This is a genomic window from Streptomyces mutabilis, assembly GCF_014649815.1.
GTDB lineage: Bacteria > Actinomycetota > Actinomycetes > Streptomycetales > Streptomycetaceae > Streptomyces > Streptomyces mutabilis.
On the sequence record NZ_BMTT01000024.1, the window covers coordinates 1 to 57,091 of the forward strand.

The following is a 57,091-nucleotide window of genomic DNA, read 5'->3' on the forward strand; positions in this document are numbered from 1 at the left end:
AAGGAACGGTCGCTTCCTTTGTACTCACCCTCTCGGGCTTTCCTCCGGGCGCTTCCCTTCGGTCTTGCGTTTCCGACTCTATCAGATCTTTCCGATCCGATTTCCTCGGTGCTTTCCAGGTTCCCGCTTTCGCGTTTCCCTTTCCGGCGGTTCCGACTCTATCAGATCCTTTCGGGCTCTGATTCCCCGTCAGAGAGGGTTGCCTTCCCGGCTGTTGGGCCGTTCCGACGGAGTGAGACTTTAGCGGATTCCCGGCCTCCGAGCTAATCGGGGCCGCGTCCTGTCGGACGTGGATTCCTGATTCCGTGAATACACACACCGACAAAGCGACGACGTCGACAATGCGACAGCTCGTCGAAGAGTGGTTGGTACTGGAATCGCTGCCCGGGGACCGACCGGAGTCGGCGCTCACGTCGGACAGCTCGGAGAACACTACGAGTGCGTGTACGGCGTGTCAAATCCCGGGTGCGGCCGTCCGCCGAGGCGTACTGTGGATGGCGTGATGACGCGTACGTGTACTCAGCTCTGGTGGGCCGCCTGACGGCGGCCGTACGCACGTATGCACTCAACGGCCGCCGCTTCGGCGGCCGTTCTCGTATCTCCTCCCAGGAGGGGCGGCCGGCGGATGGCGGCGGTCCCGACCAGGAGGTGGAGAGATGGCGCGGGTCTTCAGTGGGGTCAAGCCGACGGGGCATCTGACGCTGGGGAACTATCTGGGTGCCATGCGGAAGTGGGCCGAGGTGGACCAGCACCGGTCGGACGCGCTGTTCTGCGTCGTGGACCTGCACGCACTGACCGTGGACCACGATCCGGCGCGGGTGCGCAGGCTGAGCCGACAGGCGGCTTCCTTGCTGCTGGCGGCCGGGCTGGACCCGGAGCGGTGCACGGTGTTCGTGCAGAGTCACGTGGACGAGCACGCGCGGCTGTCGTACCTGCTGGAGTGCGTCGCCACCGACGGGGAGATGCGGCGCATGATCCAGTACAAGGAGAAGGCGGCGCGGGAGCAGACGCGGGGCGGGAGTGTGCGGCTGTCGCTGCTGACGTATCCCGTGCTCATGGCGGCCGACATCCTTGCCTACGGGGCGGACGAGGTGCCGGTCGGGAACGACCAGACACAGCACGTGGAGCTGGCCCGGGATCTCGCCGTGCGCTTCAACCAGCGGTACGGGCACACGTTCGTGGTGCCGCGGGCCACCAGTCCGGGGGTGGCGGCTCGGGTGATGAACCTGCAGGATCCGGCGTCGAAGATGGGCAAGAGCGACGACGTCGGGCCGGGGATCGTCTACCTGCTCGACGACCCGGACGTGGTGCGGAAGAAGGTCATGCGGGCCGTGACCGACAGCGGGCGGGGCGTCGTGTACGACCGCGAGGCGCGGCCGGGGCTCGCGAACCTGCTGGAGATCCTCGCCGCCTGCACGGGTGGGGAGCCGGTGGAGATGGCGGGTGCGTACGACTCCTACGGTGCGTTGAAGAAGGACACCGCCGAGGCCGTCGTCGAGGCGCTGCGGCCCGTGCGGGAGCGGCACAGGGAGCTGTGCGCGGATCCCGGGTACGTGGAAGGGGTGCTGCGGGCGGGCGCGGACAGGGCTCGGGGCATGGCCCGGCCGACCGTGGACGCCGCTTACCGGGCGATCGGGTTGCTGCCTCCGGTGGCGGCAGCAGCTGCGGACGCGGTCCGGTAGGCGCGGATCCGGGCCGCTCTCAGTCCTTGGTGCCGGAGGCCAGTTCGCGGCTGCGGTCGCGGGCGGCTTCCAGCGCGGCGATGAGGGCGGCTCGGACGCCGTGGTTCTCGAGTTCGCGGATGGCGTTGATCGTGGTGCCGGCGGGGGACGTGACGTTCTCGCGGAGCTTGACCGGGTGTTCGCCGCTGTCGCGGAGCATCTTCGCGGCGCCGATCGCGGACTGGACGATCAGGTCGTGGGCCTTGTCGCGGGGCAGGCCGAGGAGGATGCCGGCGTCGGTCATGGCTTCGACCAGGTAGAAGAAGTACGCCGGGCCGGAGCCGGAGAGGGCGGTGCAGGCGTCCTGCTGGGACTCGGGCACGCGCAGGGTCTTGCCGACGGCGCCGAAGATCTCCTCGGCGTGGGCGAGGTGGTCGGCGGTGGCGTGGGTGCCTGCGGAGATGACGGACATGGCCTCGTCGACGAGGGCCGGGGTGTTCGTCATGACGCGTACCACCGGGGTGCCGGGGGCGAGGCGTTCCTCGAAGAAGGCGGTGGGGATGCCCGCGGCGCCGCTGATGACCAGGCGGTCGGCGGGGATGTGCGGCGCGAGTTCGTCGAGGAGGGTGCCCATGTCCTGCGGCTTGACCGTGAGGATCAGGGTGTCGGCGGTCTTGGCGGCCTCGGCGTTGGTGACGGGGGTGACTCCGTGGCGGGTGCGGAGTTCGTCGGCCCGTTCCTGGCGGCGGGCGGTGACCAGGAGATCGGCGGGGGCCCAGCCGGCTCCGATCATTCCGCTGAGCAGGGCTTCGCCGATCTTGCCGGTGCCGAGGACTGCGACTTTCTGGGTCATGGCTTTCGGTGCCCTCCGGTGCCCTGTCTGGGGTGCGTCGTCCGTCGTCGTCATCCTCGCACTTCGGGGGCGGGCGGGAATGTCACGTCCGGTGGGCGGGACGGCGGTGGGTCGGGCTCGCTATGCCGTGCGGCGTCTGAGGGTGGCCGCGCCCAGGGCCAGGACCAGGAGTGCGCAGCCGGCGACGATCAGGGCGTCGCGTACGAAGGCGGTGGTCATGTCGGTGTGGCGGAGGACCTCGTTCATGCCGTCGACCGCGTAGGACATCGGCAGGACGTCGGAGATCGCCTCCAGGGCGGGGTGCATGTTGTCGCGCGGGGTGAAGAGGCCGCAGAGGAGGAGCTGCGGGAAGATCACGGCGGGCATGAACTGCACCGCCTGGAACTCGGAGGCCGCGAAGGCCGAGACGAAGAGGCCGAGGGCCGTGCCCAGGAGGGCGTCGAGCAGCGCGACCAGGAGCAGGAGCCAGGGGCTGCCGGTCACGTCGAGGCCGAGGAGCCATACCGCCAGGCCGGTCGCGAGGGCCGACTGGACGATGGCGAGGGTGCCGAAGGCCAGGGCGTAGCCGGCGATCAGGTCGCCCTTGCCCAGGGGCATGGCGAGGAGGCGTTCGAGGGTGCCGGAGGTGCGCTCGCGCAGGGTCGCGATGGACGTGACCAGGAACATCGTGATCAGCGGGAAGATCCCGAGGAGTGAGGCGCCGATGTTGTCGAAGGTGCGCGGGCTGCCGTCGAAGACGTAACGCAGCAGGAACAGCATCAGGCACGGGATCACGAGCAGCAGCGCGATCGTGCGGGGGTCGTGGGCGAGCTGGCGCAGGACGCGGGTCGCGGTGGCCGTGGTGCGGGACAGGGTCAGAGGGCGGGTGGGCGCCGGGCGCACGGGCGCGGGGGCGGTGGTCGGGGTGGTCATCGGGTGGCCTCCTTCGTGCGGGTGGTGCGGGCGCGCGCCGCCGCCTCGTCGACCAGGTGCAGGAAGGCCTCCTCGACCGTGTCGGCGCCGGTGCGGGTGCGCAGGGCGTCGGGGGTGTCGTCGGCGAGGACCTCGCCCTCGCGCATGAGGAGGAGGCGGTGGCAGCGCTCGGCCTCGTCCATGACGTGGGAGGAGACGAGGAGGGTGGTGCCTCGGTCGGCGGCGAGGGTGTGGAAGAGGGTCCACAGGTCGCGGCGGAGTACGGGGTCGAGGCCGACCGTGGGTTCGTCGAGGATCAGGAGTTCCGGGGTGCCCAGGAGGGCGACGGCGAGGGAGACGCGGCTGCGCTGGCCGCCGGAGAGGTTGCCGGCGAGGGCGTCGGCGTGGGTGGTGAGGTCGACGTCGGCGATGGCCCGGGTGACGTCCTCGTGGCGGCGGTCGGAGGCGGCTCGGCCGGGGGCGAGTACCGCGGAGAAGTAGTCGAGGTCTGGCGGACGGTCAGGTCGTCGAAGACCGACGGGGCCTGGGTGACGTAGCCGATGCGGGTGCGCAGGGTGGGGTGGCCGGCGGGGCGGCCGAGGACCTCCAGGGTGCCGGTGACCTTGGCCTGGGTGCCGGCGATCGCGCGCATGAGGGTCGACTTGCCGCAGCCGGAGGGGCCGAGGAGGCCGGTGATCCGGCCTCGGGGGACGGTGAAGCCGAGGCCGCGCAGGACGGTGCGGGGGCCGCGGACGACGGTGAGGTCCTGGGCCCGGACGGCGGGTGGGGGGGAGCCACCGCCCGCTTCGTCGGGGGGCGGGGAGGAGTAATTCATCATGTGATGAATACTGCTCCCGGCCCGGGGCGGTGTCAAGCGGTCACGGGTGTCCTGGCGAGGAGGAGGACGACGACGTACGTCTCCTCGACGACTCCGTCCGGGAAGACGTCCAGGAGGTGCCGGCGCTCGGCGGCCAGGAATTCCGCGCGGCGTTCGTCGGTGTCGGTCAGGAAGACCGAGTGGCTGGCGACGTTGGCCAGGTGGACGTCGACGGGGACGCGGCGGCTCCAGCGGATCTCGCGGCGGGTGAGGCCGAGACGGCCGTCGGGGTCGGCGGTGCCCGGACCGACGTTCCGCTTCTCGGCGGAGAGGTCCAGGTCGAAGTGGCGGTCGATCCGCCGGGCCGCGGCGGCGATCCAGGGGACGTCGAGGGCCTCGGTGTTCCACCACAGCGCCAGCGCGCCGCCCGGACGCAGCACGCGCAGCGCCTCCGGGACCGCCAGAGCGGGGTCGGTCCAGTGCCAGGCCTGGGCGTAGGTGAGGAAGTCGGCGCTGTGGTCGGCGAGCGGGAGGGCGTCGCCCTTGCCCCGGACCATCGGCACGCCGGGGAGGGTGCGGCGGAACTCGGCGGCCATGCCGGCGCCGGGTTCGACGGCGATCACGTGGGCGCCGCGCGCGTGCAGTCGGGCGGTGGCGATGCCCGTACCGGCGCCGACGTCCACGACGCGGGAGCCGGCCAGGGGGCGGTCGGCGAGTTCCTCCAGCGCGTCGAAGAGGGCGGGCGGGTAGGAGGGGCGATTGGCGGCGTACTGGGCCGCGGTCGCGTTGAAGGAGTGGGCCCGGGCGGTGTGGGTGGCGGACCGGGCCGCCGGGGGTTGGATGGCGCCGTGTGTCGTCATACGGCCATGTTGGCCCGGGGAGGGTCGTGGGGAGCGGGGCGATTTCCCGTCAGCGGCGCCGGCGCTTCTTCGAGGGGTTGCCCGAGCGGCGGGTGGTGCGCTTCTCGTACTCCTCGCGGGCCTTCTCGTACTCCTCGCGGTGCAGTTTCTCGCCCGGGGCCTCGGTGAGGGTGCGGAAGAAGTAGGCGAGGAGCGAGCCGACGAAGCCGATGGCCAGCAGGCCGCGGAGGGAGGACTGGCGCTCGGGGTCGGGGCGGGTGCCGAAGGCGGACCAGGTGTGGCGGAAGGCCAGGGCGCTGCAGACCGCGAACATCACGATCATCAGCAGCGAGACGAAGCCGCCGATGTCGGCGATCCGGAGGCCCTGGTAGGCGATGCGGAGGACGAAGCAGGCGGCGGCCGCCGCGGCGAGGGAGCCGACGGCGAGGCCGATCCGGCGGGCGGTGTAGCCGTTGTCGTGGTGCACCCAGGTCGTGCCGTAGAACCGGAGGGGTTCGGGGCGTGGGCCCGCGGCGGTTTCCGGGCTGCCGTTCTTGCCGTTCTCTGCGCTCACGGGTCGATTATGGCGCCGGTGCGGCGCGGGCCCCGGGCGGGCCCGGCACACCGGACGAGGCTCGTGGGAGCCGGAGTGCGTCAGCCGCCCTGGCCGGCGCTGCCGAGCGGGCCGACCTGCACCGGGGTGCCGGAGCTGTCCGTGACGGGCAGCGTGGCACCGCCCGGCCAGTCGAGGGTGACCGACTTCGTCTCGTCCGGCGGGGTCACCACGAGCCCCGTGATGCGGACGCCGGAACCGCCCGAGTCGTTGATCGGGTAGGTGATGCCGAAGGTGGTCCGCTCCCCATGCCCGAGGACGACCGCGGGGGCCGGCTCGCCCGTGCGCTCGGCGGACAGGGTGCCGGAGTTCGTCTTCAGGTCGACGCCCGCGTGGCCCGCGAGGGAGCAGTCCCGGCCGCCGCTGTTCCTCAGGTCGACCGCGACGGTGCCCCGGTCGTCGCCGCCGACCGTGGCGTCGATCGCGGTGATCTCCAGCTCGTCGGTGCGGCACTCCGCGGCCTTGCCGTTGCCGTCCGTGCCGCCGGTGCCACCGGTGCCGTCCGCGCCGTCGCCACCACCGGTGCCGGCGGGGTTCTTCCCCTCGGAGTCCGTGCCGCCCCGCTGGTCCGAGCCGGTCGAGCCCGAGCCGCCGGTCGAGGAGGAGGCGGTGGAGGCGGCCGGCGGGGCGGCGCCGGGGTCCGTGCCGTCGTCGCCGTTCTGGCAGGCCGTGAGCGAGAGGCCGGCGGCGAGGGCCATGGCGGCGATGGTCAGCTTGTGGACGCGCATCGTTGTCTACCTCATGGTCGGTTGGCGTGCCGGTCCGCCCGCACCCGTCGGTGCGGGCGGGCGTTGCTGACCACCAAGAGCCGTTCGGTACGGCACGCCGTTCCTCCCGGCAGCCTCCTAAGACGCCCCTGAGACCACCCCGTTACAAGGTCAGCAGCGAGGGGCCACGTAACCGTCGCTGCCCGTGCGGATGTACGCGTCGGAGACGTACTGGCCGCTGCCGATGTTGTCCCAGATGTTCGAGGTGCCGTACGGGCCCGACACCCAGGTGCCCGGCGTCTGGCAGCTGATCTGCACCCTTGCCCCCTCGGACAGGACCCGCACGACGGAGTAGCCGGTGCCGGGGCCGCTGCGGACGTTCAGCCGGTAGCCCGGCGCCACCGGGTAGGAGCCGGCGGCGGCCAGCGTGGTGACGGCCTCCGTGGTCGCGTTCTCGTCCTCGCCCGCGGCGTCCGTGATCTGGTCGACAGACATGAAAAACTCCCCCGTTCACCCCACGAGCGCCGTGGGGACGCGTTGATTCCCCTGGAACAAGCCACGAAACACCAGTTCGCAACTCGCACGCGGAGGCTAGCAAGCCTCCTCGGCCCCGTCGGAACCATCGACTAGGCTCCGAGCGTCGCGCGCGCGAACGAACAGCACGGGGGTGGTTCCATGGCGCCGCAGCCGAACACCGGAGCGGACGCGGAAGCGGAACTTCCGGACTACGCCGGTCACTACCGTCTGGAGTCCTGTCTCGGCTCGGGTGGGATGGGGGTCGTGCACCTGGCCCGGAGCACCTCCGGGATGCGGGTGGCGGTGAAGGTCGTGCACACGTCGTACGCCAAGGACCCCGAGTTCAGGGCGCGCTTCCGGCAGGAGGTGGCCGCGGCGCGGCGGGTGAGCGGGGCCTTCACGGCGCCGGTCGTCGACGCCGATCCGGATGCCGGGCGGCCCTGGATGGCCACGCTGTACATCCCCGGACCGACGCTTTCCGAGCAGGTGAAGCGGAACGGGCCCATGGATCCGGCCCAGTTGCGCCGGCTGATGGCCGGGCTCGCGGAGGCGCTGCGCGACATCCACCGGGTCGGGGTCGTGCACCGGGACCTGAAGCCGAGCAACGTGCTGCTCGCCGAGGACGGCCCGAAGGTCATCGACTTCGGCATTTCCCGACCGAAGGACAGTGAACTGCGGACGGAGACGGGGAAGCTGATCGGGACGCCGCCGTTCATGGCGCCCGAGCAGTTCCGCCGGCCCCGGGAGGTGGGGCCCGCCGCGGACGTGTTCGCGCTCGGGTCGCTCATGGTGCACGCGGCGACCGGACGCGGGCCGTTCGACTCCGACAGTCCCTACGTCGTCGCCTACCAGGTCGTGCACGACGAACCCGACCTGACCGGCGTACCGGAGGCGCTCGCGCCGCTGGTGCTGCGGTGCCTCGCCAAGGAGCCCGGCGACCGGCCCACACCGGACGAGCTGATGCGGGAGCTGCGGTCGGCGGCGGCGGCGTACGACACGCAGGTGTTCATACCGGCCCAGCGGGCGAGGGAGGAGGCGGGGGAGCCTTCGGAGCCGCGAGGGGTTCCGGAGGCGCGGGAGGCCCGGGGAGCACGTGAGGCACCGGGAGCTGAGGCTCCGGAAACACGGCAGGCACCGGAAGCGCCGGAGGCACCCGCGGAAAGCGCTTCGGGGTCTCGGGCCGCCGTGCCCGCGCGGTGGTCCGTACGGCGGCTGGGGCGGCGGACGGGACTGGTGGCCGGGGTGGTCGGGCTCGCCGTGCTCGGTGGGCTCTCCTCGGTCCAGGTGTTCGGCAGTGCGGAACCGGCGCGCAGGGCGCCAGCCGGGCAGAGCACGCCGAGCGGTTTCGGCGTGTGGGAGGCGGCGCCCGCGTCGGACGGCGGCGGGATGCCCCAGTGCTCGTACGCGGCGCGGGTACTGCTGTGCGCGCGGCCCGGCCTGGTCTACGCCCTCGATCCGGCCGACGGCGGCACGCTGTGGCGGCACGGGGTCGCGGACGCGGCGCGGAGTGAACCACCGGTCGTGTCGGGCGGCCTCGTGCAGCCCTCCCTCGACCGGATCGGCGAGCTGGAGGCGCTCGATCCCGCCACGGGCCGGCAGGTGTGGCGGGAGGACGTGCCCGAGTACGACGGAGTGCGGGCGGCCGGCGACACGCTGCTGCTCACCCGCTCCGACGGCACGGTCACCGGTGTGGACGGCGCCACGGGCGACGTCGAGTGGTCGCACCGGATTCCGGGGCAGGCCGTGCCCTACTTCTCCTCCTTCACCGGGGACGCGTCGGCGTACGCGGTGAGTCCGTCCGGGGACGGGAACCGGACCCGGGTCACCGCGGTGGACCCGGCGACGGGCGACGTCCGGTGGGACGTGGAGCCGGCCGGGTCGCTGACGCCGGTGGGGGCGGCGGACGGGTCGGTGTACTTCGTCGCCGCCGGTGCGGTGTACGGGGACGCGAAGGCCGTGGTGCGGTACACGCCCGGTACCGGAGAGGTCCGGCGGGTGAAGTTGCCCGTGCCGGTCGCGCAGGCGGAGGCCGGTGTGCACGGGGACACCGTGTACCTGATGGGCGCGGGCGGCTCGTTGGTCGCCGTCGACATGGCGGCGGGGAAGCAGCGGTGGCGGCTGGAGACGGGCGTGAGCCGGGGCTCGGCGCCCGCCTCCGACGGGCGGCACGTGTACGTCACCGCTCCCGACGGGCGGCTCCTCGGGGTCGACGCCCGCGAGGGGCGGCTGCTGGGGCAGACCCGGCCCCGGCTGGGTGCCGGGTCGGACCGCGTGCCCGCCGCGCTCCCCCGGCCCGTGCTCGCGGGCGGCCACGTCTACGCCGGTGCGCCCGACGGCACGGTGTTCGGGGTGGCGGGGCGGAACCCCGCCGACTGGTAGGCGGGGTCCGAGGGGGCGTCAGCCGAACTTGCTCACGTCGCGCACGGCGCCCTTGTCGGCGCTGGTCGCCATCGCGGCGTACGCCTTCAGGGCCGCGGAGACCTTGCGGTCGCGGTTCCTCGGGGCGTACCGGCCGTTCAGGGCCTGCTCGCGGCGGGTCAGCTCGGCGTCGTCCACGAGCAGCTCGATGGAGCGGTTCGGGATGTCGATGCGGATGCGGTCGCCGTCCTCGACCAGGGCGATGGTGCCGCCGGCCGCCGCCTCCGGGGAGGCGTGGCCGATGGACAGCCCCGAGGTGCCGCCGGAGAAACGGCCGTCGGTGACCAGGGCGCATGCCTTTCCGAGGCCGCGACCCTTCAGGTACGAGGTCGGGTAGAGCATCTCCTGCATGCCGGGGCCGCCCTTGGGGCCCTCGTAGCGGATGACGACGACGTCGCCCTCCTTGACCTGCTGGGTGAGGATCTTCTGGACGGCCTCCTCCTGCGACTCGCAGACGACGGCCGGGCCCTCGAAGGTCCAGATCGACTCGTCGACGCCGGCGGTCTTGACGACGCAGCCGTCGACGGCGAGGTTGCCGCGCAGGACGGCGAGGCCGCCGTCCTTGGAGTAGGCGTGCTCCACGGAGCGGATGCAGCCGCCCTCGGCGTCGTCGTCCAGGGAGTCCCAGCGCTCGGACTGGGAGAAGGCCTCGGCGGAGCGGACGCAGCCGGGGGCCGCGTGCCACAGCTCGACGGCCTCCTGGGAGGGCGAGCCGCCGCGGATGTCCCAGGTCTTCAGCCAGTCGGCCAGGGACGGGCTGTGGACGGAGTGCACGTCCTCGTTGAGCAGGCCACCGCGGTGCAGTTCGCCGAGGAGGGCTGGGATGCCGCCCGCGCGGTGCACGTCCTCCATGTAGTACGTGCGGTCCTCGGCGACGTTCGGCGCGACCTTCGCGAGGCACGGGACGCGCCGCGAGAGGGCGTCCATCTCGGTGAGGCCGTAGGGGACCTTGGCCTCCTGGGCGGCGGCCAGCAGGTGCAGGATCGTGTTGGTCGAGCCGCCCATCGCGATGTCCAGCGCCATGGCGTTCTCGAAGGCCGCGGGGGTGGCGATGTTGCGGGGCAGGACCGAGTCGTCGTCCTGCTCGTAGTAGCGGCGGGTCAGGTCCAGCACCGTGCGGGCGGCGTTCTCGTAGAGCGCCTTGCGGGCGGTGTGGGTGGCCAGCACCGAGCCGTTGCCGGGGAGGGAGAGGCCGATGGCCTCGGTCAGGCAGTTCATCGAGTTGGCGGTGAACATGCCGGAGCAGGAGCCGCAGGTCGGACAGGCGTTCTCCTCGATGCGGAGGATGTCCGCGTCGGAGATCTTGTCGTTGACCGCTTCCGACATGGCATCGACCAGGTCCAGGGTGCGGACCGTGCCGTCGACCAGGGTGGCGCGGCCGGATTCCATCGGGCCGCCGGAGACGAAGACCGTGGGGATGTTCAGCCGCAGGGCGGCGTTGAGCATGCCCGGGGTGATCTTGTCGCAGTTGGAGATGCAGATCAGGGCGTCGGCGCAGTGGGCCTCGACCATGTACTCCACGCTGTCCGCGATCAGGTCGCGGGAGGGGAGGGAGTAGAGCATGCCGCCGTGGCCCATGGCGATGCCGTCGTCGACGGCGATCGTGTTGAACTCGCGCGGGATGCCGCCGGCCGCGGTGACCGCCTCGCTGACGATCCGGCCGACCGGGGCCAGGTGGGTGTGGCCCGGCACGAACTCCGTGAAGCTGTTGGCGACGGCGATGATCGGCTTCCGCCCGATGTCCGCGCCGGGTACACCGGAGGCGCGCATAAGGGCGCGGGCGCCCGCCATGTTGCGGCCGTGGGTGACTGTGCGGGACCTCAGTTCGGGCATCGTCGCTCGCTCCTTCGGAGAGTTGTGACTGCCGTCGAGCGTACGCCCGTCATCCAGGGGTCGGGACGGGGTGTCCGGGATGCGGGATGCGCGTCTCGTCGGCAACGAATGGAAGTGACCTCAGGGACCGGTGAGGTGCCCCTGTACGACCGGTGCCAGGCGGGCGACCAGCTCCTCGGGGTCGGCCGAGGCCAGCGGCTCCACTTCGATCACGTAGCGGAGCATCGCGCACCCCACCAGCTGCGCCGCCGCCAGCTCGACGCGCAGCTCCGCGTCCGGCCGCTCCAGCCGGGCCGCGACGCGCCGCATCACCTGGGCGGCGATCAGGCGGCGGAAGACGGCGGCGGCGGTCTCGTTGTTCACGGCGGAGCGGACGATGGCCAGCACCGGCTTGCGGGTGGAGGGGTTCTCCCACACGCCGATGATGAACCGGGTGAGCCGCTCGCCGACGTCGTCGAGGGGGCCGTCGCCGATCGCGTCCGGGGCCTGCAGGGCCGGTGCGAAGGCGACCTCGATGGCCGCCTCGAAGACCTGCTCCTTGGTGCCGAAGTAGTGGTGCACCAGTGCCGCGTCGACGCCCGCCGCCTTGCCGATGCCGCGCACCGACGTCTTCTCGTAGCCGCGCTCGGAGAACTCCTCGCGGGCCGCGGTGAGGATGCGGGCCCGGGTGTCGGCGGACTCGGTGCGCGGGGGGCGGCCCCGGCGGCGGGTCCCCTCCGGCATTCCGCTCACCGTCCCCGCGCCTTCGCCGACGCGGACGACGCCAGGTGCAGGCGGGTGAAGGCCAGCGCCTCGGCGAGATCGGCCTCACGTTCGGCGCTGGACATCGCGCGACGGGTGTTGACCTCGATGACGACGTGGCCGTCGTAGCCGGCGTGCGCGAGGCTCTCCAGCACCTCGGCGCAGGGCATGTTGCCGCGGCCGGGGACCAGATGCTCGTCCTTGGCGGACCCCTTGCCGTCGGCGAGGTGGACGTGGCCGAGGCGGTCGCCCATGCGGTCGACCATGGCGAGGGCGTCGGTGCGGGAGGTGGCGGCGTGGCTGAGGTCGATCGTGAAGTGGCGGTAGTCGTCCTTCGTCACGTCCCAGTCGGGGGCGTACGCCTGCATCTCGCGGTCGCGGTAGCGCCAGGGGTACATGTTCTCGACGGCGAACCGCACGTCGGTCTCGTCCGCCATCCGCCAGATGCCGTCGACGAAGTCCCGGGCGTACTGGCGCTGCCACCGGAACGGCGGGTGCACGACCACGGCGCTCGCGCCGAGCTTCTCGGCGGCGGCCCGGGCGCGCTGGAGCTTGGTCCAGGGGTCGGTGGACCAGACGCGCTGCGTGATGAGCAGGCAGGGGGCGTGCACGGCGAGGATCGGCATGCGGTGGTAGTCGCTGAGTCTGCGCAGGGCGTCGATGTCCTGGCTGACCGGGTCCGTCCAGACCATGACCTCCACGCCGTCGTAGCCGAGGCGCGCGGCGATCTCGAAGGCCGTCGCCGTCGACTCCGGGTAGACGGAAGCCGTCGACAGGGCGACCTTCGCATCCGGGATGCGGACTACGTCCCTTGGTTCTGCCACGGGGGCCAGGGTACGGGGTGGGGGTGGCAAGCCGTGGGGTGGCTGCGCGCCGTTGTGGCGCTCGGCACATGGCGGGTGCGGCTGTGGTCCTCGGCACATGGCGGGTGCGGCTTTCGCCGTGGTCGCTCGCGTCCGCGCGGCGGAGCCGCACATCGCTGCGGCCCCGCGCCCCTGGCTGGGGCGCTAACCCTGGCCCATGTGGTCCAGGCGCCGCAGGATCACGCCCTCCCGGAGGGCCCACGGGCAGATCTCCAGGCTCTCCACGTGGAAGAGGTCCATCGCGCCCTCGGCGACCAGGGCGCCGGCCAGGAGCTGGTTCGCGCGGCCCTCGGAGACGCCGGGGAGTTCGGCGCGCTCGGCGGTGGTCATCGCGGCCAGGCGGGGCACCCAGGCCTCCAGTGAGGCCCGCTTCAGCTCGCGCTGGACGTACGGGCCCTCGGCGGAGCGGGCGGCGCCGGAGATGCGGGCCAGCTGCCGGAAGGTCTTGGAGGTGGCGACCACGTGGTCCGGGGCGCCGAAGCGGCTGAACTCGCCGACCGTCCGGGCGATCTCCGTACGGACGTGGCGGCGCAGCGCCCTGACGTCGTCCGGGTCGGGCGGGTCGCCGGGCAGCCGGGCGGTGGTCAGCCGGCCCGCGCCGAGCGGCAGCGACACGGCGGTGTCGGGCTCCTCGTCGATGCCGTAGGCGATCTCCAGGGAGCCGCCGCCGATGTCGAGTACCAGCAGCTTGCCGGCGGACCAGCCGAACCAGCGGCGGACGGCGAGGAAGGTGAGCCGGGCCTCCTCCTCGCCGGTGAGGACCGTCAGCTCGATGCCGGTCTCGGTGCGCACGCGCGCGAGGACGTCGTCGGCGTTGGTCGCCTCGCGCACGGCGGAGGTCGCGAACGGCAGGAGGTCCTCGACGCCCTTGTCCTCGGCGGCCCGGAGGGCGTCGTGGACGACCGCGATCAGCCGGTCGACGCCGTCGGGGCCGATGGCGCCGTCCTCGTCGAGGAGCTGGGTGAGGCGCAGGTCGGCCTTGTGCGAGTGCGCGGGCAGCGGGCATGCGCCGGGGTGCGCGTCCACCACCAGCAGGTGCACCGTGTTCGAACCCACGTCGAGGACACCGAGTCTCATGTACGGAACGCTACTGCCGACGGCGCGGACGGCGGCACCGTGTTCCCGCCCCAGCGACTTACCCTGGAGCCGTGCCAAAGACGAAGAAGGCGAAGAACGACAAGTCGGCCAAGCAGGAAAAGAAGCACAAAATGGGCGACGAGAAGGGGCTCGACTTCGCACGCGCGTGGGTGGAGTTCCCGGATCCCGCGGACGGCGAACAGGTCTTCCGCTGCGATCTGACATGGCTCACCTCTCGCTGGAACTGCATCTTCGGCAGCGGCTGCCAGGGCATTCAGGCGGGCCGCGCGGACGACGGGTGCTGCTCGCTGGGCGCACACTTCTCCGACGAGGAGGACGAGAAGCGGGTCGCCGAGCACGTGGCGAGGCTCACGCCGGACATCTGGCAGCACCACGCCGAGGGCACGCGGGACGGGTGGGTCTCCGAGGACGACGAGGGCTCCCGGCAGACCCGGCCCTTCCAGGGCTCGTGCATCTTCCAGAACCGGCCGGGGTTCGCCGGGGGCGCGGGGTGCTCCTTGCACATCCTGGCGCTGAAGGAGGGCCGGGAGCCGCTGGAGACCAAGCCGGACGTGTGCTGGCAGCTGCCGGTGCGGCGGACGTACGAGTGGATCGACCGGCCCGACGACACGCGCGTGCTGCAGGTGTCGATCGGCGAGTACGACCGCCGGGGATGGGGTCCGGGCGGGCACGACCTGCACTGGTGGTGCACCTCGGCGACGTCGGCGCACGGCGCGGGGGACCCGGTGTACGTGTCCTACCGGCCGGAGCTGATCGAGCTGATGGGCAAGGCGGGGTACGACCGGCTGGTCGAGCTGTGCGAGGAGCGTCTGGCGTCCCAGCTGCCGTTGCTGGCGCCCCATCCGGCGGATCCGGGCCCTCAGCCGGGCAGCTGACACCGCCGACACCGCGGACGCCGGTGTCGCGGACGCCGGTGTCGTGGGCGCCGGTGTCGTGGGCGCCGGGAGCAGGGTCCGCTGGGCTAGGAGGTGGACGGGGTCGGGCCGTCGCTGTCACTCGGGGACGGTGAGGATCCGCCGTCCCGGTCCGTGCCTTCAGGGTCGCCCGTGCCGCCAGTGCCGCCCGTGCCGTCCGTGGGCGACGGGTCGCCGGTCGGGGGCGGGGTCGGGTCCGGTGAGGTGGGCGGCGGGTCGTCCGTGGGCGTCGGGGCGGGGGGCCGCGAGGTGGACGGGTCCGGGTCGGACGGGGGCGGGCGGTCGTCGGGAGTGCTGGGGCGCGGGCCCGGGTGGGACGGGCTGGGCGCGGTGCCGTAGCCCTGGATGGAGACGACGGCGCCGGCGGGCGAGACGGCCACACGGGCGCGCCAGTGGCCGGAGGGCTCGCGCAGGTGATCGACGTACACCCTGATCGTCAGTGACTGGCCGGGGCGCAGGGTGCCCGAGGACTGGCTGAGGTAGAGCCAGGACGCGCCGGTGGTCGCGGACCAGCGCACCGGTGCGTCACCGGTCGCGGTGAGCGTGACAAGGGTGGTGTCGCCGTCGTGACCGGCCGCCACCTCGAGGTGACCGGCGCTCTTCTCGCCGGCGCCGGAGACGCTGACGACCTCGACGGAGACGTCGGCCTTGCCGTTCTCGTCGAAGCGGGGGCCGGGGGTGGTGCGGGCGTTGCCGGTGTTCTCGTAGCCGTGGCCGCCGCCCGCGGACTCGCCGTCCATGGCGCCGGGGTTTTGCGCCTCGGTGGCGCTGGCCGAGCGGCCGTCCTCGCCCTCTACGACCGGGGTGCCGCGGTAGGCGGCCCACAGGGCGAGCACGGGGGCCGCCACGACGGTGGCGACGACGGTCGTGGTGACGGCACGCGCGCGCAGGCGGTCCCGGCGGGCCGCGCGGTCCCTGGGGTCCATCGGGAAGCCGCGGCGGTTGAAGCGGGGGGCCGCGCTCCGCGCGCGCGGGACGTGCGTCATGGCCGCGTGCAGCGCCGCGCGGGGGGCCTCCAGGACGGGCAGCTCCGCGGGGGTCACGCTGGTGCCGGGCCAGTGGCCGGGGATCGCGCGCTCGGCGGAGCGCCGGCAGCGGGGGCAGTCGTCGACGTGCCGGACCAGCTCGCGGCGCAGCGCGGTGCTCAGCACGTACTGGTTGTCGCCGGTGAGGCGGGCCACGCCCGGGCAGGTGCCGGTCTCCACCACGGCGAGGGCGGCGCGGGTGCGCTCCACCTCGCAGGCGGCGGACGCGAGCAGTTCGCGGGCGGCGGCCAGGTCCATGCCGAGGACGGCGGCGACCTCGTGGGCGGCGAGGTGGTGGCGCACGGCGAGTTCGAGGGCCTCGCGCTGCTCCGGGGTGGTGCCGGCGGCCTCCGGCCAGGCGAGGAGGGCGAGTTCGCCGCGGTGGCGTCGGTGGTTCGCGTCGTGGTCCGCGCTGTCGGCCGTGCCTTTGCCCTTCGGCTGTTGCCCGGGTCCGCGCGGGTCGGGGCGGCCTGCCGCGTGGCTGCCCGGACGTTTCTGCTTGGCCTCGGCGAGCGCGCGCAGGCAGGCCCAGCGGGCCAGCGCGTACAGCCAGGCCCTGCGGTCCGCGGCGGAGTCGGGGCCTCGGTGGCCGCGGCGCTCGGCGAGTGCGAGGGCGTCGCCCAGGGCGGCGGTCGCGGCGTCGTGGTCGCAGAGCACGGACAGGCAGTAGGTGAACAGGCCGTCCAGGTAGGCGTCGTAGCGCGCTGGCGGTCGCTCCGCCAGCGTGCGCGCCGCGGTGCGGTCACGCGCTTCCCGGTGCGCCCGGTGAGCGCCGGTCGTGCGGGTCGTGGTCTCCGTACTGCTGCTCATCACTCGGCGACCGTAGGGGGCCATGGGTGGCGCGAACTGGCGCGTTGGGCACTTTTAATCCGTACGGGTGAAACGATCCCTCATAAGGGGACAGGAAGCTGTTGTTCCGCGAATGGGGCAGGGTGGTCGGTGGTCCGTTCGGGGCGGTGCGGGTGGGATTCCGGCGATGCGGCCACGGGTTCGGCGGGGGCGGGTGGCGCGGCCGGTCGTGCCGCGGGCCGGGGGTGCGCGGTCGGCGCCACCGCCGCCGGGGGCGTTGTCAGTGGGGCCGGTTACGGTTCGTGCATGGCTGCCCGTGCGAAGACCAGCAAGGAACGGCCGTCCTACCGCTGCACCGAGTGCGGCTGGCAGACGGCCAAGTGGCTCGGCCGCTGTCCCGAATGCCAGGCATGGGGCACGGTCGAGGAGTACGGCGCGCCCGCCGTGCGGACGACCGCACCGGGGCGCGTCACCACCTCCGCGCTGCCCATCGGCCAGGTCGACGGGCGGCAGGCCACCGCCCGCCCCACCGGTGTGCCCGAGCTGGACCGGGTGCTCGGCGGCGGGCTCGTGCCCGGTGCCGTGGTGCTCGTCGCGGGTGAGCCCGGCGTCGGGAAGTCGACGCTGCTGCTGGACGTCGCGGCCAAGTCGGCCAGTGAGGAGCACAAGACGCTCTACGTCACGGGCGAGGAGTCGGCGAGCCAGGTGCGGCTGCGGGCCGACCGGATCAAGGCCATCGACGACCACCTGTATCTCGCGGCAGAGACGGACCTCGCGGCGGTGCTGGGGCATCTGGACGCCGTGAAGCCGTCGCTGCTGATCCTCGACTCCGTGCAGACGGTGGCCTCCCCCGAGATCGACGGTGCGCCGGGGGGCATGGCGCAGGTGCGCGAAGTGGCGGGGGCGCTGATCCGGGCGTCGAAGGAACGCGGGATGTCCACCCTGCTGGTGGGGCACGTCACGAAGGACGGGGCGATCGCCGGGCCGCGCCTGCTGGAGCACCTGGTGGACGTGGTGCTGCACTTCGAGGGGGACCGGCACGCGAGGCTGAGGCTGGTGCGGGGCGTCAAGAACCGCTACGGCACGACCGACGAGGTCGGCTGCTTCGAGTTGCACGACGAGGGCATCACGGGGCTGGCCGACCCCAGCGGACTGTTCCTGACACGGCGCGCCGAGCCGGTTCCCGGCACCTGTCTGACCGTCACCCTGGAGGGTCGCCGGCCGCTGGTGGCCGAGGTGCAGGCGCTGACCGTCGACTCGCAGATCCCGTCCCCGCGGCGTACGACGTCCGGACTGGAGACCTCCCGGGTGTCGATGATGCTGGCGGTGCTGGAGCAGCGGGGACGGATCAGTGCCCTGGGGAAGAGGGACATCTACTCCGCTACGGTCGGGGGCGTGAAGCTGTCCGAGCCGGCCGCCGACCTGGCGATCGCCCTCGCCCTGGCGAGTGCCGCGAGCGACACCCCGCTGCCCAAGAACCTCGTCGCGATCGGCGAGGTCGGCCTCGCCGGTGAGGTGAGACGGGTCACGGGCGTGCAGCGCAGGCTCTCCGAAGCGCACCGCCTAGGCTTCACGCACGCCCTCGTACCGGCCGATCCCGGCAGGGTGCCCGACGGCATGAAGGTCCTGGAAGTCGCGGACATGGGGGACGCCCTGCGGGTGCTTCCGCGCTCGCGTCGGCGAGAGGCCCCACGGGAGCAGGAGGACCGCCGGTAGACTTTGCCCTGGTCTCGCCCGTCCGTACGACCGAATGTGCGACACGGGAGTGCCAGAAGAACCTGCGACCGGAGGAGTGCAGTGGCAGCCAACGACCGGGCAGCAGCTCCCGGAAAGTCCGGTGGGAGTGCCGGTGCCGATGGCCTGATGCGCGCCTCGCTGAGCGCGGTGGCGCCCGGCACGCTGCTGCGGGACGGCCTGGAGCGGGTCCTTCGCGGCAACACCGGTGGTCTGATCGTGCTGGGCTCCGACAAGACCGTCGAGTCGATGTGCACCGGCGGTTTCGTGCTGGACGTGGAGTTCACCGCCACGCGGCTGCGGGAGCTGTGCAAGCTGGACGGCGGCATCGTGCTGTCCTCGGACCTGTCGAAGATCCTGCGGGCGGGGGTGCAGCTGCTCCCGGATCCGACGATCCCCACGGAGGAGACCGGCACCCGGCACCGTACGGCGGACCGGGTCAGCAAGCAGGTCGGCTTCCCCGTGGTTTCCGTCTCGCAGTCCATGCGGCTGATCGCGCTGTACGTGGACGGGCAGCGGCGGGTTCTGGAGGACTCCGCCGCGATCCTGTCGCGGGCCAATCAGGCGCTGGCCACGCTGGAGCGTTACAAGCTGCGGCTGGACGAGGTCGCGGGCACGCTGTCGGCGCTTGAGATCGAGGACCTGGTGACCGTCCGGGACGTCTCCGCGGTCGCGCAGCGGCTGGAGATGGTGCGCCGGATCGCGACCGAGATCGCCGAGTACGTGGTCGAGCTGGGCACGGACGGGCGGTTGCTGGCGCTCCAGCTGGACGAGTTGATCGCCGGTGTCGAGCCGGAGCGGGAGCTGGTCGTGCGGGACTACGTGCCCGAGCCGACCGCGAAGCGGTCCCGTACGGTCGACGAGGCGCTCGCCGAGCTGGACAAGCTCAGCCATGCCGAGTTGCTCGAACTGTCGACGGTGGCGCGGGCGTTGGGGTACACGGGGTCGCCCGAGACGCTGGACTCCGCGGTGTCGCCGCGCGGGTTCCGGTTGCTGGCGAAGGTGCCGCGGCTGCCCGGCGCGATCATCGACCGGCTGGTGGAGCACTTCGGCGGCCTGCAGAAACTGCTCGCCGCGAGCGTGGACGACCTGCAGACGGTGGACGGCGTCGGTGAGGCGCGTGCGCGCAGCGTGCGGGAGGGGCTGTCGCGGCTGGCGGAGTCGTCGATCCTGGAACGTTACGTCTGAGCCCGCGGGCCGGTCGCCCGCGGTCTCAGCCGATCAGTCACTCAGCAGCTCAGACACTCAGCAGCTCAGACTTTCGGACACTCGGACACTCGGCCGCTCGGACACTCGGCCGCTCAGTCGTCCTTCAGGACGAAGGACGTGCGTACCTTCTCGAAGCCCTCGGCCTTCGCCTCCACCAGGTACGTGCCCGCCTTCGCCGATCCCGCCGGAGGGGTTCCGCACTCGGGGGCGCTCGGCTTGCGGTCCCACTTCACCGTGTAGGTGATGCCGCTGCCGGCGGCCACCCGGTACTGCAGGCTGCCCGTGCCCTTAACGCAGTCGTCGGAGGACCAGTAGGCGTCCTCGCCCTCGGCCGGCGTGATCGTCAACACCGCGTTCTCCGGGCCGAGATCGACCTTGCAGTCGGCGGTGGAGGTGTTGCGCGCGGTCAGTTCGAAGGTGGGAGTCTGGCCCGGCGTGTAGTTGTTGCGGACGCTGCGCAGGCTCAACTTCACGGCGCCCGGTGTGCAGTCGGGCAGGCCCGAACCGCCCGGCAGCGCGTCGCCCGCGCCGACTCCGGTCACCGCGCCGCCCGCGGAGCCGCCCGTACCCGCGCCGTTTCCGGTACCGCTCCCGGCGCCGCCACCCGCGCCGCCGGAGCCGGTCCCGTTGGACTCGCCGCCGCCCGCGCCCCCGGTGCCCGAGCCCGACCCGTCGGAGTCACCGCCGCCCGACTCGTCGCGTCCGCCAGGGGCTTCACTGATCGCCGGGCCGGAGCTGGAAGGTCCGGGGGTGATCGAGGGTGCCGGGTTCTTGCCGTTGGCGCCGTCCTCACGGTCGTTGCCGCCACCACCGTCGCCGGAGACCACGACCCACGTGATCAACAGTGTCAACAGGGCGAGCAGGGACAGCAGTACGGCCCTCCGTCGCCAGTAGATGGAGGAGGGAAGCGGCCCGACCGGATTGCGCAGAGATCCCACGGCGCAAACTGTACGAGAGATCGGTGCGTTCCCTTGTCCCACCCGCCGTTCGGGGCAGCATCTTTTACCGATCATCATTCCGGAGACGGGCCCGGACCCCCTGCCGATCGTCAGGGGCGGCACATGTCGATCGCGGGGTGTGACGGCGTCGGGCCGTTGCCTACCGTCCGTGAGCATGAACTTCGAGGATGACGAGCTCTACCGAGACATCACCGGCTTCGCCCATGACACCCCAACGTGGCTACAGCACACGGCGGAAGTGTGGACGGAGGCGGGAATCCTGTTGTTCGGGGCGCTGTTCGTCGTCGCCTGGTGGCGGTCGAGGAGCGACAGCACCCGTGCCTTCGCGATCGCGGCCCTTGCACCCGTGGCCACTGCTTTGGCGTACGTCGGCAGCGAGCTGGTCAAGTCCGTGTTCGCGCAGGAGCGTCCGTGCCGGGCGGTCGCCGGGGCGGTGCCGTCCCTGGCCGAGTGCCCGTCGACCGGCGACTGGTCCTTCCCGAGCAACCACGCGACGATAGCGGGGGCTTCGGCGGTGACGCTGGCCCTGGTCCGGCGTGCGCTCGTGTGGCTGACGGCTCCGCTGGCCCTGCTGATGGCCTTCTCCCGGGTCTTCGTCGGCGTCCACTACCCCCACGACGTCGTCGCCGGACTGCTGTTCGGTGCCATGGTCGCCGCCGTGGCCGTACGCCTGGGCACGCGCCCGGCGACACGACTGGCCGAGGCGATGCGGACGTCGTCGGCGCCGGCGGTGCGGTGGCTGACCGGGGAGGGGCCGCGCACCCCCTACGCCGCCTCGCACCGGCGTCGTTGAGTCGGCTCGGACGTCGTCGAGTGGGCTCAGGCGTCCGTCTCGACGAGTCCCGCCTCGTACGCCACGATCGCCGCCAGGACCCGGTTGCGTACCTCTAGCCGGTCCAGGACCGCGCTCACGTACGCCTTCACCGTGCCCTCGACGAGGTGCAGCCGGGCGGCGATCTCCGGGTTGGACAGGCCGGCGCCGACGAGGCCGAGGACCTCGCGTTCGCGCGGGCTGAGGAGTGCGACGCGTGCGCGTGCGCGTTCCTCGCGGGCGAACCGGCCGCCGTCCCTGCCCAAATCCTCGACGACGTACCGGGCGACCTTCGGGGAGAGGAAGGCGGCGCCGTCCGCCACAGCCCGTACACCGGCCATCAGTTCGTAGGGGTCACCGGACTTGAGGAGGAAGCCGGTGGCTCCGGCGGCCAGGGCGCGGGCCACGTAGGAGTGCTCGGAGAAGGTGGTCAGCATCGCCACCGCCGTGCCGGGGACGGTCCGCACCAGCTCCTCGGCCGCCGCGAGGCCGTCCAGGCGGGGCATGCGGATGTCCAGCAGGGCCACGTCGGGGCGGTGCGCGCGGGCGAGTTCGACCGCCTCGCGGCCGTCGCCCGCCTCGGCGACGACCTCGCTCTCGCCGCCGCTCGCCAGGATGGCGCGCACGCCGGCCCGCACCATCGCCTCGTCGTCGGCCAGCAGTACCCGGATCACCGTGCGGGTCCCCCGTTCTCCTCGCGGTCCTGGTCCGGCCGGCCGATGCCGGGGACGACGTCCTTGGCGATCAGTTTCCCCTGTTCTCCCCGGTCGTCGAAGCAGAGCCGGAAGTGGTCGATGGAGACCAGGAGTTCGCCGCTCGCCCGGTAGTGGACGCAGTGGGCGCCCGGCGGTGGCGCGGGGGCGCGGTCGGTGGGCGGGTCGTGCGCCTCGCGGTCCGGCAGCACGGGCGCGACTTCGCCGTAAGGCATGCCCGCGCTCAGTTCCGCGTACGCGGCCGGGGTGAGCACCGAGTGCGTCTCCGTGTACGCGTACCAGCCGAAGGCCGCCCCGACCAGGACGGCGCCCGCACCGGCGGCGGCGCCCAGGCCGAGGGCGACACGGCGGCGGGCATGGGTGAAGGGGGTGGTGGAGGTCGTGGGTGTGGTCGCGGTGGCCGAGGCCGTGGGGGCGGCGGGTGGCAGGGAGGAGGTGGTGGGCTGCTGTGCGGGGACGTACGCCCGGACGCGGAATCCCTCGCCGTGCGGGCCGGCCCGGAAGTCGCCGCCGGCCGAGGTGACGGCGGCGCGCAGCCCGAGCAGGCCCGAACCGCCCTGGCTCGGGGCCGCGTCCTGGGTGGCCGGTCCGTTGGTGACGGTGACGGCCGTGCCGTGGCCCTGGTCCTCGACCGCCACGACGACCGGGGCACCCGGCGCGTGCCGGGCCGCGTTGGTGAGCGCCTCGCGCACGACGCGGTGCAGGAGGCGTCCGGCGACGCCGCCGGGCTCGGGGGCGTGGGCGGTGTCCCGGGGGCGCTCCCAGCGGACGGGGAGACCCGACTCAGCGGCCCGGGCGACGAGTTCCTCGACGTTCTCCCCCGCGGGGACGAGCGGGACCGGATCATCGTCCTCGCGCAGTACGCCGATGATGCGGTGCAGGTGGTCGGTGGCGTCCGCGGCGGCGGCGCGCAGGTCGGCCGCGGCGGCCCTGTGGTCGTCGGCGAGGCCGGGCGAGACCTGGAGGGCGGCGGCGCGCAGGGCGAGCAGGCTCAGTTCGTGGCCGAGGGAGTCGTGCATGTCCTGGGCGATCCGGGCCCGCTCGCGCAGCCTGGCCCGTTCCTCGGCGTGCCGCTGTTCGTCCTCCAGCCGGGCGGCCCTGAGCCAGCCGGCCTCGGCCAGCGCCCGGCTCTGGCGCCAGTAGCGTCCGCAGAGCCAGGGGAAGACGCAGCCGAAGAGCAGCGTGCCCGTCATGACCAGCCACTCGGGCGGCGGGTCGACTCCGACCAACGCGATCCGCGCCGTGCCGACGAGTCCGAGGGCCACGAAGGCGGCGACCGCGGGGCGGGCCCGCGGGGCGCGCAGGCCCAGCAGGAGGGCGAAGACGCCCAGGGCGGGGCCGTAGGAGACGGTGAACAGGGCGGGGGCGGCGGCCAGACTCACGCCCGCCGCCAGTACGAAGGCGGCGAGGGGCCGGCGCCGGGAGCAGGCGGCGGCTCCGGCGAGCATCCCCAGGCCGGCCAGTTGCTGCCAGAGCGGACGCGGCTCGTTCATACCGAGCCGGTCCGCGGTGACCGCCGGCAGCGCCAGGACTGCCCAGAGGAGGACGCCTCTGGCCACGGGGGCGAGGCGGGAGACGGCGGGCGTGGGGGTTTCGGCGGTCGGGCCCGTCCCGAAGGCCGCGGAGGTGCCGGTGGCAGGGGCGGCGCCGGTGGCGGGAGCTGGGGCGGAGGGGGCGCGGTGGCCGGGAGCCGCATCCCGTGCCGGGCCCGGTGCGGTGCGGTCGCCGGGGGAAGCGTGCCGGCCCGCTGCGGCGGGGCCCGCGTCGCCGGACGGACGGGTACCTTCCATGGGACCGACGCTACAAGCGGCGGACGGGGCGGCGCCCCTGCCGATCGTCAGGTGTCGTGGCCGCCACCGGGTGGCGGTGCGCCCGTGCGGTGGTCCTTCCGTGGCAGGATCGGAGGGTCATGACTGCGCCCACGAAGCCCTCGCACAACGGCCCCTCCGACCCCGCCGGGACCCCGGCCCCCGCCGCCGTCCCCGGTACGTCCGTCCCCGCCGCGGCGTCCGGTACTTCCGTCCCCGCCGCCGCGTCCGCCGTGCCACTGCACGCCCCCGTCGTCGACTGGTTCGACGAGCACGCCCGCGACCTGCCGTGGCGGCGTCCCGAGGCCGGTGCGTGGGGCGTGATGGTCAGTGAGTTCATGCTCCAGCAGACGCCGGTGAACCGCGTCCTGCCCGTCTACGAGCACTGGCTGGCCCGCTGGCCGCGCCCCGCCGACCTCGCCGCGGAGGCGCCCGGCGAGGCGGTCCGGGCCTGGGGCCGGCTCGGCTACCCGCGTCGCGCCCTGCGCCTGCACGGCGCCGCCGCGGCCATAGCGGAACGGCACGGCGGCGACGTGCCGTCGGACCACGCGCAGCTGCTGGCGCTGCCCGGCATCGGCGAGTACACGGCCGCCGCGGTCGCCTCGTTCGCCTACGGCCAGCGGCACGCCGTGCTGGACACCAACGTCCGCCGGGTCCTCGCCCGCGCGGTCACCGGGGTGCAGTACCCGCCGAACGCCACCACCGCCGCGGAACGGAAGCTGGCACGCGCGCTGCTGCCGGACGACGAGCGCGACGCCGCCCGCTGGGCGGCCGCGTCCATGGAGCTGGGCGCGCTGGTGTGCACGGCGAAGAACGAGTCCTGCCACCGCTGTCCGATCGCCGGCCGGTGCGCCTGGCGGCTGGCCGGGAAGCCCGCGCACGACGGGCCGCCGAGGCGCGGGCAGACGTACGCGGGCACCGACCGGCAGGTTCGCGGCCGGCTGCTCGCGGTACTGCGGGAGGCGCCCGGACCGGTGCCGCAGGCGGCCCTCGACCAGGTGTGGCACGAGCCGGTGCAGCGTGCCCGCGCCCTGGACGGACTCGTCGCCGACGGCCTGGTGGAACCGCTGGCGGACGGGCTGTACCGGCTGCCGCTGAGCTGACGTACAGCGCGGGCACAGGGCGGGATCGGGGGCGGCACCGGTGCGCCGCCGTCCGTGACACCGGTGCACCGCCGTCCGTAACACCCGCACGATGGGACAGAACGGCCCACACCGCCCCCGAACAGGGCATCGATTTGCCCGGTTCCTCCTTCCGTTACACAACCGACGGACAGCCGAGGGCTTGCCGAAGGTTGCTTCGCACAGCGCCGTGACAACGGTTCCCTACCTTCGTTTCCGTGCCCCGCAGGCACAGACGAATACGGACCACAGGCAGTGGGCCGGCGGTGACCACCGTCGGAGTACGGGGAAGGCGGTTGACCATGGGCGAGGTGCTCGAGTTCGAGGAGTACGTCCGCACCCGGCAGGACGCGCTGCTGCGCAGCGCCCGGCGCCTGGTCCCGGACCCCGTCGACGCCCAGGACCTGCTGCAGACCGCTCTGGCTCGGACGTACCGCCGCTGGTCGACCATCGAGGACAAGCGGCTCGCGGACGCCTACCTGCGACGCGTGATGATCAACACGCGGACCGAGTGGTGGCGGGCGCGGAAGCTGGAGGAGGTGCCGACCGAGCAGCTCCCGGAGTCCTGCGTGGACGACTCCACCGAGCAGCACGCGGACCGCGCCCTGCTGATGGACGTCATGAAGGTGCTCGCCCCGAAGCAGCGCAGCGTCGTGGTGCTGCGACACTGGGAGCAGATGTCAACGGAGGAGACCGCCGCCGCCCTCGGCATGTCGGCGGGAACGGTCAAGAGCACGCTGCACCGGGCGCTCGCCCGGCTCCGCGAGGAGCTGGTCGCCCGCGATCTGGACGCGCGGGCGCTGGAGCGTGAGGAGCGGGAGCGTTGCGCGGCCTGACCGCCGGTCGATCACCCGGCAAGGCAAGGAGTGGCACGCAGGCGGCGAGTGCGGCGGTGGCCGCGTTCGTCGCCCTCGGCGTTTCCCTGTCCGGCTGCGGGGCGGGCGGCACCGGCGCCCGCGACGAGGGACCCGCCCACGCGGAGGCGGTGGAGGGCGCCGCCTCCCCCTCCCCCGTGGCCTCCCCCTCGGAGGTTCCCGACCGCGTGGACGCGGTACGGCTCGTCAGGACCGACCCGAAGGTCTCCGCGGAGGTCAAGCGCGAGCTGAAGCCGTGCGTGGCCGACCAGTACCCCGTGGACGTGTCGTACGGGAAGCTGACCGGCGGCTCGGCCGAGGACGTCGTCGTCAACGTGTTGACGTGCGGTGACGGGGTGGGTGTGGGCAGTTACGTGTACCGCGAGGAGGACGGCGCGTACCAGAATGTGTTCCAGGCCGAAGAGCCTCCGGTATATGCGGAGATCGACCGCGGCGACCTGGTGGTGTCCAAGCAGGTGTACGAGAGGGGCGATCCGGTGTCGAGCCCGTCCAGCCAGATCGTGATCACCTACGGCTGGGCGTCGGGCCGGTTCACCGAGGAGTACCGCACCCACAACGACTACAGCAACGCGGTCGGAAGCGTGCCCTCTCCGGCTCCGGACCCGGAGAGCTGACCCGGAGAGCGGGCGCGCACGGTGGGGTGAACCGATCGGGCCGCCCGGACCGACGACACGTGAACACCGGCGATGAGGACGAGAACGCCGGCGATCGAGACGAGAACGCCGGCGATGGAGACGTCGACACCGGCGGGGGAATGAACGCGGCGGGCGATCGCGGCGTCTACCGAGTGACCACACACGAGGACTGAGAGCACCGGGATGGCAGACCAGACCCACGTCCTGTTCGTCGAGGACGACGACGTCATCCGCGAGGCCACGCAGCTCGCCCTGGAGCGGGACGGCTTCGCGGTCACCGCGATGCCCGACGGGCTGTCGGGGCTGGAGGCGTTCCGGGCCGACCGCCCCGACATCGCGCTCCTCGACGTCATGCTCCCCGGCCTCGACGGCGTCAGCCTGTGCCGCCGCATCCGGGACGAGTCCACCGTGCCGGTGATCATGCTGTCGGCGCGGGCGGACTCCATCGACGTGGTGCTCGGCCTGGAGGCGGGCGCCGACGACTACGTGACCAAGCCGTTCGACGGGGCCGTGCTGGTCGCCCGGATCCGCGCGGTGCTGCGCCGCTTCGGGCACGCGGGCGGCGGCGACCGGGCGGACGCGGGGGGCGCCGCGGACACCGGGGGCGTGCTCACCTTCGGCGAGCTGGAGGTCGACACCGAGGGCATGGAGGTGCGGCGGGCCGGGCGGCCGGTGGCGCTCACCCCGACCGAGATGCGGCTGCTGCTGGAGTTCTCCTCGGCGCCGGGCACGGTGCTCTCGCGTGACAAGCTCCTGGAGCGCGTGTGGGACTACGGCTGGGGCGGGGACACCCGCGTCGTCGACGTCCACGTGCAGCGGCTGCGCGCCAAGATCGGCCAGGACCGGATCGAGACGGTCCGCGGCTTCGGCTACAAGTTGAAGGCCTGAGCGGGGACACAGGGATATGCGGGGGTTCTTCCGACGCCGGTCCGCCTCACCGGGCCGCCCGAGTGAGGGCAGGGGGCCGGGCCGCCCGGTGGTGAGGCCGGGCATCCGCACGCTGGGCATCCGCAGCGGGCTGCGCTGGAAGCTCAGCGCGGCCATCGCGCTGGTCGGCGCGCTGGTCGCGGTCGCGCTGAGCCTGGTCGTGCACAACGCGGCGCGGGTCTCGATGCTGGACAACGCGCGCGACCTCGCCGACGACCGGGTCCTGATCGCCCAGCGCAACTACGAGCTGTCCGGGCGGCAGAACTTCCCCAACGCCAAGATCGACGACCCCGAGCTGCCTCCGGAGCTGCTCCGCAAGGTCGAGGCCGGGCGGCGGGCGACGTACGTCTCCGAGGGGCCGGACGGGGTGACGGACATCTGGGCCGCCGTGCCGCTCAAGGACGGGCACGTGTTGTCCCTGCACTCCGGGTTCACCGACCGCGGCTCCGACATCCTCAAGGACCTGGACCAGGCCCTCGTCATCGGCTCCATCGCGGTCGTCCTCGGCGGCAGCGCCCTCGGCGTGCTCATCGGCGGCCAGCTGTCGCGACGGCTGCGCAAGGCCGCCGCAGCCGCGAACGAGGTCGCCAAGGGCGAACCCGACGTGCGGGTGCGGGACGCCATCGGCGGCGTCGTCCGGGACGAGACCGACGACCTCGCGAGCGCGGTGGACGCCATGGCGGACGCCTTGCAGAAGCGGCTGGAGGCCGAGCGCCGGGTCACCGCGGACATCGCGCACGAGCTGCGTACGCCGGTGACCGGGCTGCTGACGGCCGCCGAGCTGCTGCCGCCGGGGCGGCCGACCGAGCTGGTGCTGGACCGGGCGAAGGCGATGCGCACGCTGGTGGAGGACGTGCTGGAGGTGGCCCGGCTCGACGGGGCCTCCGAGCGGGCCGAGCTGCAGGACATCATGCTGGGTGACTTCGTGACCCGGCGGGTGGCGGCCAAGGGCCCGGAGGTCGCCGTCCAGGTGGTGCACGAGTCGGAGGTCACCACCGACCCGCGGCGCCTGGAGCGCGTGCTGTTCAACCTGCTCGCCAACGCCGCCCGGCACGGCCGTCCGCCGGTCGAGGTCAGCGTGGAGGGCCGGGTGATCCGGGTCCGCGACCACGGGCCGGGCTTCCCCGAGGACCTCCTCGCCGAGGGGCCGAGCCGCTTCCGCACCGGCGCCGCGGACCGGGCCGGCCGCGGTCACGGGCTGGGCCTGACCATCGCGGCCGGGCAGGCCCGGGTCCTGGGCGCCCGGCTCACCTTCCGCAACGTACGGCCCGCCGGGGCGCCCGAGCACGTGCCGGCCGAGGGCGCGGTCGCCGTGCTGTGGCTGCCGGAGCACGCGCCAACGAACACCGGGAGTTACCCGATGCTGCCGGACCGGGCGGGCACCGCGTCCTGACGCCCCACGGCCGCGGGGTCGAGTTCCTCCAGGAGCCGCAGGAGCGCCCGTGGCACGGCAGCCCTCTTCCGCGACGACTCCGGCGACTGGTTCTGCTTCACCCAGTTCCTCGCCCGGCAGGCGGCGCGCGGCGACTAACGCAGCCCGTCGACGAACGCCTGCCAGGCACGGGTCCCGACGGTGACGACCGGACCGGACGTGTTCTTGCTGTCGCGCACGGGGACGGCACCGGCGGGGCGATTGTCGGCCACCTCGACGCAGTCGCCGCCGGTGTTTCCGCTGTAACTGGACTTACGCCACTGGGTGTTCCTCAAGCTGGGAGCCGTGTCCATAGCGTTCCTCCATCACCCGCATGATCAGTTCGCCCGAATCCTCCACGGAGAGGGCGGCAGCCTGCAAGCGAGCGTAACGGAGAGCGGCTTCCCTGATGGTCTCCGGATTGGCCGTCATGTGACCGGAGATGATGTCCTCTGTGTAGACGATGTCCGGGTTGTCGTCGAAGCGGAGGAAGTTGAACGAACCGGCGAGGCTGGCGTGGGCCCCCGCCTCGTTCGGCAGCACCTGCACATGCATCCACCGGTGGCCGGCGAACTCCAACAGCCGTTCCAGTTGTCGCCGCATGACCTCCCGGCCGCCGATCGGCCGATGCAGTACCGCCTCGTCCAGCACCACCCAGGTCAACGGCGGCTGCTCACGCTCTAGGATGCGCTGGCGTTCCATCCGCGCCGCCAACAGGTTCTCCAGGTCGTCCGGCATGCCGGTGGCGAGCACCGCCCGCGCGTACTCCTCCGTCTGCAACAACCCGTAGACCAACTGCGCCTGGTACGTCGAGATGTACGCCGCCTTCGCCTCCATCTCCGCGTACGGCTGGAACCACGTGGGCAGTTGGCTGCGCAGCACCAGCCCGATCAGCCGCGAGAACAACCCGTCCGTGCCCAGCGCGGCGTCCACCCGCTCGGAGAAGTCCCGCGTCGGGACCTTCTTCGTGGTCTCGATCTGGCCGATCAGTGAGCCGGTGCAGAAGATGATCTCGCCGAGCTGGCCCTGCTTGAGGCCGTGCGCCTCACGCTGGCGGCGCAGTTCCCAGCCGTAGTAGTCGAGCGGGGAAGCGGTCGGGTCGAGGGACTGGACGTTGGCCACTGCGGCACCTCACTCCGGGACTGCGGACGGCAACACCTCACGGCGTTCACTCCTGTGCGTAGTCGAGCGTACGCAGCGTGTCGCAGCCTTGTGGCGTGAATCACGCAACAGGTCCGCAGGCGGCGGACGTCGAGAGCCAGTACCGCGCCGAGTTCGCCATGGGCACGCACTCGGCCCGCCATCTGCGCCGCGTGCTGCGGCTGTACCTCGTCCGCTCCGGCCTGCGGGACGTGGCCGACGCCGCCGAGCTGGCGCTCACGGAGCTGGTCGCCAACGTCGTACGGCACGTGCCCGGCCGCCGCTGCCGCGTGTGCTTCCTGCTGTACCCGGGCGGAGTGCGCGTGGAGGTCGCCGACGGCTGCCCGGAGCTGCCGGTCGCGGTGGCCGCCGACGCGCTGGGCGAGGGCGGGCGCGGGCTCGTGATCGTCGGGGCGGTGACGGACCGGTGGGGCGTCACGCCGTACGCCGACGGACGGGGCAAGACGGTGTGGTTCGAGTGCGGCCGCGGCTGACCGGCGTACGACTAAGGCCCCGGGTGGCCGGAACCACCCGGAGGCCTCGGCGCAGGCGGCGCGGGCGCTCACACCGCCTCGGTCACCGGTGCCTTCGCCGCCGCCGTGTCGTCGCCCCCGCCGGCCGGGCCGTCCGCCGCCTTCGGGCCCGCGCCCTTCAGCGGGACCTCCTTCACGAAGACCGCCGCGGCCAGCGCGAGGACCGCCACCGCGGCGCCCAGCAGGAAGGCGCCGTGGCTTCCGGCGGACACCGCGTGCTGGTAGGCGTCGCGCGCCGCCTCCGGCAGCTTGGCCAGGCTCGCCGCGTCCAGCTGCGCCGACTGCTCCGTCACCCTCGACCCCAGCGCCCCGGCCCGCTCGGCCATGACGTCCTGCACCCGGTCGTTGAAGAGCGCGCCCATGATCGCGACGCCGAAGGAGGAGCCGAGCGTGCGGAAGAGGGTGGTGGACGAGGACGCGACGCCCATGTCCTTCATCTCCACGCTGTTCTGCGCCACCAGCATGGTGATCTGCATCAGACAGCCCATGCCGAGACCGACGACGGCCATGTACACCCCGGAGGTGAAGCGACTGGTGTCGGTGTCCATCAGGGAGAGCAGGTAGAGCCCGGCGGTCATCAGCACGCCACCCGCGATGGGGAAGATCTTGTACCGGCCGGTGTTGGTCGTCACCCGCCCCGCGACCATCGACATGACGAGCATCGCGCCCAGCATCGGCAGGAGCAGCAGCCCCGAGTTGGTGGCGGAGGCCCCCTGCACCGCCTGCTGGTACAGCGGCAGGAAGAGGGTGGCGCCGAACATCACGAAGCCGGTGATGAACCCGATCAGGGACATCAGCGTGAAGTTTCGGCTGCGGAAGATGTGCAGCGGCACGACCGGCTCGGCGGCCTTGGTCTGCCAGAACACGAACCCGACCAGCGCGGCGACGCCGATGCCGATCAGCTCCATGATCCGCGCGGAGGTCCAGGCGTACTCGGTACCGCCCCAGGTCGTGACCAGCACGATCGCGGTGATGCCGACGGTCAGCAGCGCGGCACCGAGATAGTCGATCCGTACCTGGCCGCGCTTCTTCGGCAGGTGCAGTACGGCGCTGACGGCGACCAGCGCGATCGCGCCGAGCGGCAGGTTGATGTAGAAGGACCAGCGCCAGCCCCAGTGGTCGGTGATGGTGCCGCCGACCAGCGGTCCGCCGATCATGGCCAGCGCCATGACGGCGGCCATCATGCCCTGGTACCTGCCACGCTCCCGCGGCGGTATCAGGTCGCCGATGATGGCCATCACGCCGACCATCAGACCGCCGGCGCCGAGGCCCTGGACGGCGCGGAAACCGATGAGCTGGCCCATGTCCTGGGCCATGCCGCTGAGCGCGGAGCCGATCAGGAAGATGACGATGGACGCCATGAAGACGCCCTTGCGCCCGTGCATGTCGCCGAGCTTGCCCCACAGCGGCGTGGAGGCCGCGGTCGCGAGCGTGTAGGCCGTGACCACCCAGGACAGGTGCTCCAGGCCGCCCAGCTCGCCCACGATCGTCGGCATCGCCGTACCGATGATCATGTTGTCCAGCATCGCGAGCATCATCGCGATCATGAGCGCGAGCAGGACCACCCGCACGCTCCTCGGCTGTTTGCCGCCACCCGTTTCGACGGCCCCCGCCGCCGGTGCGTCCGCCATGAACCTTCACTCCCCCAGCCGCCGCTGTTTCTCGCACCCGCTTACTTGCCGACAGGCAAGTTGACTACACTCGGGAAAGTAGACGCGTAGCTAGCCGGGCGTCAAGTAAGTATGCGGAAAGTGCGCGGAGCGGGAGGTGCGTAGGAGGATGGGCGACACGATGGACAGCACCAAGCAGCAGCGGCGCCGCGGGGACACCCGTCGGCGCATCCAGGACGTGGCGCTCGCACTCTTCGCCGAGCAGGGGTACGAGAAGACCTCGCTGCGCGAGATCGCGGAGCGGCTGGACGTCACCAAGGCGGCCCTCTACTACCACTTCAAGACCAAGGAAGAGATCCTGGTCAGCATCTTCGAGGGTCTGGTCCGGCCGATGGAGGACCTGATCGAGTGGGGGCGGGAGCAGCCGCACACCCTGGAGACGAAGCAGGAGATCATCCGCCGCTACAGCGAAGCGCTGGCCGCCGCGGCCCCGCTGTTCCGCTTCATGCAGGAGAACCAGGCGACGGTGCGGGACCTGCGCATCGGCGAGATGTTCAAGACCCGCATGCTGGGCCTGCGGGACATCCTCATGGACCCGGAAGCGGACCTGGCCGACCAGGTCCGCTGTGTGAGTGCGCTCTTCACACTGCACGCCGGGATGTTCGTCCTCAACGACCTGGCGGGCGACCCCGAGGACAAGCGCGCAGCCGTCCTCGAGGTCGCCACCGATCTGGTCACCCAGGCGCACCGGGGCGCGACGGGCGGGTAACCCCGCCGCTGCCGCCGCTGTCGCTCCTCAGACGGTCACGCCCTTGGAGCGCAGGAAGGAGACCGGGTCGACGGCCGAGCCGTAGTTCGAGGTCGTGCGGATCTCGAAGTGCAGGTGCGGGCCGCTGGAGTTACCGGTGTTGCCGGACTTCGCGATGGACTGGCCGGTCTTCACGATCTGGCCGGTCTTCACGTTGATCTCGGACAGGTGCGCGTACTGGGAGTACGTGCCGTTGCCGTGCTTGATCACGATCGCGTTGCCGTAGGCGGGGCCGTCACCGGCGCCGTTGCCGCCGGCCTTGACGACGGTGCCGCCGTGGATGGCGACGACGTTGGTGCCGATCGGCACGGCGAAGTCCTGGCCGCTGTGCTTGCTGGCCCACATGCCGCCGTTCTGGGCGAAGCCGGCGGTGAGCTTGTAGTTCTTCACCGGGTCGACCCAGGAGGCGGCCTTCTTCTTGGTGGCCGTCTTCTTGGCGGTGGCGGTCTCGGAGGCGGCCTTCTCGGCCTTCGCCGCCTTGGCCTGCGCCGCGGCCTGGGCCTCGACGGCGCTCGCCGCGGTGGAGGTGCTGGAAGCCGCCGTGGTGCCGGTGGCGGCCGCGACCCCGGCTCCCAGTGCGACCGAGGCCCCGAGGCCGGCGGCCATCACCGCGGCGCGAGTGCGGAGGGTCGTACGGGAAAAACGGGACGTGACACGCGGGAACATTCGAACCTCATGGGGACGGGAACAGAGGAAGCCCCTCCGGCGGGACGCACAAGGCGCTCACCGGGCGGGCTCAACCTTGGTAACCCGACCAGCCCAAAGTGCACAAAGGTGTGACCTACGACCCCATGTAGTACTTCAGCGCGATACTTCTCAGCTCCCGACACAACTCCCATCCAGGACAAAACCAGGCCAGAGCCCCGCAAAGCGGCACTCACTTCGCGGAGAAATGTCCATTTTCATAGTTCTTGTGGCATCCACTATTCCCCGTAGTACGCCCCGAATCCCCTGTGCGGCACATCACCGGCGGCCATGATCAAAGGACCGGTGAATGTGACGGGGGCTACGCTGAAACGGCCTTTGTGCGGTTCGAGGGTGGGGTGGGGGACGTGTATCCGGCAGCATTCGGGACCAGACTCGCGGCGGGCCTGGTCGGTCCGCTGGTGAAGCGGCTGTTCGTACGGGAGGGCCCGGGCGCCGGGCTGGTCGACAGGCCGGTCCGGCTGTCCGCGCTGGTGTCCTTCCGGGGCGAGAAGCGGACCCTCGGCGAGCGGGAGCTGCGCAAGCTGGTCCGTGAGCTGGTGGAACGGGGGGCGCGCGAGACGCCCGCGGCAGAGACCGAGCTGGACGCCGTGACCGATGCGCTCCACCGGACGCTGCACGCCCTGGGCGACCTGGACCTCGACGACGTACAGGCCGTACAGCTGGGCCACGAGGCACTGGCCGCCCGGCTGCACGAGGCGGCGGGCGGTGACGCGAACCTGCGGCATCTCGGCACGGACGCGGAGGCCCTCCACGCCCGGCTGCTGCACGAGGCCTGCCTGCACATCCTGCACTTCTTCACCCAGCGCTCCGCCTTTGTCGCCCGCACCCTCGTGGAGCAGCACCGCCGTCTGGACGAGCTGGCCAGCCGTACCGACCTCCTGGTCGAGCGGACCCCCTCCCGCCTCGCCGAGGACACGGCCTTCGAGGAGCGCTACGCCCGGTACACGGCCACCCGGCACAGCCGGCTCACCATCTACGGCGTCGACATCGGCCACGCCCGCGAGTGGCCGCTGGACACGGCGTACCTGAGCCTGACGGCGGCGCGGGGCGGCGGCCACGGCCCGGATCCCTCGTCACCCGGGCCGCCGGAGGCGGCGCCCCTGCCGTCCGCCCGCGAACCCGTCGAGCACGCTCTGGCCGGTCACGACCGGGTACTGCTGCGCGGAGTCGCAGGTTCCGGCAAGACCACGCTCGTGCAGTGGCTGGCCGTCACCACCGCACGCCAGGAACGGCTCACCGGGCGGCTCGCCCACCTGGCGGGCCGCGTGCCCTTCGTTCTCCCCCTGCGCTCCCTCACCCGGTCCGGCGCCCGGCTGCCCGTCCCCGGCGACTTCCTGACCGCGGTCGGCTGCCCGCTCGCCGGCTCACAGCCGCCCGGGTGGGCGGAGCGCGTGCTCTCCGCCGGACGCGGGGTGCTGCTGGTGGACGGCGTGGACGAGGTACCGGCCGAGGAGCGCGCCCGCACCCGGCGCTGGCTGTGCGACCTGCTGGCCGCCTTCCCCCGCAACCGCTGGCTGGTCACCTCCCGCCCGTCCGCCGTACAGGAGGAGTGGCTGGGCGGCGAGGACTTCACCGAGTTCTCCCTCTCCCCCATGACCAACCGGGACGTCTCGCTCTTCGTCCGCCGCTGGCACGAGGCAGGCGACGCCGACCCGGCCCTCGGCGAAGCGCTGCTGGACGCCGTACGCACCAAGCAGGACCTCGGGCGCCTGGTGACGAACCCGCTGATGTGCGCCCTGGTCTGCGCCCTGCACCGGGAACGCCGCGGTTTCCTGCCCCGGGGGCGCAAGGCCCTGTACGACGCCGCGCTGAGCATGCTGCTGGAACGGCGCGACCGGGAGCGGGAGCTGACCGTCGAGCTGGACGAGGAGTCCCAGGTCGAGCTGCTGCAGCGGCTCGCGTACTGGCTGATTCGCAACGGCCGCGCCGAGATGTCCCACGCGGACGCCGTGCACCAGCTGGAACGACTGCTGCCCGCCATGCCCTACGTGGCGAACCTGGGGCCGGCCGAGGAGGTCCTGAGCCTCCTGCTCGACCGATCCGGCCTGCTGCGCGAACCGGCGCCGGACGCAGTGGAGTTCGTCCACCGCACCTTCCAGGACCACCTCGGCGCCCGGGCGGCCGTGGAGGAACGGGACTTCGACGTGCTGGTCGGCCATGCCCACCTCGACCAGTGGGAGGACGTGCTGCGCATGGCCGTCGCCCACGCCCGCCCGGACGAACGGGCACGACTGCTGCGGGGGCTGGTCGAGCGTGGGGACCTGGAGGCGGAGCACCGGTCGCGGCTGCACCTGCTGGCGATGGCATGCCTGGAACACGCCCCGAAGTTGGATCCTCGGGTGCGGACGGAGGTAGAGCGGCGGGCGGGGGAGCTGATACCTCCGCTCAACTTCCAGGAGGCGGCGGCGCTGGCCGGCCTCGGGCCGATCGTCCTGGAGCTGCTGCCGAGGTCGGAAGAGGTGGAGGACGAGCAGACCGCGGCATGCGTGCTGTACACGGCGGGGCTCGTCGGGGGCGACGCGGCACTGCCCCTGATGACCACGTACCACGGGCGCGGCTGGCAGTGCCGCCACCAACTCGGCCAGCACTGGAGCAACTTCGACACCGACGGCTACGCGTCGGAAGTCGTCCGCCACCTGTGTGCGGACGGGGACGAACGAGCTTCTGTCTTCGTCCGGTCACCGGAGGAGCTCTCCGCCCTCGCGCGACTCGGCGGGCACAGCAACGTCAACCTGTCCGGCGACTTCACGCCCGAGCAGATCCTCCAGGCCGTCGACGAGCGGCACCTGCGGGTCCTGTTCCTGCTCGAGAACAGCGCGATCGATGACCTGTCCTTCCTGACCCGGTTCCGGAACCTGCGGCAACTCGTTCTGAACCGGTGTCCCAACGTGTCGTCACTCGCGCCTCTCGCCCGGCTCCCCCTGGAGGAGCTGTCCCTGCTCGGCCTGCCGCGCGTCGAAGAGCTGGAGGTGCTGTCGGGTTTCGCCGGGCTCACCACCCTCATCACGGACGTGCCGCAGCCCGTGCTCGACCTCCTGCCCCGAGAAGCCCCGTTGGAGTGCCTCTTCCTTCCCGCGGCCACTCACGGCATCACCGCGCTGGCCGGCTTCCGCTCCCTGCGACAGCTCAAGCTCTGCCTGGACGCCCCGCTCACCCGCGAGGACCGAGAGGCCCTCGCAGAGCTGGACGGTCTGCTCCACCTGTCCCTCAACCCCGCCGAACTCATCGGTCTGGCGGCCGACGGCGTCACACTGAGACACCCCGAGCACGTGACCGTCCTGGTACGGGACCGGGGCGTGGACCTGGGGCCGTTCACCGAGGTGTTCCCCCGGGCCGCGTCGCTCACCCTGTTCGACGCCGACGGCGTCGACCTGGCCCCGTTGGCCGCTCACACGTGTCTGCGACGCGTGAACACCCCGCACTGCCGCAACGTCCGCAACGCGGACCACCTGCCCGCATCCCTCCCCGTGAACCCGCGCAGCCCGCACTGACCCTGGGCGGAATCTCGCCATCTCCTGTAAGGCCCTGGCGACTTACCGCCCAGTAACCCTACGGTCCCTCTCACGTCACCCTCGCCATCGAGCATGCACTCGAAAACCAGCAGCGCGTACGGACGAGAGAGGTACTCCATGAACAGACGCCCCTGGCTGCGTCGCGCATCAGTGAGCGCGGTCTCCGCCGCCGCCCTCGTCGCCCTCGCCTCCCCGGCGGATGCCGCGGCCCCCACGAACCCTTCCGCGTCCGCCGCCGTGTCGGCCGCGGCGGCCGACGTCGACTACGACACCTGGCAGCGGGACTGCCGGGCCGTGATGGACCAGGCCCTGCCGTACCTGAAGGAGCGCATCGCCGACGCCGGGCCCGGCGAGAAGCAGGCGATCGTCCTCGACATCGACAACACCTCACTGGAGACCGACTTCGGCTTCAGCTACCCGCAGCCCGCCAACCGGCCGGTCCTGGAAGCCGCCCAGTACGCCCAGGAGCACGGCGTCGACCTGTTCTTCGTGACCGCCCGCCCCGGCATCATCGAGGCACCCACCGAGTGGAACCTCGACCACGCCGGTTACGAGTCCTCCGGCCTGTACGTCCGCGGCTTCCTGGACCTCTTCCGGAACGTCGCCGAGTACAAGACCGCACAGCGCGCCCACATCGAGTCCATGGGCTACACGATCATCGCCAACATCGGCAACAGCCCCACCGACCTGTCGGGCGGCCACGCCGAGAAGACGTTCAAGCTGCCGGACTACGACGGCCAGCTGTCCTGACGCCGCCCGATAGGCTCCACTCCTGGCCGAACATTCACGGGGGTGGCGCATGGAACCGGCGGTACTGGGTGGGAAGTTGGCGTCCAGCCTGGTCGCCCCACTGGTGAAGAAGCTGTTCGTCACGGGCGGCCCCGGCGCGGGACTCGTCGACCGACCGGTCCGGCTGACCCGACTGGTCAACTTCCGGGGCGAACAGCGCCACCTCGGTGAGGCCGAGGTGCGCAGGCTCGCCGAGCGGCTCGTCGGGGCGTCCCTGGACTCCCCCGGCGAGCCGCCCTTCCCTCCCGACGAGACAGAGGCCGTCACGGACGCCCTGACGGTTCGTCTGCTCGCCCTCGGCGACCTGGACATGGACGACGTCCAGGCGGTGCGGCTGGGCCACCGGGAGCTCGCCGGGCAACTGCGGCGCCGGACGCCCTCGGCCACCGGGGGCCTGTCCGCCGACGCCTGCTACTTCCTCGACTCGGTGACGGAGTGGGCCTGCCTGCACATCCTGGAGTTCTTCACCCGGCGCTCGACCTTCGTCGCCCGGACCTTGGTGGAGCACTCCCGGCGACAGGCGGAGCTGATCGCCAAGGTCGACGAGCTGATCGCCCGCAGCCCGCGCCCGGACGCTCGCGACACCGCCTTCGAGCGCCGCTACCTCCCCTACGTGGCCGAGCGCCACAACCACCTCACCATCTACGGCCTCGACCTGCGCGACTCCCCCGACCGCTGGCCCCTCGAAGTCGCCTACCTGAGCCTGGAGGCGACCGGCACCGAGGAGCGGGCCCCCCTCCCCGGGGAATCTCCCGAGCCGGAACGCACCGTCCACCTCTCCGCCGAGGAGGCTCTGCACGGCGACGATCGCGTGCTGCTGCGCGGCGACGCGGGCTCCGGCAAGACGACCCTGGTGCAGTGGCTGGCGGTGACCGCCGCGCGGGAGAGTTCCCGGGTCCCCTATGTCCTGCCGCTGCGCACCCTGATCCGTGCTGACGCGCTTCCCGCTCCGGCGGCCTTCCTCACCGCCGTGGGCTGCCCGCTCACCCCGCCGGACGGCTGGGCGGAGCGTGTGCTGAGCGCCGGCCGGGGTCTGGTCCTCGTCGACGGTCTGGACGAGATCCCCGCCGCCGACCGGAACCGCACCCGCGACTGGCTCCTCGCCCTCATCCGCGCCTTCCCGGGCAACCGCTGGCTGCTCACCTCCCGCCCCACCGCCGTACGCTCCGACTGGCTGGCCGCGGAGGGTTTCCGGGAACTGGCCCTCGCCCCCATGCGCCAGGACGACGTCACCGCCTTCGTACGGCGCTGGCACGCGGCGGCCGACGCCCCCGAGTACGAGGCGAAGCTGCTGGACGCCCTGCGTACCAAGCGGGACCTTGCCCGGCTCGCCACCAACCCGCTGATGTGCGGCCTGATCTGCGCCCTGCACCGGGAGCGGCGGGGCTACCTGCCCACGGGCCGCAAGGAGCTGTACGACGCCGCCCTGACGATGCTGCTGGCCCGCCGGGACCGGGAGCGGGGGATGGAGGCCGTCGACCTGGGCGAGGAGGCACAGCTGGAACTTCTGCAGCGGCTGGCGTACGCGCTGGTGCTGAGCGGGCGTACGGAGATGGACGTGGAGACGGCCGAGGGCATCGTGGAGCGTGCCCTGCCGTCCGTCGCCTCGGCGGCGGGGCAGGGGGATCCGGCGACGGTGCTGCGGGCGCTGGTCCTGCGCAGCGGGCTGCTCCGGCGGCCCGGCGAGGGGTCGCTGGACTTCGTCCACCGCACCTTCCAGGACTACCTGGGCGCGCGGTACGCGGTCGAGGAGGGCCACCTCGACGTCATCGCCGCCCACGCGGGCGACACGCAGTGGGAGGACGTGATCCGCATGGTCGTGGCCCACGCCCGGCCCGGCGAGCGGGCGGTGCTGCTGCGGCGGCTGCTGGCGGAGGGCACCCCTCGGCTGACGCTGCTGGCCCTGGCCTGCCTGGAGCACGCCACAGCGCTCGATCCGGCGGTGCGGGCGGAGGTGGAGGCGCGGGCGGGGGCGCTGATCCCGCCGGGGACGAAGGAAGACGCGAAGGCATTGGCGGAGGCGGGACCGTTGGTGCTGGAGCTGCTGCCGGGTCCGGAGGGACTGACTGACGCGGAGGCACACGGCGTGACGGTGACGGCCTCGCTGCTGGCGGAACGGGAACCGGATGGGGCGCTCGCGGTTCTGCGCCGGTTCCGGAACCACCCGTACCTCGATGTGCGGCGCCAGTTGGTGGGCACCTGGGACCGATTCGGGGCGCGGCTGTACGCGACAGAGGTACTGGACCACCTGGACCGGAAGGGGCTGTTCCTGACCTGCTCCACGGACGAGCAGCGCGCGACCATCGCCGGTATGCAGCCGTGGCATCGGCTGGCATTCCACGGAGCCCAGGCGCCGGCCGACATCATCGCCTGCTTGGCCGAACCGCACGCGGTCGAGGAGCTGCACTTCGTGGACAACCCGGAGCCGATCGATGTGGGCGAGCTGTCGGCCCTCAGCTCACTGCGACGCCTGGGGCTGTACGACTGCGGGAAGGTGCGCGGTACGCGGCAGCTCGCGGCCCTGCCGCTCGAAGAACTGGCGATCATCGAGGTCCCCGGCGTCACCCGCCTACCGGGGCTGGAGTCACTGACCATGCTGTCCGTGGTGCAGCGGCTCCACGGAACGCGGTTGACCGACTTCCTCCCCTCCGCTGCGCCCTTGGAGTACCTGTTCCTGGGTGCGGACACCATCGCCGACACCGGTCTTCTAGGGCTGTCCCACTGGAGCACCCTGGAGTGGCTCATCCTGTTCGTCAGCACACCCCTTGCCGCTGCCGACTGGGAGGAAGCGGCAGCGCTGCCGCTGCTGACCAGGCTGAGTCTGAACGCGTCGCTCTTCCCGGACGGCCTCGATGGCACAGTCGCTCTCCCTCAGGTCGCGGAGCTGGCCTTGTCCGACGTCCACGGCGACGAGGACCTCTCCGGTGTCCCCGCCCGTTTCCCCGGCGTACACACTGTCCTCCTCCAGGCGGCACCCGGTGCCCGTCTCGACGTCGCCCGGTTCCAGGCGCTCTTCCCGCAGGCCGACGTGCACTTGGACACGCGCTGAGACGGCGAAAAAAGGGGCTGGCCCGGGACCGAAGTCCCGGGCCAGCCCCTTTCCGGCTCACCCCCGAAGGGCTACGCCTCCTTGCTCAGATTCGGCCCCGCGCCGCCGGCCGCCTGCTCGATCGGCGGGACGTCGGGCAGCGCCGACTTCTCCTCACCCCGGAAGGTGAAGATCTTGGCGTCGCCCTCGCCCTCGGTGTCCACGACCACGATGTGGCCGGGGCGCAGCTCGCCGAAGAGGATCTTCTCCGACAGCGTGTCCTCGACCTCGCGCTGGATCGTGCGGCGCAGCGGACGCGCGCCCAGCACCGGGTCGTAGCCCTTCTGGGACAGCAGCTCCTTGGCGGACTGGGAGAGCTCGATGCCCATGTCCCGGTCCTTGAGGCGCTCGTCGACCTTGTCGATCATCAGGTCGACGATCCGCAGGATGTCGTCCTGGCTGAGCTGCGGGAAGACGACCACGTCGTCGACGCGGTTGAGGAACTCGGGCCGGAAGTGCTGCTTGAGCTCGTCCTGGACCTTGTTCTTCATGCGCTCGTAGTTGGTCTTCGTGTCACCCGCGGCGGCGAAGCCGAGGTTGAAGCCCTTGGAGATGTCCCGGGTGCCGAGGTTGGTCGTCATGATGATGACCGTGTTCTTGAAGTCCACGACCCGGCCCTGGGAGTCGGTCAGGCGACCGTCCTCCAAAATCTGCAGCAGCGAGTTGAAGATGTCCGCATGGGCCTTCTCGACCTCGTCGAAGAGGACGACGGAGAACGGCTTGCGACGGACCTTCTCGGTCAGCTGGCCGCCCTCTTCGTAGCCCACGTAGCCGGGGGGCGAACCGAACAGGCGCGACACCGTGTGCTTCTCGCTGAACTCCGACATGTCGAGGGAGATCAGCGCGTCCTCGTCACCGAAGAGGAACTCGGCGAGCGCCTTGGACAGCTCGGTCTTACCGACACCGGACGGACCGGCGAAGATGAACGAGCCACCGGGGCGCTTCGGGTCCTTCAGACCGGCACGGGTACGGCGGATCGCCTTGGACAGCGCCTTGACGGCGTCGACCTGGCCGATGACCCGCTTGTGGAGCTCGTCCTCCATGCGCAGCAGGCGGGACGACTCCTCCTCGGTCAGCTTGAAGACCGGGATTCCGGTGGCGGTCGCGAGGACCTCGGCGATCAGCTCGCCGTCGACCTCGGCGACGACGTCCATGTCGCCGGCCTTCCACTCCTTCTCCCGCTTGGCCTTGGCGGCCAGGAGCTGCTTCTCCTTGTCGCGGAGGGAGGCGGCCTTCTCGAAGTCCTGCGAGTCGATCGCGGACTCCTTGTCGCGGCGGACGCCGGCGATCTTCTCGTCGAACTCGCGCAGGTCCGGCGGCGCGGTCATCCGGCGGATGCGCATCCGGGAACCGGCCTCGTCGATCAGGTCGATCGCCTTGTCCGGCAGGAAGCGGTCCGAGATGTAGCGGTCGGCGAGCGTGGCCGCCTGGACCAGGGCCTCGTCCGTGATGGAGACGCGGTGGTGCGCCTCGTAGCGGTCGCGCAGGCCCTTGAGGATCTCGATCGTGTGCGGCAGCGACGGCTCCGCCACCTGGATCGGCTGGAAGCGGCGCTCGAGGGCCGCGTCCTTCTCCAGGTGCTTGCGGTACTCGTCCAGCGTGGTCGCACCGATGGTCTGCAGCTCACCGCGGGCCAGCATCGGCTTGAGGATGCTCGCGGCGTCGATGGCGCCCTCGGCGGCACCCGCACCGACCAGCGTGTGCAGCTCGTCGATGAACAGGATGATGTCACCGCGGGTGCGGATCTCCTTGAGCACCTTCTTCAGGCGCTCCTCGAAGTCACCGCGGTAGCGGGAGCCGGCGACCAGTGCACCGAGGTCCAGGGTGTAGAGGTGCTTGTCCTTGAGGGTCTCGGGCACCTCGCCCTTGACGATGGCCTGCGCGAGGCCCTCGACGACGGCGGTCTTGCCGACGCCGGGCTCACCGATGAGCACCGGGTTGTTCTTGGTACGGCGGGACAGCACCTGCATGACCCGCTCGATCTCCTTCTCGCGCCCGATGACCGGGTCGAGCTTGGACTCGCGAGCGGCCTGGGTGAGGTTCCGGCCGAACTGGTCGAGGACCAGGGACGTGGAAGGCGTGCCCTCCGCAGGACCGCCGGCGGTGGCGGTCTCCTTGCCCTGGTAACCGGAGAGCAGCTGGATCACCTGCTGCCGCACCCGGTTCAGATCTGCGCCCAGCTTGACCAGGACCTGGGCGGCGACGCCCTCGCCCTCGCGGATCAGGCCGAGCAGGATGTGCTCCGTGCCGATGTAGTTGTGACCCAGCTGGAGGGCCTCGCGGAGCGACAGCTCCAGGACCTTCTTGGCACGGGGGGTGAAGGGGATGTGACCCGACGGGGCCTGCTGGCCCTGCCCGATGATCTCCTCCACCTGCTGGCGGACCGCCTCGAGCGAAATCCCGAGGCTCTCAAGGGCCTTGGCGGCGACACCCTCACCCTCGTGGATCAGGCCCAGGAGGATGTGCTCGGTGCCGATGTAGTTGTGGTTGAGCATCCGGGCTTCTTCCTGAGCCAGGACGACAACCCGCCGCGCGCGGTCGGTGAACCTCTCGAACATCGTTAATCGCTCCTCAGAGCGGTCAGGCAGTAAGGGGAACTTCCCCTCCCTGTCCTTCCGCAGCTTAGTCCCGCGAGCGGGGACCGCTCATTCCAACTGCCGACACCGTCGATGGCCTCCTGACCCCAGACGCCGACATCTGCCACAACCCGATGGTGCGAGACGATGTTCCCGCAGGCCAGGCACTTACCCCACTCGCCACTACGCCGATGGCGAACGTGAGGCGGCCCGATCCGCGCGTCGCCCCCTCCCACTAGGGATGTCTTACCCGCTGGGACTGACACTCCATGCCGTGCGCCCCGGTTCACTCCGCTACGGGCGAACAACCTTGCGCCTTCCCGCACCCCCGCACGCCCCCTCTTCCAGCACTCTTCGCATTCGTGGCACCACCCAGCGTAACTCGAAGGCCCTGGTGGCTGTTGCACTTGGCATGGTTGGCGCCCCGCCCCCGGACTCTCCGGCCCAGCAGCTCCCGCCTGGCCGACAGCTCCCGCCCGTCAGGCGGCTCCCTCCAGTACCGCCGGTCACTCCGCGATCCGCAGACCCATCGGACGCATCGGTACCGGGGCTCCGCGTGCCCCCTGCCGTCTCCGCGACTCCGGCGGGGCCCGCGACCTTCGTGGCGTCGGTGGTGCCGTCTCCCCGTCGGCCGGTCGAAGCGGCCGGCCCGTGGAACCGGGTGCGGCGGTGGTACGAGAGCGTGCTCGGCTGGCCGACGGCGCCCGGTTCGCCGGTGCGGCTGCGCGCCGGAATCCGCTTCGACGTCCTGGACGTACCGGCCGGGGCCGGTCACGCGGCACTGGAGCGCCTCGGGCGCCCTGGCGCCGGTCTGCGGCGGCCGGGGTTTCCGGTGGCCCTGCGGGGCGAGCGGATGCTGCTGCTCGTGGCCGCGGGCGGCGCGGACGAGCTGCCGGGACTGCTGGAGTGGCTGGAGTGGGGCTCGCTGCCGCTCGACCTGAGGGCGGTCGGAGCGGGCGGACTCATCGAGGCGCCGCTGGGCCCGGTGGTCGGCGCGGGCGATGCGGTCGGCCTCCTGGGCGACGCGACCCCCGTTCCCGGCTCGGACCTCCTGTCGCCTCAGCCCCCGGACCCCGACTGCCGGTCCCGGCGGGGGGCCGCCGTGTGGTTGCGGCCCCCGGAGCAGGGGCGCGAGGTCGAGGCCTCGCTGCCGGCGTTGTCGGCAGCGGGCGGCACTGCGTCCGCCCCCGATCTCGCCCGGCTCGTACACACCCTGGCGACGGAATGCCACCGGGTCCGGCTCTCGCACGGCCCCCGGCTCCCGCGGCTCGCCCGGGCGACGCGCTGAGAGCGTCCGGGGCCGAGCCCGTAGCGTGTGACGTGGCCGGGTGATCAGCCGTTGGCCTTCTCGTACGCCTCACGGATGATCGCGGGGACACGGCCGCGGTCGTTGACCTCGTAACCGTTCTCCTTCGCCCAGGCGCGGATCGCCGCGGTGTCCTGGCTGCCGCCGGAGGAAGCGCGCGCCTTGCCGCGCCCGCCCGAGGCACGGCCCCCGGTGCGACGCCCGCCCTTCACGTAAGGCTCGAGAAGACCGCGGAGCTTGTCCGCGTTGGCGGTGGTGAGATCGATCTCGTAAGTCTTGCCGTCCAGTGCGAACGTCACGGTCTCGTCTGCCTCGCCGCCGTCGAGGTCGTCGACAAGAAGGACCTGAACCTTCTGTGCCACCGCATTTCCTTTCATCGATAACTTGAGGGCCGGAGGTCCGCCGGCGTCCGCCGTATCGCCGTCCCTTGTTATATGCAGTACTGCAGTACGTCGGAAAGCAAACCGCTTTTGCCGGAAAAACACAAACCCCCGAGAGAGACCGACAGTCCGCCTCCGGCACGGAAAGATGCGCGTTTCGGACATAGGCGACCCGCGCACGGTCCATCGGCGGAATAAACCTGGAGTCGCCCGGCGATCACAGGTGCAGAAGCATCCGGCTGTTGCCCAGGGTGTTCGGTTTCACTCGTTCGAGACCCAGGAACTCCGCGACACCCTCGTCATAGGAACGCAGCAGCTCCGCGTAGACATCCCTGTCGACGGGCGTCTCCCCGATCTCGACGAAGCCGTGCTTGGCGAAGAAGTCCACTTCGAAGGTCAGGCAGAAAACGCGGCGAACACCGAGCCAGCGCGCGGTGTCCAGCAACTTCTCCAGCAACCGGTGCCCGACGCCGAAGCCCTTGAGGCCGGGCTTCACCGCGAGAGTCCGCACTTCCGCGAGGTCTTCCCACATGACGTGCAGGGCGCCGCAGCCGACTACCTCGGCGTTGTCGTCCCGTTCCGCGACCCAGAACTCCTGGAGGCTCTCGTAAAGCGTCACCATCGCTTTGTCGAGCAGGATGCGGTCGCGTACGTACGTGTCGAGGAGCCGGCGCACGTCCGGGACATCGCTGGTGCGGGCCCGCCGGACGGTGATGGCTTTTGACATGTGTGGACGCTATCGCTCGCCCGCGTCCGGTACCGAACCGGGGTTGGGCGCGGGGGTATCCGGCGGGGTATCCGGTCCCTGCACGATGCGGATGGCGTCTCTGAGTGCCTGGCGCTGTTCCTCGCTCATCATGCCGAAGAAGGCGATGAGGGCGGCGGCCGGGTTGTCGCTCTGGGACCAAGCGTCGTTCATCAGCGCGGCGGCGTAGGCGGCGCGGGTGGAGACCGCCTCATATCGATAGGCCCGGCCTTCCGCCTCGCGGCGCACCCAGCCCTTCTGATGGAGATTGTCCAAGACGGTCATCACCGTGGTGTAGGCGATGGACCGTTCCTGCTGCAGATCTTCCAGGACTTCTCGAACGGTCACCGGGCGGTTCCACTTCCACACCCTCGTCATGACCGCGTCTTCGAGTTCTCCCAATGGGCGAGGCACGCTTCGAACGATAGTGGGAGATCCGGGTCACGGCGTGTCGGAACGGGCCGGACGTGCATCTTCGGCCGCAATCGGGTGCGAAAGGGGTGAGGAGAGCGGCGTACGACTCCCCGGGATCGTCGCGGGGAGCCGTACGCGGGCCGGCCGGGGCGCGGAGTGGAGCGGGCGACGCCAGTCAGGCTTCGGGGCGGGCGGACGGCCGGGCGCCCTCCGCCCGCGCGAGGGCGGCGTCGACGGCCGCGTCCTCCTTGGCCTTGTTGGCGCCGCCCTGGGTCTTCACGATCACCCTGATCACGCCGATGAAGAACACGGCCATGACGGCCGGGGGCAGGAGCGCGGAGACGTAGTCCATGGATCCAGGGTAGCCAGGCCGTGTCAGATGGCCGCGAGGTGGTGCCGGGACTCGGGTGCGGGCGGGGCCGGCTTGCGGCGGGGGAACACCTCGCCGGGGGTGGGGACGGGCCGCTTGGGGGCGGTCGGCTTCGGGGCCGGCTTCGGGGCGGGCTCCTGTGCGGGCTTCCGCGGCGGGTCCTGCGCGGGCTTCTTGTCGGACTGCCGGCCGCCGGGGAGGGCGAGGAGGAGGCGGGTGCCGGTGCGGGTGCGGGCGGCCGGGAGGGTGACCGTGGGGGCGGGCGTCGCCGGTGACGCCGCGGGCACCGTGGGCGCCGCGTGTGTGCAGCGGGCCAGGAGGGCGGCGGCGGCGGGGTTGCCGCGCAGGGCGCCGAGGGCTGCCAGGTCGTCCGCGTCCGGGCGGTGTCCGGACGCCAGCGCCTCGTCCAGGAGTGCGAGGTAGCCGGTGGCAGTGCCGGGCAGGGCGGCGCGGTAGCGGGCGAGGTCGGCCACCAGGAAGGCACGCAGCCTGGCGCTCTCGCGCATCGCCTCGTCCAGCGACTCCGCGAGGTGGAGACAGTCCTGCGCCTCCTGTGCCGAGACGGGGCTGGACTTGAGGGCGAGGGCGAGGGCACGGCGGAGCACACGCAGCTCCTGAGCACCGAACGCCATGCCGCCGCGGGATCCGTAGGGCGTGGGCATGCGGTGACGATACGCGCTAATCGGACAAACACGGCATAGGGGGTGGGGTGTGGCGCTGCCCGTCCCCTTCCCGGCGTACGCGACCGGCCGTCGTGGCCGCGGGCACTCGTGCCCCCCGGTGCCCTGAGGGCCTCCGGGGCCCCCGGGACGGCAGGGACACCTCCCGCGACCACTACGACCCGCTCCCCGGCGCCACCCGCGCCGGGGCGCCGGCTACAGGCGGGACACGTTCCGCTCGTACACCAGGCGGAGCCCCATAAGGGTCAGCCACGGCTCGTGTTCGTCGATGACCGAGGACTCGCCCAGCACCATCGGCGCCAGCCCGCCCGTCGCGATCACCGTCACGTCGTCCGGGTCGTCGGCCAGCTCGCGGGCCATGCGGTTGACGACGCCGTCGACCTGGCCCGCGAAGCCGTAGATGATGCCGGACTGCATCGCCTCGACCGTGTTCTTGCCGATCACGCTGCGGGGACGGGCGACCTCGATCTTGCGGAGCTGGGCGCCCTTGACGCCGAGTGCCTCCACCGAGATCTCGATGCCGGGGGCGATGACCCCGCCGATGTACTCCCCGCGCGCGCTGACCGCGTCGAACGTCGTCGCCGTGCCGAAGTCCACGACGATCGCCGGACCGCCGTAGAGCTCGACCGCGGCGACCGCGTTGATGATGCGGTCGGCGCCGACCTCCTTGGGGTTGTCGGTGAGGATGGGGACGCCCGTCTTGACGCCGGGTTCGACGAGGACCGCGGGGACGTCGCCGTAGTAGCGGCGGGTGACCTCGCGGAGCTCGTGCAGGACCGAGGGGACCGTCGCGCAGATGGCGATGCCGTCGATGCCGTCGCCCAGTTCGTCGCCGAGGAGCGGGTGCATGCCCATCAGGCCCTGGAGGAGGACCGCGAGCTCGTCGGCCGTGCGGCGCGAGTCCGTGGAGATGCGCCAGTGCTCGACGATGTCCTCGCCGTCGAAGAGGCCCAGGACGGTGTGCGTGTTGCCTACGTCGATCGTCAGCAGCATGGGTTCTACTCCGCCGCTCGCAGGTCCAGGCCGATGTCCAGGATGCGGGAGCTGTGGGTGAGGGCACCCACGGCCAGGTAGTCGACGCCCGTGGCGGCGTACGCCTTGGCGTTGTCGAGGGTCAGACGGCCCGACGCCTCCAGGGCGGCCCGGCCGGCGACCAGGGCGACCGCCTCCTCGCACTCCGAGGGGGTGAAGTTGTCCAGGAGGATCAGGTCGGCGCCCGCGTCGAGGACCTCGCGGAGCTGGTGCAGGGTGTCGACCTCGACCTCGATGGGGACGTCCGGGAAACGCTCGCGGACGGCTTGGAAGGCCGCTGCCACGCCGCCGGCCGCGACCACGTGGTTGTCCTTGACCAGGGCCGCGTCCGAGAGGGACATGCGGTGGTTGACGCCGCCGCCGCAGCGGACCGCGAACTTCTCCAGGCTGCGCAGGCCGGGGGTCGTCTTGCGGGTGTCCCGGACCTTCGCCTTCGTGCCGTCCAGGACGTCCGCCCACGCGCGCGTGGCGGTCGCGATGCCCGACAGGCGGCACAGGAGGTTCAGCGCGCTGCGTTCGGCGGTGAGGAGGTCGCGGGTGCGGGTGGTGACGGAGAGGAGCTTCTGCTCCGCTTCGACGCGGTCGCCGTCCTCCACGTGGCGTTCCACCTCGAACTCGTCCGTGCAGACGACCGAGAGGACCGCCTCGGCGACCCTGAGGCCCGCGACGACGCCCGGCTCGCGGGCCGTGAAGTCGGCGGTCGCCACGGCGTCCTCGGGGATGGTCGCGACCGTCGTGACGTCCACGCCGCCCGCCAGGTCCTCCTGGACGGCCAGGTTCGCGAGGTCCTCGACCTCGATCGGGTCGAGTCCGGAGTCCAGGAGGAGTGCCGCGAGGGCCGGGTCGAGGCCGCACTCCATGTAGGTCTCGTCGTCAGTGTCCGCGCCGCAGGCGCAGCCGTCGCCGCAGCCTCCGCCGGAGGCGAGGGGAAGGTCGGGGGTGTTCACTGCTGTCACTGCTCCTGGGGGCGCTGCGTCGGCTGGGGAGTGGGGGTCGTCGGGGGGAATTCTGGCGTGTCCGTGGTGTGCACGGCGAGGGTGCGGTCCGGGTTCAGGCGTACGACGATGTGGCGGCGCCACCTCGTGTCGTCGCGGTCGGCCCGGTCCTCGCGCCAGTGGCAGCCGCGGGTCTCCTCGCGCCGTGCCGCCGCCGCCACCAGGACGCGGGCCACACAGAGGAGGTTGGTGGCCTCCCACGCGTCCACGCCCGGTTCGGACGTCTTGCCGTGCTCGTGCAGGGCTTCGCGGGCCTCGGCGTGCAGGTGGTGGAGCCGGTCCGCCGCGCGGGTGAGCGATTCCGCCGAGCGCAGGACACCGGCGCCCTCGGTCATGATCCGCTGGATGGTCAGGCGGGACTCGGGCGGGAGGAGGGGGTGCTCGGGCCGTTCGCGGAGCGGGAGGGCGGCCGGTACGCGCGCGTGCAGGGTGCCTTCCGCGTGGGCCGTCGCTATGTCGGCGGCGATGCGCTCCGCGTAGACCAGTCCTTCGAGGAGGGAGTTGGAGGCCAGGCGGTTGGCGCCGTGCACGCCCGTGCAGGCGACCTCGCCGCACGCGTACAGGCCGGGGACCGTGGTGCGGCCCGAGGCGTCGGTGCGGACGCCGCCGGAGGCGTAGTGGGCGGCCGGGGCGACCGGGATCGGCTCGGTGACCGGGTCGATGCCGTGCGCACGGCAGGCGGCGAGGATCGTGGGGAAGCGGTTCTCCCACATTTCGGCGCCGAAGTGGCGGGCGTCGAGGTACATGTGCTCGGCGTTCCGCTGCTGCATGCGGCGCGTGATGCCCTTGGCGACGATGTCCCGGGGGGCGAGTTCCGCGAGTTCGTGCTGTCCCCGCATGAAGCGCACGCCGTCGGCGTCCACCAGGTGGGCGCCCTCGCCGCGCACGGCCTCCGAGACCAGGGGCTGCTGGCCCTCCGCGTCCGGGCCGAGGAAGAGGACCGTGGGGTGGAACTGGACGAACTCCAGGTCGCTGACCTCGGCGCCCGCGCGGAGGGCGAGTGCCACGCCGTCGCCCGTGGAGACGGCGGGGTTCGTCGTGGCCGAGAAGACCTGGCCCATGCCACCGGTCGCGAGGACCACGGCGGGGGCGTGCACCGCCCCCACGCCGTCGTGCTGGCCCTCGCCCATGACGTGCAGGGTGACGCCGGCGGTGCGGCCGTCGGCGTCCGTGAGGAGGTCGAGGACGAGGGCGTTCTCGACGGTACGGACGTCGCGCGCGCGGACCGCCCCGACCAGCGCGCGGGAGATCTCCGCACCGGTGGCGTCGCCGCCCGCGTGGGCGATGCGGCGGCGGTGGTGGCCGCCCTCGCGGGTGAGGGCCAGGCCGCCCTCGGTGGACTCGTCGAAGTGCGCGCCGGTCGCGATGAGGCGGCGTACGGCGTCCGGGCCCTCGGTGACCAGGATGCGGACCGCCTCCTCGTCGCACAGTCCGGCGCCGGCGACCAGGGTGTCGTCCAGGTGCTGCTCGGGGGTGTCGCCCTCGCCGAGGGCCGCCGCGATGCCGCCCTGGGCCCAGCGCGTGGAGCCGTCGTCGAGGCGGGCCTTGGTGACGACGACCGTCCGCAGGCCCGCGGCCTCGCAGCGCAGGGCCGCGGTGAGGCCGGCGACGCCGGAGCCGACGACCACCACGTCCGCGGCGATGGCCCAGCCCGGCGCCGGGGCGTGCAGTCGTATGCCTGTGCTGGTCACGAGGCGGCTCCGAAGGTGAGGGGTACGTTGTCGATCAGCCGGGTCGCGCCGACCCGGGCCGCGACGGCGAGGACGGCGTCGCCGGTGTGGTCGTCGCCGATCTCGGTGAAGTCGGACGGGTCGACCAGGGCGAGGTAGTCCAACTCCAGCGGGGGGTCCAGGCGGGCGGCGTCGTCGAGCACGAGGCGGGCGGCGGCGCGTACGGCCCCCGGGGTGCCAGGGGTCGCGTGCGAGACGGCGTGGGCGTCGGCCGCCGCGCGGGACTCGCCCAGGGCGCTCAGCGCCTCGGCACGCGCGTGCGGGGCGGGCACCTCGCGGGCCCGCGCGCGCAGCGCCTCCTGGGCGGCGTGCCGGTCTAGGCCGGCGAACAGCGCCTGGGAGAGGGCGAGGGCGGTGCGGCGCTCCCGGGGCGAGAGGTAGCGGTTGCGGCTGGAGAGGGCCAGGCCGTCGTCCTCCCGCACGGTGGGGACGCCGACGATGTCCACGCCGAAGTTCAGGTCGCGGACCATGCGGCGGATCACGGCGAGCTGCTGGGCGTCCTTCTGGCCGTAGAGCGCGAGGTCCGGGCGGGTGAGGTGGAGGAGCTTGGCGACGACGGTCAGCATCCCGTCGAAGTGGCCGGGGCGCGAGGCGCCCTCCAGGCGTTCGCCCATGGGGCCGGCGGTGACTCGCACCTGGGGTTCGCCACCCGGGTAGACCTCGTCGACGGCAGGGGCGAAGACGGCGTCGGCGCCCGCCCGGCCGGCGATCTCCAGGTCGGCGTCCAGGGTGCGCGGGTAGCGGTCGAGGTCCTCTCCGGCACCGAACTGCAGCGGGTTGACGAAGACGGTGGCGACGACCTCGCCGTCCGGGCCGACGAGGTCGCGCGCCGTGCGGATCAGCGTGGCGTGGCCCTCGTGCAGGGCGCCCATGGTCATCACGACGGCCCGGCGGCCGTGCCGCACGCGCGCGTGCAGTTCGTCGGCCGTGCGCAGCAGGACGGGCGTGGTGGTGGTCATCGGGCGTCTCCCTCGGTGCCGTCGGTGCCGTCGGTGCCTGTGGTCCCGCCACCGTCGTCGGTCGGGGAGGGGTCGCCCGTCGTGCCGTGGGGACCGCCGGTCGCGCCGGGTCCGGTTCCGTCGGCGAGCACCCCGAGGAGGTCCTCGGCGAGTTCGGTCCTCAGCAGGCCGTGGTCCAGGGCCCGGTCGGCGGTCGCACGGGCCATCGCCACGTAGCCGGCGACCGCCTGCGGGGCGTGTGCGCGCAGCTCCTCGATGTGCGCGGCCACCGTGCCCGCGTCCCCGCGCGCGACGGGGCCGGTGAGGGCCGCGTCGCCGGAGCGCAGGGCGTTGTCGAGGGCGGCACCCAGCAGCGGGCCGAGCATCCGGTCGGGGGCCTCGACGCCGGCCGTGCGCAGCAGCTCCATGGACTGGGCGACCAGGGTGACCAGGTGGTTGGCGCCGAGGGCGAGCGCGGCGTGGTAGAGCGGGCGCCGCTCCTCGGCGATCCACTCGGGCTCGCCGCCCATCTCGATGACCAAAGCCTCGGCGGCCAGCCGCAGCTCCTCGGGCGCGGTGACGCCGAAGGAGCAGCCGGCCAGGCGCTGGACGTCCACGGGGGTGCCGGTGAAGGTCATCGCCGGGTGCAGGGCGAGCGGCAGGGCGCCCGCGCGCAGGGCGGGGTCCAGGACCCTCGCGCCGTACCGCCCGGAGGTGTGCACGAGCAGCTGGCCCGGTCGCACCGCCCCCGTCTCGGCGAGCCCGGTGACCAGCCCCGGCAGGGCGTCGTCGGGAACGGTCAGGAGGACCAGTTCGGCGCGCTGGAGGACTTCGGCGGGCGCGACGATCGGCACGTCGGGCAGCAGCGCCGCGGCGCGCCGTCTGGAGGCGTCGGAGACCCCGGAGACGGCCACCGGGCGGTGCCCGGCGAGCTGGAGCGACGCGGCCAGCGCGGGGCCCACGCGTCCGGCGCCGACGACGCCTACGGTGAGCCGCGCGGGGCGGTCCTTGGGGTCTGGCTGTGGGGTTGTGTTCACGCGACGGCGGCCTTCCCGTTCCAGTCCGCTCGGGGTACCGGACGATTTCTCGTCATGTTAACGCGATTGGTTCGGGGCACGTCCGGTCGTCCACAGGCTGTGGGTTTCCGCAGGGCGGCCGGACACACCCGGCGGCGCGTGCCGGACCGTGGGGAAACCCGGGTGACCGGCCGTGGACCCACGCGGCGTGATCCCGGCATGATCCCGGCATGAGCGATACGGCAGAGCAGACCGAACCGGCCGAGGAACGGCGCCGGCGACTGCGTCTACGACGCGTGGCGGCCCACCGCGAGGCGCGGCGCGTGCTGGCGCGCCCGGGTTTCGCCACGACCCTGCGGCAGCGCATGGCCCTGCTGGACGACGCCGCCGCGCTGTACGACCTCGACGAGCCCTCCGACATGTACGGCAACGGCATCGTGGCGGCGCTGGAGGAGAGGACCGCCGCCCTGCTCGGCACCGAGGCCGCCGCCTTCTTCCCGACGGGCACCATGGCCCAGCAGGTGGCCCTGCGCTGCTGGGCGGGCCGCACCGGCAACCCGGCCGTCGCGCTGCACGGGCTGAGCCATCCCGAGGTGCACGAGCGCGACGCCTTCAGCCGGGTCGGCGGACTGCGTCCGGTGCGGCTGACGGACGAAGCCCGGCAGCCGACCGCCGACGAGGTGCGCGGTTTCGAGGAACCGTTCGGCGCTCTGATGCTGGAACTGCCGCTCAGGGACGCCGGTTTCCAGCTGCCCACCTGGGACGAGCTGACCGAGGTCGTCGAGGCGGCGCGGGAGCGCGACGCGGTGGTCCACTTCGACGGGGCCCGCCTGTGGGAGTGCACCGTCCGCTTCGGCCGCCCGCTCGCCGAGATCGCCGGCCTGGCGGACAGCGTGTACGTCTCGTTCTACAAGTCCCTCAAGGGCTACGGCGGTGCCGCACTGGCCGGTCCCCGGACGCTGGTCGAGGAGGCGAAGGCCTGGCGGCACCGGTACGGCGGCCTGCTGTTCCAGCAGTTCCCCACGGTGCTGTCCGCGCTGGCCGGACTGGAGCGCGAGCTGCCCCGGCTGCCCGAGTACGTGGCCCACGCGCGCGTGGTGGCCGCCGCGTTGCGCGGAGGCTTCGCGGCGGCCGGGCTCCCGTGGGCGCGCGTGCACCCCGAGGTGCCGCACACCCACGAGTTCCAGGTCTGGCTGCCCTGTGACGCCGACGACGCGGGCGAGGCCGCGCTGCGGCAGGGCGAGGAGACCGGGACGATGCTCTTCTCCCGGCCCTGGGACTCGCGCGGTCCGGGGATCGCCTTCACCGAGGTCGGGGTGGAGTCGGCGGGCCTGGAGTGGACGGCCGCCGACGTCAAGGCGGCGGTCACCGACTTCGCGGCCAGGCTGAGGGCCTGACCGGCCGTGACCTGGGGTCGGCCCCGGGGCTGCCCGCGCGGCCCCGGGTTCAGCCCAGGGCGCGCGGCCGCAGGGACCACCACCGGCGCAGGGCCCGCCGCAAGCGGCCGTGCGCGGGGCGGCCGGCGAGCACGGCCTGGAACCGGCGGCGGTCGCGCCACTCGCCCACGACCTGCCGGTCCCGGGTGCCGGGCGCCGGCGGCGCGGGCTCGCCGAGCTGCCGGGCGCGGTAGGTGTCGAGGAGGTACTGCTGCGTGAGGCTCATGGCGGATCGCCTTCCTCCAGGGGGACGGAGGAGTGGGAAGTCGGGCTCCGCGGCTGCCCCGTGGCTCCGGACTGCGCCGCGGGGGAGGCGGCAGTCCCGTCGATTGACGGCGGCGGTCAATCGACGTCGGCGTTGTCAGTGGCGGGATGCACCATGAGGACATGAGCGTGCGCATCGACATCGCGGGGCTGCGGCCGGAGAGGGTCGCCGTCGTTCCCTCACCCCTGGCCGAGCTGGGCATGGCGCTGCACGCCCTGTCCGAGCCGGGGCACCATCCGGGCCTGCAGGGCTGGGCGACGGGCGTGACCGCGCGGCTCGACTCGCATCTGGCGGACCGGATGTGCGAGGCCGACTTCCTGTGGCGGACGACTTTCTCGGACCTGTTCATGCCCTTCGCCGGTGTACCGGGCCGCGACACACTGCCCGGCGCCACCCTCGCCGAGGACCTGGACCTGCTCGACAAGCTGTCCGACGAGCAGTTCGTGGACGCGGCGCTGGAGTTCACCTGCGCGCTGCCGTACAGCACGGGTGGCGTCTCGGCGCTCACCGACCCCGAGGCGTGCCGCCGCGCGCTGGACCTGGCCGCCGCGCGGGGGCCGCAGCAGCTGCGCTTCAGCGAGCGGCTGCTGGCCGACCCGCCGCGCATCCGCGGCTGGCTGCGGCAGTTCGCGCAGGACTGCGACGAGGCGTTCTTCGCGGAAGCCTGGTCCCGGCTGCGCCACCAACTCGCGGCCGACGCCCGGCACAAGACGGACCTGCTGCGCCACAAGGGCCTCGCCGAGGCGCTGGCCGCCGTGTCCCCGGCCGTCTCACTGGACGAGGGCTCCGCGCGGATCACGGTCGACAAGCTGGGCGACGGCCGCTCGGCGACCGGGGACGGCGGCCTCCTGCTCGTCCCGACCAGCCTGGGCCGGCCGCACCTGATGGTCCTGCACCGGCACGACTGGCAGCCGGTGCTGCACTACCCGGTCGGCTCCCCCGAGCTGGCCTCGCCGCCGTCGGTCGAGCAGCTCACCCTCCGGATGACCGCGCTGTCCCACCCGGTCAGGATGCGGATCTGCCGCCACCTGGCCCGCAGCGCTTACACCACGAGCGAGCTGGCACAGGCGCACGGGATGACCGCGCCGGAGATATCCCGGCACCTGGGGGTGCTGAAGAAGGCAGGACTGATCACCACCCGCCGTCGCGGCCGGTACGTACTGCACCAGCTGGACGTGACGGTGGTGGCCCGGCTGGGCAGCGACTTCCTGGAGGGCATACTCCGCTGATCGCGGGCCGATCGGAGCACGACCGGCCCCGCCGGCCCCCTCAGCCCTGCCCGCCGCCCGCCCGCACGAGCCCCGTCTCGTAGGCGAGAACCACGACCTGCACCCGGTCGCGCAGGTCCAGTTTGGTCAGAATGCGGCCCACGTGGGTCTTCACCGTCGCCTCCGACAGCACCAGTCGGGCCGCGATCTCCCCGTTGGACAGTCCCTGCGCCACCAGCACCATCACCTCGCGCTCGCGCTCGGTGAGCCGCTGGAGCTCCGTGTGCCGGGGCTGTTGGCCGGTGGCCGGCAGCATCGGCGCGAAACGGTCCAGGAGCCGGCGGGTGGTCGAGGGGGCGACCACCGCGTCCCCGCTGTGCACGGACCGGATCGCGGCGAGCAGCTCACCGGGCGGCACGTCCTTCAGCATGAAGCCGGAGGCGCCCGCCTTCAGCGCCGAGAAGGCGTACTCGTCGAGGTCGAAGGTGGTCAGGATCAACACCTTCGGCGCCTCGGGATCCACGCAGATACGGCTGGTGGTCTCGACGCCGTCGAGCTTGGGCATGCGGACGTCCATCAGGACGACGTCCACGGAGGTCGAGCGCAGCACCTGGAGGGCCTCGACGCCGTCGCCCGCCTCCGCGACGACCTCCATGTCCGGCTGGGCGGCGAGCACCATCCGGAACCCGGTGCGCAGCAGCACCTGGTCGTCGACGAGCATTACGCGGATCGTCATCCGGGCCTCTTCCTCACAGGTCTTACGGGTCTTACAGGTGTCAACGCGGTACGCGCGCACGTGCGCGGCCGTCAGGGTGCGGGCTTCAGCGGCAGCAGCGCACTGATCCGGAATCCTCCGCCCGGCCGCGGTCCCGCGTCCAGGGTGCCGCCGACCATGCCGACCCGTTCCCGCATGCCGATCATGCCGTGCCCCTGGCCGTCGAAGCCGCCCTCCTCGTACAGCTCGTGCGGGGCGCCCTTGCCGTCGTCCTCGATGAGCAGCCCGAGGCCGTCGTCGAAGTAGACCAGCCGCA

52 protein-coding genes and 1 pseudogene (1 of these 53 cut by a window edge) are annotated in these 57,091 nt (G+C 72.4%); 20 read left to right on the plus strand and 33 right to left on the minus strand.

What is annotated here, in order from left to right; genetic code table 11:
• The first annotated feature begins 656 nt into the window (after positions 1-656).
• The gene (trpS, locus tag IE142_RS30595; RefSeq protein WP_191888748.1) at positions 657-1,682 is read left to right on the plus strand and encodes a tryptophan--tRNA ligase; all 1,026 of its coding nucleotides are present in this window, start codon (positions 657-659) and stop codon (positions 1,680-1,682) included.
• A 19-nt stretch (positions 1,683-1,701) separates the two neighbouring features.
• On the opposite strand, the gene proC is transcribed toward trpS, so the two are convergent.
• The 7 genes and pseudogenes from proC to IE142_RS30630 all read right to left on the minus strand — a co-directional run bounded on the left by proC (position 1,702) and on the right by IE142_RS30630 (position 6,876).
• Entirely contained in the window at positions 1,702-2,514 is an 813-nt protein-coding gene (gene proC, locus IE142_RS30600) for a pyrroline-5-carboxylate reductase (RefSeq protein WP_191888749.1), read from the minus strand.
• Positions 2,515-2,634: 120 nt separating this feature from the next.
• A complete protein-coding gene (locus IE142_RS30605; RefSeq protein ID WP_191888750.1) occupies positions 2,635-3,426 on the minus strand; it encodes an ABC transporter permease in 792 nt (263 codons plus the stop codon).
• Positions 3,423-4,243, minus strand: a pseudogene (locus tag IE142_RS30610) (ABC transporter ATP-binding protein). The gene IE142_RS30605 and the pseudogene IE142_RS30610 overlap by 4 nt, the downstream one beginning before the upstream one ends.
• A gap of 32 nt (positions 4,244-4,275) precedes the next feature.
• A complete protein-coding gene (locus IE142_RS30615; RefSeq protein ID WP_191888751.1) occupies positions 4,276-5,082 on the minus strand; it encodes a class I SAM-dependent methyltransferase in 807 nt (268 codons plus the stop codon).
• 49 nt (positions 5,083-5,131) lie between these two features.
• Positions 5,132-5,635 carry an EamA/RhaT family transporter gene (locus IE142_RS30620; RefSeq protein WP_191888752.1) on the minus strand — a complete coding sequence of 168 codons (504 nt, stop codon included), beginning with the start codon at positions 5,633-5,635 and terminating at the stop codon, positions 5,132-5,134.
• An 80-nt stretch (positions 5,636-5,715) separates the two neighbouring features.
• Positions 5,716-6,402, minus strand: a complete 687-nt coding sequence (locus tag IE142_RS30625; protein WP_191888753.1) for a DUF4232 domain-containing protein — start codon at positions 6,400-6,402, stop codon at positions 5,716-5,718.
• Positions 6,403-6,552: 150 nt separating this feature from the next.
• Complete coding sequence (locus IE142_RS30630) at positions 6,553-6,876, minus strand: SH3 domain-containing protein (RefSeq protein ID WP_191888754.1); 324 nt, start codon at positions 6,874-6,876, stop codon at positions 6,553-6,555.
• A gap of 180 nt (positions 6,877-7,056) precedes the next feature.
• Here IE142_RS30630 and IE142_RS30635 point away from each other — a divergent pair, with 180 nt between their 5' ends.
• Entirely contained in the window at positions 7,057-9,276 is a 2,220-nt protein-coding gene (locus IE142_RS30635) for a serine/threonine-protein kinase (protein ID WP_191888755.1), read from the plus strand.
• An 18-nt stretch (positions 9,277-9,294) separates the two neighbouring features.
• Here IE142_RS30635 and ilvD read toward each other — a convergent pair whose 3' ends face one another.
• The 4 genes from ilvD to IE142_RS30655 form a co-directional block, all read right to left on the minus strand.
• Entirely contained in the window at positions 9,295-11,148 is a 1,854-nt protein-coding gene (gene ilvD, locus IE142_RS30640; protein WP_191888756.1) for a dihydroxy-acid dehydratase, read from the minus strand.
• A gap of 120 nt (positions 11,149-11,268) precedes the next feature.
• On the minus strand, positions 11,269-11,871 hold the full coding sequence (locus tag IE142_RS30645; protein WP_191888757.1) for a TetR/AcrR family transcriptional regulator: 603 nt from the start codon (positions 11,869-11,871) through the stop codon (positions 11,269-11,271).
• Between the two features lie 5 nt (positions 11,872-11,876).
• The gene (locus IE142_RS30650) at positions 11,877-12,713 is read right to left on the minus strand and encodes a sugar phosphate isomerase/epimerase family protein (protein WP_191888758.1); all 837 of its coding nucleotides are present in this window, start codon (positions 12,711-12,713) and stop codon (positions 11,877-11,879) included.
• 183 nt (positions 12,714-12,896) lie between these two features.
• Positions 12,897-13,829 (minus strand): Ppx/GppA family phosphatase, encoded by a 933-nt coding sequence (locus IE142_RS30655; protein ID WP_191888759.1) that lies wholly within the window; start codon positions 13,827-13,829, stop codon positions 12,897-12,899.
• Positions 13,830-13,900: 71 nt separating this feature from the next.
• Between IE142_RS30655 and IE142_RS30660 the strand changes: the two genes are divergently transcribed.
• A complete protein-coding gene (locus IE142_RS30660; protein ID WP_191888760.1) occupies positions 13,901-14,725 on the plus strand; it encodes a DUF3109 family protein in 825 nt (274 codons plus the stop codon).
• Positions 14,726-14,811: 86 nt separating this feature from the next.
• Here the strand turns inward: IE142_RS30660 and IE142_RS30665 are convergent, their stop codons facing one another.
• Positions 14,812-16,599, minus strand: a complete 1,788-nt coding sequence (locus IE142_RS30665) for a BACON domain-containing protein (RefSeq protein ID WP_229831017.1) — start codon at positions 16,597-16,599, stop codon at positions 14,812-14,814.
• A 285-nt stretch (positions 16,600-16,884) separates the two neighbouring features.
• Between IE142_RS30665 and radA the strand changes: the two genes are divergently transcribed.
• Complete coding sequence (radA, locus tag IE142_RS30670) at positions 16,885-18,294, plus strand: DNA repair protein RadA (RefSeq protein ID WP_043371953.1); 1,410 nt, start codon at positions 16,885-16,887, stop codon at positions 18,292-18,294.
• 81 nt (positions 18,295-18,375) lie between these two features.
• The gene (disA, locus tag IE142_RS30675) at positions 18,376-19,500 is read left to right on the plus strand and encodes a DNA integrity scanning diadenylate cyclase DisA (protein WP_029394644.1); all 1,125 of its coding nucleotides are present in this window, start codon (positions 18,376-18,378) and stop codon (positions 19,498-19,500) included.
• Positions 19,501-19,613: 113 nt separating this feature from the next.
• Here disA and IE142_RS30680 read toward each other — a convergent pair whose 3' ends face one another.
• Positions 19,614-20,459 (minus strand): hypothetical protein, encoded by an 846-nt coding sequence (locus IE142_RS30680; protein WP_191888762.1) that lies wholly within the window; start codon positions 20,457-20,459, stop codon positions 19,614-19,616.
• Between the two features lie 175 nt (positions 20,460-20,634).
• Here IE142_RS30680 and IE142_RS30685 point away from each other — a divergent pair, with 175 nt between their 5' ends.
• A complete protein-coding gene (locus IE142_RS30685; RefSeq protein ID WP_191888763.1) occupies positions 20,635-21,273 on the plus strand; it encodes a phosphatase PAP2 family protein in 639 nt (212 codons plus the stop codon).
• A gap of 26 nt (positions 21,274-21,299) precedes the next feature.
• Here the strand turns inward: IE142_RS30685 and IE142_RS30690 are convergent, their stop codons facing one another.
• Complete coding sequence (locus tag IE142_RS30690; RefSeq protein WP_191888764.1) at positions 21,300-21,965, minus strand: response regulator transcription factor; 666 nt, start codon at positions 21,963-21,965, stop codon at positions 21,300-21,302.
• Complete coding sequence (locus IE142_RS30695) at positions 21,962-23,794, minus strand: sensor histidine kinase (RefSeq protein ID WP_268252990.1); 1,833 nt, start codon at positions 23,792-23,794, stop codon at positions 21,962-21,964. Before IE142_RS30695 ends, IE142_RS30690 begins: the two co-directional genes overlap by 4 nt.
• 119 nt (positions 23,795-23,913) lie before the next feature.
• Here IE142_RS30695 and IE142_RS30700 point away from each other — a divergent pair, with 119 nt between their 5' ends.
• The 6 genes from IE142_RS30700 to cseC all read left to right on the plus strand — a co-directional run bounded on the left by IE142_RS30700 (position 23,914) and on the right by cseC (position 28,763).
• A complete protein-coding gene (locus tag IE142_RS30700) occupies positions 23,914-24,915 on the plus strand; it encodes an iron-sulfur binding domain-containing protein (protein WP_043371943.1) in 1,002 nt (333 codons plus the stop codon).
• Positions 24,916-25,229: 314 nt separating this feature from the next.
• Entirely contained in the window at positions 25,230-25,769 is a 540-nt protein-coding gene (locus IE142_RS30705; RefSeq protein ID WP_100048447.1) for a SigE family RNA polymerase sigma factor, read from the plus strand.
• The gene (locus IE142_RS30710; protein WP_191888765.1) at positions 25,757-26,422 is read left to right on the plus strand and encodes a hypothetical protein; all 666 of its coding nucleotides are present in this window, start codon (positions 25,757-25,759) and stop codon (positions 26,420-26,422) included. Before IE142_RS30705 ends, IE142_RS30710 begins: the two co-directional genes overlap by 13 nt.
• Before the next feature lie 59 nt (positions 26,423-26,481).
• The gene (locus IE142_RS37435) at positions 26,482-26,616 is read left to right on the plus strand and encodes a hypothetical protein (protein ID WP_268252991.1); all 135 of its coding nucleotides are present in this window, start codon (positions 26,482-26,484) and stop codon (positions 26,614-26,616) included.
• 10 nt (positions 26,617-26,626) lie between these two features.
• Positions 26,627-27,331: a two-component system response regulator CseB gene (gene cseB, locus IE142_RS30715; protein WP_191888766.1), complete on the plus strand. Its 705-nt coding sequence runs from the start codon at positions 26,627-26,629 to the stop codon at positions 27,329-27,331.
• A gap of 16 nt (positions 27,332-27,347) precedes the next feature.
• Positions 27,348-28,763, plus strand: coding sequence for a two-component system sensor histidine kinase CseC (gene cseC / locus IE142_RS30720; protein WP_191888767.1), 1,416 nt, complete (start codon positions 27,348-27,350; stop codon positions 28,761-28,763).
• A gap of 134 nt (positions 28,764-28,897) precedes the next feature.
• Here cseC and IE142_RS30725 read toward each other — a convergent pair whose 3' ends face one another.
• The gene (locus IE142_RS30725) at positions 28,898-29,077 is read right to left on the minus strand and encodes a DUF397 domain-containing protein (RefSeq protein ID WP_370466438.1); all 180 of its coding nucleotides are present in this window, start codon (positions 29,075-29,077) and stop codon (positions 28,898-28,900) included.
• Positions 29,055-29,903, minus strand: coding sequence for a helix-turn-helix domain-containing protein (locus IE142_RS30730; RefSeq protein WP_191888769.1), 849 nt, complete (start codon positions 29,901-29,903; stop codon positions 29,055-29,057). Before IE142_RS30730 ends, IE142_RS30725 begins: the two co-directional genes overlap by 23 nt.
• Positions 29,904-29,998: 95 nt before the next feature.
• Here IE142_RS30730 and IE142_RS30735 point away from each other — a divergent pair, with 95 nt between their 5' ends.
• Entirely contained in the window at positions 29,999-30,415 is a 417-nt protein-coding gene (locus tag IE142_RS30735) for an ATP-binding protein (RefSeq protein ID WP_043371929.1), read from the plus strand.
• 68 nt (positions 30,416-30,483) lie between these two features.
• On the opposite strand, the gene IE142_RS30740 is transcribed toward IE142_RS30735, so the two are convergent.
• A complete protein-coding gene (locus tag IE142_RS30740; RefSeq protein WP_191888770.1) occupies positions 30,484-32,085 on the minus strand; it encodes an MDR family MFS transporter in 1,602 nt (533 codons plus the stop codon).
• 148 nt (positions 32,086-32,233) lie between these two features.
• Between IE142_RS30740 and IE142_RS30745 the strand changes: the two genes are divergently transcribed.
• On the plus strand, positions 32,234-32,833 hold the full coding sequence (locus tag IE142_RS30745; protein WP_229831018.1) for a TetR/AcrR family transcriptional regulator: 600 nt from the start codon (positions 32,234-32,236) through the stop codon (positions 32,831-32,833).
• Positions 32,834-32,860: 27 nt separating this feature from the next.
• Here the strand turns inward: IE142_RS30745 and IE142_RS30750 are convergent, their stop codons facing one another.
• Positions 32,861-33,538 carry a M23 family metallopeptidase gene (locus IE142_RS30750; RefSeq protein ID WP_191888771.1) on the minus strand — a complete coding sequence of 226 codons (678 nt, stop codon included), beginning with the start codon at positions 33,536-33,538 and terminating at the stop codon, positions 32,861-32,863.
• A gap of 386 nt (positions 33,539-33,924) precedes the next feature.
• On the opposite strand from IE142_RS30750, the gene IE142_RS30755 reads away from it, so the two are divergent.
• The 3 genes from IE142_RS30755 to IE142_RS30765 all read left to right on the plus strand — a co-directional run bounded on the left by IE142_RS30755 (position 33,925) and on the right by IE142_RS30765 (position 40,930).
• The gene (locus IE142_RS30755) at positions 33,925-37,071 is read left to right on the plus strand and encodes an NACHT domain-containing protein (protein WP_191888772.1); all 3,147 of its coding nucleotides are present in this window, start codon (positions 33,925-33,927) and stop codon (positions 37,069-37,071) included.
• Between the two features lie 138 nt (positions 37,072-37,209).
• Entirely contained in the window at positions 37,210-37,842 is a 633-nt protein-coding gene (locus tag IE142_RS30760; protein ID WP_229831021.1) for an HAD family acid phosphatase, read from the plus strand.
• Positions 37,843-37,891: 49 nt separating this feature from the next.
• Positions 37,892-40,930: an NACHT domain-containing protein gene (locus tag IE142_RS30765; protein ID WP_191888774.1), complete on the plus strand. Its 3,039-nt coding sequence runs from the start codon at positions 37,892-37,894 to the stop codon at positions 40,928-40,930.
• A 71-nt stretch (positions 40,931-41,001) separates the two neighbouring features.
• On the opposite strand, the gene IE142_RS30770 is transcribed toward IE142_RS30765, so the two are convergent.
• Positions 41,002-43,527, minus strand: a complete 2,526-nt coding sequence (locus tag IE142_RS30770; RefSeq protein WP_191888775.1) for an ATP-dependent Clp protease ATP-binding subunit — start codon at positions 43,525-43,527, stop codon at positions 41,002-41,004.
• A 574-nt stretch (positions 43,528-44,101) separates the two neighbouring features.
• Here IE142_RS30770 and IE142_RS30775 point away from each other — a divergent pair.
• The gene (locus IE142_RS30775) at positions 44,102-44,833 is read left to right on the plus strand and encodes an SCO3374 family protein (protein ID WP_191888776.1); all 732 of its coding nucleotides are present in this window, start codon (positions 44,102-44,104) and stop codon (positions 44,831-44,833) included.
• 44 nt (positions 44,834-44,877) lie between these two features.
• On the opposite strand, the gene IE142_RS30780 is transcribed toward IE142_RS30775, so the two are convergent.
• The 10 genes from IE142_RS30780 to IE142_RS30825 form a co-directional block, all read right to left on the minus strand.
• Entirely contained in the window at positions 44,878-45,213 is a 336-nt protein-coding gene (locus IE142_RS30780; protein ID WP_043371913.1) for a histone-like nucleoid-structuring protein Lsr2, read from the minus strand.
• A gap of 235 nt (positions 45,214-45,448) precedes the next feature.
• Positions 45,449-45,958 (minus strand): amino-acid N-acetyltransferase, encoded by a 510-nt coding sequence (locus tag IE142_RS30785; protein ID WP_043371911.1) that lies wholly within the window; start codon positions 45,956-45,958, stop codon positions 45,449-45,451.
• Positions 45,959-45,967: 9 nt separating this feature from the next.
• On the minus strand, positions 45,968-46,378 hold the full coding sequence (locus IE142_RS30790; protein ID WP_268252992.1) for a BlaI/MecI/CopY family transcriptional regulator: 411 nt from the start codon (positions 46,376-46,378) through the stop codon (positions 45,968-45,970).
• A 187-nt stretch (positions 46,379-46,565) separates the two neighbouring features.
• Positions 46,566-46,742, minus strand: coding sequence for a hypothetical protein (locus tag IE142_RS30795; RefSeq protein WP_107478769.1), 177 nt, complete (start codon positions 46,740-46,742; stop codon positions 46,566-46,568).
• 23 nt (positions 46,743-46,765) lie between these two features.
• Positions 46,766-47,392, minus strand: coding sequence for a hypothetical protein (locus IE142_RS30800; RefSeq protein WP_191888799.1), 627 nt, complete (start codon positions 47,390-47,392; stop codon positions 46,766-46,768).
• 243 nt (positions 47,393-47,635) lie between these two features.
• Positions 47,636-48,433, minus strand: coding sequence for a type III pantothenate kinase (locus IE142_RS30805; RefSeq protein ID WP_043371905.1), 798 nt, complete (start codon positions 48,431-48,433; stop codon positions 47,636-47,638).
• 5 nt (positions 48,434-48,438) lie between these two features.
• Positions 48,439-49,419 (minus strand): carboxylating nicotinate-nucleotide diphosphorylase, encoded by a 981-nt coding sequence (gene nadC, locus IE142_RS30810; protein WP_191888800.1) that lies wholly within the window; start codon positions 49,417-49,419, stop codon positions 48,439-48,441.
• Between the two features lie 5 nt (positions 49,420-49,424).
• The gene (locus tag IE142_RS30815; protein ID WP_191888778.1) at positions 49,425-51,158 is read right to left on the minus strand and encodes an L-aspartate oxidase; all 1,734 of its coding nucleotides are present in this window, start codon (positions 51,156-51,158) and stop codon (positions 49,425-49,427) included.
• Positions 51,155-52,156 (minus strand): pantoate--beta-alanine ligase, encoded by a 1,002-nt coding sequence (gene panC / locus IE142_RS30820; protein ID WP_191888779.1) that lies wholly within the window; start codon positions 52,154-52,156, stop codon positions 51,155-51,157. Before panC ends, IE142_RS30815 begins: the two co-directional genes overlap by 4 nt.
• Positions 52,153-53,172 carry a Rossmann-like and DUF2520 domain-containing protein gene (locus tag IE142_RS30825; RefSeq protein WP_191888780.1) on the minus strand — a complete coding sequence of 340 codons (1,020 nt, stop codon included), beginning with the start codon at positions 53,170-53,172 and terminating at the stop codon, positions 52,153-52,155. The genes panC and IE142_RS30825 overlap by 4 nt, the downstream gene beginning before the upstream one ends.
• Positions 53,173-53,381: 209 nt before the next feature.
• Here IE142_RS30825 and IE142_RS30830 point away from each other — a divergent pair, with 209 nt between their 5' ends.
• Positions 53,382-54,548 (plus strand): threonine aldolase family protein, encoded by a 1,167-nt coding sequence (locus tag IE142_RS30830; RefSeq protein WP_191888781.1) that lies wholly within the window; start codon positions 53,382-53,384, stop codon positions 54,546-54,548.
• Positions 54,549-54,597: 49 nt separating this feature from the next.
• Here the strand turns inward: IE142_RS30830 and IE142_RS30835 are convergent, their stop codons facing one another.
• On the minus strand, positions 54,598-54,813 hold the full coding sequence (locus IE142_RS30835) for a hypothetical protein (protein ID WP_191888782.1): 216 nt from the start codon (positions 54,811-54,813) through the stop codon (positions 54,598-54,600).
• Positions 54,814-54,974: 161 nt separating this feature from the next.
• Here IE142_RS30835 and IE142_RS30840 point away from each other — a divergent pair, with 161 nt between their 5' ends.
• Positions 54,975-56,081, plus strand: a complete 1,107-nt coding sequence (locus tag IE142_RS30840) for a DUF5937 family protein (protein ID WP_191888783.1) — start codon at positions 54,975-54,977, stop codon at positions 56,079-56,081.
• A gap of 40 nt (positions 56,082-56,121) precedes the next feature.
• Here the strand turns inward: IE142_RS30840 and IE142_RS30845 are convergent, their stop codons facing one another.
• Together IE142_RS30845 and IE142_RS30850 are read right to left on the minus strand one after the other, a co-directional pair.
• Complete coding sequence (locus tag IE142_RS30845; RefSeq protein ID WP_191888784.1) at positions 56,122-56,796, minus strand: response regulator; 675 nt, start codon at positions 56,794-56,796, stop codon at positions 56,122-56,124.
• A gap of 71 nt (positions 56,797-56,867) precedes the next feature.
• Positions 56,868-57,091 carry the 3' end of a sensor histidine kinase gene (locus IE142_RS30850; RefSeq protein ID WP_191888785.1) on the minus strand. The gene runs 982 nt beyond the window's last position, so only the last 224 of its 1,206 coding nucleotides appear in the window; the start codon falls outside the window, past its right edge — the gene reads right to left on this strand; its stop codon occupies positions 56,868-56,870.

Coding starts and splice junctions, on each gene's coding strand:
- trpS (WP_191888748.1), top strand. CDS start 657: ATGGCGCGGGTCTTCAGTGGGGTCAAGCCGACGGGGCATCTGACGCTG.
- proC (WP_191888749.1), bottom strand. CDS start 2,514: ATGACCCAGAAAGTCGCAGTCCTCGGCACCGGCAAGATCGGCGAAGCC.
- IE142_RS30605 (WP_191888750.1), bottom strand. CDS start 3,426: ATGACCACCCCGACCACCGCCCCCGCGCCCGTGCGCCCGGCGCCCACC.
- IE142_RS30615 (WP_191888751.1), bottom strand. CDS start 5,082: ATGACGACACACGGCGCCATCCAACCCCCGGCGGCCCGGTCCGCCACC.
- IE142_RS30625 (WP_191888753.1), bottom strand. CDS start 6,402: ATGCGCGTCCACAAGCTGACCATCGCCGCCATGGCCCTCGCCGCCGGC.
- IE142_RS30630 (WP_191888754.1), bottom strand. CDS start 6,876: ATGTCTGTCGACCAGATCACGGACGCCGCGGGCGAGGACGAGAACGCG.
- IE142_RS30635 (WP_191888755.1), top strand. CDS start 7,057: ATGGCGCCGCAGCCGAACACCGGAGCGGACGCGGAAGCGGAACTTCCG.
- ilvD (WP_191888756.1), bottom strand. CDS start 11,148: ATGCCCGAACTGAGGTCCCGCACAGTCACCCACGGCCGCAACATGGCG.
- IE142_RS30645 (WP_191888757.1), bottom strand. CDS start 11,871: ATGCCGGAGGGGACCCGCCGCCGGGGCCGCCCCCCGCGCACCGAGTCC.
- IE142_RS30655 (WP_191888759.1), bottom strand. CDS start 13,829: ATGAGACTCGGTGTCCTCGACGTGGGTTCGAACACGGTGCACCTGCTG.
- IE142_RS30665 (WP_229831017.1), bottom strand. CDS start 16,599: ATGAGCAGCAGTACGGAGACCACGACCCGCACGACCGGCGCTCACCGG.
- radA (WP_043371953.1), top strand. CDS start 16,885: ATGGCTGCCCGTGCGAAGACCAGCAAGGAACGGCCGTCCTACCGCTGC.
- IE142_RS30685 (WP_191888763.1), top strand. CDS start 20,635: ATGAACTTCGAGGATGACGAGCTCTACCGAGACATCACCGGCTTCGCC.
- IE142_RS30695 (WP_268252990.1), bottom strand. CDS start 23,794: ATGGAAGGTACCCGTCCGTCCGGCGACGCGGGCCCCGCCGCAGCGGGC.
- IE142_RS30700 (WP_043371943.1), top strand. CDS start 23,914: ATGACTGCGCCCACGAAGCCCTCGCACAACGGCCCCTCCGACCCCGCC.
- cseB (WP_191888766.1), top strand. CDS start 26,627: ATGGCAGACCAGACCCACGTCCTGTTCGTCGAGGACGACGACGTCATC.
- cseC (WP_191888767.1), top strand. CDS start 27,348: ATGCGGGGGTTCTTCCGACGCCGGTCCGCCTCACCGGGCCGCCCGAGT.
- IE142_RS30740 (WP_191888770.1), bottom strand. CDS start 32,085: ATGGCGGACGCACCGGCGGCGGGGGCCGTCGAAACGGGTGGCGGCAAA.
- IE142_RS30745 (WP_229831018.1), top strand. CDS start 32,234: ATGGGCGACACGATGGACAGCACCAAGCAGCAGCGGCGCCGCGGGGAC.
- IE142_RS30750 (WP_191888771.1), bottom strand. CDS start 33,538: ATGTTCCCGCGTGTCACGTCCCGTTTTTCCCGTACGACCCTCCGCACT.
- IE142_RS30760 (WP_229831021.1), top strand. CDS start 37,210: ATGAACAGACGCCCCTGGCTGCGTCGCGCATCAGTGAGCGCGGTCTCC.
- IE142_RS30765 (WP_191888774.1), top strand. CDS start 37,892: ATGGAACCGGCGGTACTGGGTGGGAAGTTGGCGTCCAGCCTGGTCGCC.
- IE142_RS30770 (WP_191888775.1), bottom strand. CDS start 43,527: ATGTTCGAGAGGTTCACCGACCGCGCGCGGCGGGTTGTCGTCCTGGCT.
- IE142_RS30785 (WP_043371911.1), bottom strand. CDS start 45,958: ATGTCAAAAGCCATCACCGTCCGGCGGGCCCGCACCAGCGATGTCCCG.
- IE142_RS30795 (WP_107478769.1), bottom strand. CDS start 46,742: ATGGACTACGTCTCCGCGCTCCTGCCCCCGGCCGTCATGGCCGTGTTC.
- IE142_RS30800 (WP_191888799.1), bottom strand. CDS start 47,392: ATGGCGTTCGGTGCTCAGGAGCTGCGTGTGCTCCGCCGTGCCCTCGCC.
- IE142_RS30805 (WP_043371905.1), bottom strand. CDS start 48,433: ATGCTGCTGACGATCGACGTAGGCAACACGCACACCGTCCTGGGCCTC.
- panC (WP_191888779.1), bottom strand. CDS start 52,156: ATGACCACCACCACGCCCGTCCTGCTGCGCACGGCCGACGAACTGCAC.
- IE142_RS30830 (WP_191888781.1), top strand. CDS start 53,382: ATGAGCGATACGGCAGAGCAGACCGAACCGGCCGAGGAACGGCGCCGG.
- IE142_RS30835 (WP_191888782.1), bottom strand. CDS start 54,813: ATGAGCCTCACGCAGCAGTACCTCCTCGACACCTACCGCGCCCGGCAG.
- IE142_RS30840 (WP_191888783.1), top strand. CDS start 54,975: ATGAGCGTGCGCATCGACATCGCGGGGCTGCGGCCGGAGAGGGTCGCC.
- IE142_RS30845 (WP_191888784.1), bottom strand. CDS start 56,796: ATGACGATCCGCGTAATGCTCGTCGACGACCAGGTGCTGCTGCGCACC.